This is a genomic window from Paenibacillus sp. J22FR5 (genome assembly GCF_059691975.1).
The window spans coordinates 115344-173014 of the sequence record NZ_JCAUAN010000009.1; the positions used below are offsets into that span (position 1 = coordinate 115344).

A 57671-nucleotide genomic window follows, 5' to 3' on the forward strand; every position below is an offset into this window, starting at 1 on the left:
GGAAGGAGTATGTTATGCGTAAATGGATAACTGTGATCATCGGGCTGTTATTAGTAGGTAGCAGCGCTGTTGGATTCGCTAAGTATATGAAGGGATATCAATTAGACGTAACAATGATGGATACAGTAAAGCCTGTAAAAATGATTCAAGCAGGCGAACTTATCACGGAAAATATGATTCGTACAGTCTCGATACCTACTGTACAACATATGGCAAACAGCATTCTAGATAGAGAGCAAATCATCGGGAAAAGGGCAATTATACCGATAGGGGAAGCCGAAGAATTTCTAACATGGAAGATCGGTGAGGATAACCTTTACCCAAAAGGCGAGGAACAGTATATCGGTTTTAAAATGGATTTTGTCGGAGCAGTTAACAACATGGTTCGCCGCGGTGACAAAGTGGACGTGTGGGTGGAGTACGCGAGCCCGAAATTATTCAATGCATCTGGACAAGAAATAGACCAAACTGAGCAAGCTAGACTGATCGCAGCTGATCCGACAAAGTTGTTGGATCTGAAGAAGGTATTTAGTAAACGACTGATAGAGGGAATAACGGTCGCATATGTAAAGGACCAAGAAGGTAAAGAGATACGGGATACGGGCGCACCAAATAATCCTACTCTAACATTACCTGGAACACCCGCTCAAAATGACGAAACAAATGCGGAGCGCTATCGGCAAAATGCTTCTGGCCAACCTTCGTATATAACATTCATTATGTCGCCAGAAAATTATTCCTTCTTTGCACAAGGTGCCAAAGAAGGAACCATTAAATTAGGTATTCCCTCGTCATCTTTGACATTCGGAATAATAGTACCATCTGCCTCGCTCCCAAAAGAGAAAGCAAATGAATCTAAAAACGATTCCAATACAGGTGCCACACCGTCTCCAAATGTGAATACAACAACCAAGGCGGGAAATGACCAGCAATCTAATACAAATCCAATTTCAACTACTTCAAAAGTAAGCGGAGGAGGTTCGACAAAGTGAAAATCGTATTCGCTCTTACGAAGCCCCAAATAGCCGATGCCGTGAGCTCAATCGACCAAAAAGCAGAAGATACAAACTTTGCTTTTACTGAATATGAGCTGGATAAGGTATTGAATCGCCAAGGAAAAGAGATTGATTATTTTTTTGTTCAAGAGGAAATATTTTCTGAGAAGTACCCTTGGGAATGGATGAGTTATCTCAGATCATCTACTTCCGAAAAATGCAGAATTATCGTCATTTTATCCGATACAACAGATTCTTTGTATCGAGAAATCATCAAGCGAATAAGTATCGATCTAAGTATATCGTTAATCCCAAGTGGTCTAACAGAAATTGAACTATCTGAAGAAATTTTAAATCGCATGATGCAACACAACAAGCCAAAGGAAATAAGGGATGCGGGAAGAGTTGTAACCTTCATGTCAGCTTCTCCAAAAGATGGTGCGACAACCATAGCTATTTCAACTGCTATTTGTATGGCAATGCGTGCTCCTGAGAAAAAGGTTCTCCTGGTCGACTTTAATTTAAAGAGTCCCGAAATTCGCGATCATTTACATGTGACCTCGGATAAAGGATACCCGCTGATCCAAGCGGATTGCGACTCGGGAACTCTCGAACCAAATACCCTAATGAAGGCATGTAGCCACCTTAAGGGAATTGGCAATCTATACATCCTCACCGGCATTCAACGACGAGAATGGGCAGAGAAGATCACAATGGAGGAAGTCGAACATCTGTTGTCAGTAGCAAGAAACACTTTCGACATGACCCTTGTAGACGTTCATACATATCCGGATCAAGCAGCAACACTAAAAAGTGTGAAAATCTCCGACGATCGGATTGTTGTGGTTCAGCCCATCATTACTAGCTATCAATCCTCATGGAATGATTGGTTCAATAGTGTATGGCAGCATTACGGTCTAACGGAGAATGATTTTCATCTTGTCATGAACCGCAACACAAAAGTTGCTTTAGAGGGATATCAAATAGAAAAAAGCATGGGCTCGAAGATTATTACGAAGATTCAAAATGTTGATAAAGGTGCGGGTATTAAGGCTATTAACTATGGCCAACCTTTATACCTAAATACAGGAGAAGAAGTTTTTGAGTTCCAGACAAACATTTTGCAATTGACATCATGGATTGCTGAGAGAGCAAAGATCGAGCTAGTCCCGCTCCATAACGATAAAAGATCGGTATTCAAAGGAAAGACTTGGTCGAGTGGTTTCCTCGGCATGTTCAAGTAAGGAGGAGTCATATGAACGGGTCATTACCAACTCGCAGGCAGCGTAAGAATTTCAGTATTGTTGAACATCTGCAAAGTGAGATGAAATATAACCGTAAGGAACAAACCAACCGAGGATATTTACACCGCACACTCGATGAAGTGGTCAAGATTGTTCAGGATCAATTGAAATCGACTGAAGGCACATCTGAACAGCAGGATGAGCACAAAGAAATGATTCATCAAGCTGGCCTTGGAAATCCAACCGCGCAAGAGAAGGTTAAGGCGCTCATAAAACAGATCATTAATGACAAGATGCTTTATGCGTTAATTGGACAGCTTCAAGAAAGGATGAGTTTGTCAGACGCAGTATTCGCATTGACGGTTGGCGCTGGATACATCGAGGATTTATACAAGGGCAAAGATATAGAGGAAGTACAAGTTAATAACACCGATATTTATATCATGAAAGACGGGGTTTCAGTAAAAGTGCAAAGGCGATTTGATACTGTTGAACAAGTTATCCGCCTTCAGGAACGACTTGCCTTGTATGGACGCGCACGAATAAACGAACAGCACCCTATTTGCCACACTTATATGTACAATAAAGCTCGTCTTACCATGACGCAAGCACCATATTCTGCTTTTCCGACGATCGCCATTCGGAACTTCATCTTAAAAGATCCGAGCTTGAGAACGCTCATAGATCGGCAGACATTAAATAATCCAATGGCGTCGTTGCTTTCGCTACTTGTGAAGTATCACGCTTCAATTATTGTTGCTGGAGGCACAAAAACTGGAAAGACCACAACTCTATATGCTTTGGCTAAAGAAATTCCAATTATGGAACGCATTCTCACTCTAGAGACTGAGTTTGAAATGATGCTGCACGAGCGTTTACCAGGGAGGAACATCGTACCGTTCCAAGCATTACCAGATCAAAACATCTCGATGGAAGATGCTTTCAAACCACTTCTACGAGAGAGTCCTGACCGAATTATTGTAGGAGAGATCAGAGGCTCTGAGGCTTCACAAGCGGTACAGGCCGCATTGCGTGGGCACGACACAATGGTCTCACTTCACTCGAAATATCGTAGCATGATCGTCACTGACATTATGGATATGGTAAAGCAAGACGGTCGATCGCACGATGATACAATGTTGAAAAATCGGATAGGACGAGCATTCAATATCGTCATCTACCAAAGATTCGTGAAAATCAACGAATATAAAAACCGACGAGTAATGACGGAAATCACTGAGATCGTTCCGACCGAGAATGGTGAGATCTTAATGAGACCTCTGTTTATATGGAATTTACAGAATAAATCATGGGATCGTACCGAGCACATAATCAGTAGCGAACTCATGGAACACATGATGAGCTACGGTGCTACTCCAGAGGAATTTGAAGAAATGGGGCTTTACTAAATGCTGCTCATAAAAATTGCTTTTCTAGTGGTCTTTATGATCGGCATGCTCTTTATCGTGAATCCAATTGTCAGCCGTCTTGCAGTTGGTTTGATGGTATTAAGGCGAAATCGATTTTATGAAAAGAGACGGAAACAAGGAAGAGTGGATAACGCCGAAGGAAGTAATTTTCTGCAGCATCCAATTATTACGAAACTAGACGAGTATTTAAACATAGCAGAAATTCGAATACCGGCGGTCCACATAATCAGCATATGCTTATTGATTGCAATTGTAATATTTTTAGCATGTTACAAATTCATGCCAGCACCCCTTTATGATGCGATCATAGGAATCTTGTTCGCCAGCATTCCACTTTTGTGGTGTTGGTCTATGTATCAAAAAAAGAACCTTGCAATGGCATCGGTGATGATACCAACTGTTCAAAATTTTATAGGTTACTTTACCGAAGCGGATAATCTTGAGGGAGCGATTTATAAGTCAGCTCGTACAGTCCCTTTTGAAATCTCGAGCGAGTGGAATCGATTGATTATGGACTTGCAAACTGGAGAAAAACCAGAAAAATCACTAATTCAATTCGCCGAAAGGGTCGGAAATGACTGGGCGCACTATTTTGCAGATATATTGATTACCCACATGGATACAGGAGTAGATATAACATCATCCCTCTTCAAACTTATAAACGAGATGCAAAACGCCATGTATAACGAAGAGAAACGGATCACGCTTTTAACGACATATAAGTGGGGAACAATACTCATGATCGGTCTATCAGCTTTTGTGGTTTACTTTAATATTCGCATGGATCCAATCAACGCGAAATACTACTTCCACGACAAAGCGGGTATTCAAATTGTTACTCTCTCAATTGTTGTACTTTTTATATCCTTTTTCGGTGCAATGCAAATGGGAAGAAAAAAATTGTAGGAAGGGAGGAGGACACCTTTGTTAATGTGGTTAATCCTCGTCATCTTCACATTAGGAATGGCGCTCGCTGTATTACCTATCGTACTCAGCATTAAGTTTAGAAAACGGCTCCGTCTGCCATCAGCTAGAAACAAACGCAGGCAAAATGCAAGAGACTGGTACGAAACGATAAAGAAGAAAGAAAATGAAAAAAAGTCGAACTATAAAATAGCAAGAAGGGTAAAGACGGCAGGCTATCCATATGGAATGCAAGTATTCCACTATCGTCTTGCGCAAGCATGTTTGCCTCTTGCTATTGGATTCATTCTGTTCTTTCTTTATTCAATTAAGAACAGCTTGGTCGGATATTCATTACCATTTCCTATTTTACCGTTTATTGTATTGATATTACTGTCTTATGCAAGCCCAACACTTATGGTTTTTTTCCTCGCACGGAAACGTAGGGAAGTGCTGGCCGAAGAGATTGTAAAGTTCTCACATCGGCTCGTTGTCTGTATTACAGACAAGATTCCGTTGTACTACGCAATCCGAAGGGCAGGGCGAACGTGCAAAGTTTTAAAGCCATATGTTGATGATTTATTGATCGATTGGATGGATAATCCGCGGGCGGCCATAAACCATTTCGGCGATCAAGTGGGCATTAATGAAGTCCTACCAGTTACGAATACACTGCTAGCTAGTTGGAACGCGCCTCAAGATAAGATTATTGAGTTGTTTCATCAGCAAATTCGAAACATAGACACCATGCGCGACTTTCATATAAAGAAAAAAATCGAAGCGTCGCCGCTTCGAGTGACATTTATCATTTTGATACCATTTTTGGTAGCAGGAGCTCTTGTAGTGCTACCGTGGTATAGGAGCTTCATGACGATTCTGCAACAGATATTCTAGGAAGGAGGTACACCACGTGGAAAAATTGATTCTACCCGTAGTAATCACAATAATACTAATTGGTGTCTGTTTTTGGATCTTCAACAATTCGAATGGAATCGGTCCTGGACTTGATACGGGTGGACAAAACGTAAAAAATAAAATCGTTAATGCAACTAACTAATTTAGGAGGTTCTTTCAATGGAAAAACTAATTTTGCCCGTCATCATCACAATCATTTTAGTAGCTGCAGGGTTCTACATGTATAACAACGGTAATGGAATTAATGCAGGCGTAAACACTGGCACTCAAAAAGTGAATACCAAGACTAGCACATTTGATTATAGTGGTTCCGTGGCTCCGGGTGCGGGGCACACGCTTCCTTAGCTCGATACACATTCGAAGGAGAAAAAATATGGTGGTCAGTCAGTTTCTATTCATAGTTATAGCGATCATTGTAGTCGTCGTCGGTTTATCTATTCGGGCCTGAATGTCGGGAATTATATCAAGTCTAATGCGATTGTATTTCAGTTATGTTTATCCGTTATGGAGAAATGGTTGGCTTAATTTAAATTAAAATTTAAAGGAGAGATACACTTGGAAAAACTAATTTTGCCCGTCATCATCACTATCATTCTAGTTGCAGCTGGGTTCTATATGTATAACAGTGGGAATGGAATTAATGCAGGCGTTAACACCGGCACTCAAAAGGTTAATATGAAAACAAGCACATTCGATTATAGCGGTTCCGTTGGCCCAGGCGCGGGACAGGCGCTACCGTAAGCGTTATGGAGAAACCAGCACTTATCATCGTAATGAGTATAATTTTCATCGGTTTATGTTCATGGGTTTTTCTCGGAAATAACGGAGTGAATAAAAGCGTTCAAGACGGATACGATCGTCTAAAGACACAAGCGCGTTCTTATGGCTATAAGCCTGTACCGTAAAAAAAGCAAGGGGGGGCTACCCCCCTATATGAAACTACATTGAAGGAGGAGGAGCAGTGAGCAAGTTACTATTTACGCTAAGAAAACCAATCGGGAACCAAAAAGGCGTTACAGATATGATCGTTTTACTTATTATTCTCCCGATATTCTTATGTATAACAGTAATGGTGGTAACGTTATTTGTATTTATAATGCGTCAAGCAAAGCTCGATGACATCAAGGACCGAGCACTGCAAATGGTCGAGACAACAGGATATTTATCGCCTGCAATCATTACGGATACGAAAACGAAACTCGCTGCCATCGGATATCCTTCGGTTACTAAAGGTGGAGTGTCGTATCCGATATTCACAGGCAGTACAATGACAAAAGTAGGGAAATTCGATGCTGATCCAACTGTCAAATTGATAATTCAATACCCCGCTTCGGACCTTGCGAAATTAATGGTGTTCTTCGGCGTTTCCTCAACTGAGGATCCTGGCTTTTTCTATCTTGAAGCTTACGGAAGAAGTGAAGAAAAGTGATGAAATTGAAGATTTTAAGAAACGAGCGCGGCGGAATTGCAGTTATGGTATTTACTCTAATCGCTCTAGTGTTCAGCATTCTTGTTATGGTCATTTGCCTTGACTATATATTGCTCTATAACATCCAAAACAAGCTTAAAAATGATCTGAATACAGCCGTCCATGCCGGTTCACTTTCTATTGATAAAGTACAACTATCACAAGGTTTCTTCAAATTGGATACAACAACACCTGGCTCCCGAGCTCAGGATATGTTCTATAAATATCTTCGCGCCAATATGGCTCTCGACAATAACAATAAGGCACTCCCCGGAAGTAGAATTTCCCTTAATACAACAGTAAATGTCGATGAATTGCTTTACGTGGATTATGAAGCGGGTACAATTCTAAACCTTAACACAAAGCCAACATCCTGTTCTTATTCCATCGCATCAACTACGGTAACTTGTTCAATCACGTTAAATGCTGCAACTTCAACACAAATCACCCGTACAGTAACAGAAAAAGTCATAGGTCCATCACTAGTGGCAATCGTAGATACAATTCACGAGGGGATTGGAGGAATCTCAAATGAACCCTTGTTAATTCCCGCTGTGCAAGAGGTTTATTTTACAAAGAAATAGTTAAAAAAGTTAGGAGTTTGGTTAATTCTAATATATAATATAATTATCGTATATATACATATATATATACAACTATTATTGCTTGGATAGCTTTAAGGAATCCCAGCAGATGCGGGAGGGTGAATATTATCACAATTGAACTAAAGGTCGAAAGCTTCATTATGGACGATTTAAAGATCATTTGGAGTAAAACAAACGAAAATCTCGAGATCATGAGAGTCATACAAGCGCTGTTTAGTTGTTTAAATATTCGCGACCCGCTGACAGCTGCCCATTCACTTCACATGGCCGAATTCTCTTTCCAGTTAGCAAATCGTTTCGACTATGAAAATACACATCTATACTATGCTGGTTCCTTGTTACACGATATCGGCAAAATTGGGATGACGGACGAAGTGTTAAAAGGTAAAGACATTCTCACTCTGGAAGAGCGCGAATGTTTGAGGGATCATGTAAGAGATGGTTATCGTTTGTTGAGCGAACTAAGAATGCCGCAAGTCATACTTGACATTGTGAAGTACCATCATGAGCGATTTGGTGGGTTTGGATACTTAGAGGGATTAAAAGGAACATCAATCCCTCTACCAGGACGTATTGCAGCTATTTCAGACACGTATTCTGCTTTGACATCAGATAGACCATATTCAAAGGCATTGAGTAGGGATGAAGCGATTCGACTCATGTTAAAAGACAAAGAGCAATTCGATCCTGAAATCTTTGCATATTTCATTGAAATGCACTGAAAGCAACAAATATTTACTAAAAGGAAGGTTGGGATATTAAATGAAAAAGTATTTTATGTTATTCCTTGCTTTAATCATTGCAATGAACGTAGCGTCTACCGTTTCTGCAGCAGATACGAAATCTGCTGTATCGGTGGCTAAAACATTCGACTTGGCACAAGATCAGAAATTAGTAGTGTTTATCATTGAGGGGTATGATGCTGCATTTAGCGTGAGTATGTCGAATCCTGGTTCAGGTGAAATTACTTCAACCACTTCAGAAAAACTAATAACTGCAAACGGACCTACTTGGAGGAATAAAATTACAGTTAAGGATGCAAAAAAGGGCCTTTATGATTTTATTATACAGGCTCCTAAAGATGCATATTACAACTTATATATCGAAACACCACTTTTTTCGGATATTTCAGGTCACTGGGCTGAAAGTGTAATCACAGACGCCGCTCGTCAAGGTGTTATTCAAGGCTTCTCCGACGGTTCTTTCCGCCCAGACGATATCGTCACAGGCGAGCAATTCATGGCTTTGATGTTCAGGACTATTGGGGACGCCAGTGGCTCTGGTAATGACACAATCATTAGTTGGAATCAAAAGTTTCTACAGCATGTCCGTGACATTAATCCAGAAGGGTACAATTTTTTGAAAGATGCTACTATCAAGAACAGTTTTAAGTTTCAACAAGGCGAGGGTTCAGATTGGGCCAAGCCATTTATTGACATGTATTATGATATGGGACTCATTCATTCATTCGATATGGTGTTTAAACAAGGAAGCGATGCTTTCAAAGATCAATTAACTCGTGAACGAGTTGCTTATTTGATCTCGCATTGGTTGCTCCAGTACGATCAGGCACATTCGAAGACCTATGAAGATTATGTTGCTTCACATGCGATTAAAGACTTCACTGATTTCACAGCAGGTAACTGTGTTTCCTGTGAAGTTGGGTACGCCTTTTCCTCAGGTGTAATGCGAGGGTACCCCGACGGTAACTTCTATCCGCATCGTTATGTTACTCGTGCTGAAGCTGCGGCTATTGTCGTTCGCTTGAAAGATGATACTAAACGTGATCCTTACAAACCTGATCTAACTGGGGTTGACTATTCTGTGGGCGATGACGGCGGAATGAATATTTTCCCTGCACACGAGGACTATGTTCATTACAGCAAAATTAAAGAACTCGCTTCCAAGTATTTGACACAAGGAACTATTGATCACGGTATGGCTTCCTTTACTGTTTGGCAGTCAGCTCAAGAAGCCAAGGAAGGTATCTGGTTAGCCAAGCAAGGACTGAGTGAGGAATATGATAGTCACCCACAAACAAGCTTTTACCTTGACTATACCACTTTAGTTGCGGGCGGTAAAAGTATGAATGTGGAATACCGCACCCCACGTAACATCAAGTCTGATGAGATGATCGACGCCATGTATGCCTACTGGGTCGGGGAAGAAAACGTGAAAGAGTTTAAGAGTTTGGTTTCGGTCGGAAGTGATTTCAAGTTTCTGGGCAAGACTTTTAGGGTTTATTTGAAGGGTGACTTCACCCATGTGATGTACTTGTACAGAACTGCCGAGAATAGATTCGACAAATAATGTTGTAGGGCTAGGGAGATAACGGAGAAACCCCGTTGGAGTTGACAAACGTCAACTCTTCCGCTCAACCTACATAGCTTTTGTAGGGACACCAAACATCGAGGACTGATGCCAATTGATTGTAAGGAAGATGAGGTCTGTTTTACCAACAGCATTTGTAGCTATCTTGATCATCTTGGGGTTTTTGTTCCACACTCCAGATGCGCTAGGTGCTACGCCATCAGCATCTCAGATAGATGGAACTGCCTGTGGGTATAATGACAGCGCCAACGCCGATGGTAAAGTTCCTGTGGGAGTCGCTAAGTGCAATGTTAATAATTTCAAGTTCAATAGCGATTACTACTACGGAAGTTGGACCACCGGACATGGGGTTGTCAGCGCAAGAAATCTTGTGGTTTATGGTAATATTTATTCCATACCTAACAATCGTTTCAAAAAGGGATCTCAATCTGACCCAAATAACCCAGCTACTGTAAATCTTTCGGATGGGTATTTTTATTCCTATCAAAGCCAGTATGGTGGCAGTGTTTACGGGGAATATGAGTACATGGGATACTCTGCAGACGGCACACTTTACCATAACGTCTATTTCATTAATGACGCGAATGCTGGTGTTGCCAACTCAGATAAGCATTGGATATTTCAACCTTGGTATGCTTGGAGTATGCCTAACAGGCCAACCGACCCGGGACTGGTCTATAATGACTCGGCTGGTACACCAAATAACCCAATGAACTCAAATTTCCTCAACCTCTCAGGAAACATTACTAACTCACTAGGTTTCCCAATCTCACAAGGTGTCGATTATGAAATCAACCCACGGGCCATATTATCGGACAGCGACCCACGTAATTACATGCGTGTCGATCAACCGCCTACCACCCGTGAGTCCGGGTTTGGTACCATGTGGCATTTCAGTTGGTTTAGCAATAAGGTATGGTATCAAACCTTCCCTTTAGCTAAGCTAACAAACAAAACACCTGACGAGGTCTTATTACCTGCCGCCAAGGTATTGGATGGTGAGCCTATCCCACTGATGGTGGCGAAGACCGTCACTGTAAACTATGAGGTATCTGGGATTTTGGATGATGCCTCAAATGTCGGTTTCCTACAGGGGCAGATTCTTCACTACACTCGCAAGGACATCAAGTCTTGGTGCTTAGGCATCCGTGATGAGTTGCACGGGGGTTACCGCAATCGTTGCTCCGACACATCTTCTGACGGTGTTGTTGTAGACGGAAACTCTGCCAGTGTGGACATTCCTCTAGAGATTGACCAAGCGAAGATTGATAAAACCAGTCAAGGTAACTGGAAATACACTACAAACGCTTCTGTGCAAGTCGTTTACTTCGATGGTACTTCCAAACTCAAGTATGTGAATGTCACCGCCAAGTTCAAAGATGGTTACGGGAAGATATTGTCTAAGTTCAATGTTCGAAAAGAATCTACGGTATCTGATAGGAATGATTTCACTGCTGACAGCATCAAATACAAAGACACCTCTGCTGGTGACATCGGAACATATGAGATAAAGATCACTTCGGATAAAGGTGGTAGTGCAACATTCACCTATCATGAAAGTGTTCAAAGCCTATCTGACTCCGCCGTGTCTGCTGATCTGATCGGGTTTGTGAAAAGTCGATTCAGTGCGACACCACCTACTACGACTCAGGATAAGCAAACATTCACCATAGTTCAGAAGGTTTTTGACAAAGACGATCCAACAGTGACCGACACTTCCCAGCAAACTTTTGTGGCGATAGTGCTGTGTAGTTGCACACCAAAGACCTTACCTAGCGGCGGGTTAAACCCGGACTATCCACCACCACCACATTTCTTGAATATCGAAGGATATATGCCAGATCGTTGGTATGATATTGTGCCTTTCCCAGCTAGGGACGACACAAAGCCATTCTTCGATCCTGAAGGTGGCGGTACCACAGGGGCAATTGTTAGCCGTTCCTGCGCGGTTGATGGTGTGGACATTGACACTGCAAAGTTCTGGGCAGGTCAGTATGTTTTTGGTGATAACGCAGATGGTATACATCAAATTCATTGTAAATGGATTTCTGATGATGGATCTGAGTCTATTTGGACAAAGTGGACTGTAATCTATGACACCAAACCACACGTGGCGAATAAGTTTACGGGGCTCTTCAAACAAAATCGTACGATGATCGCGGACAATATTTCTCCGTCCACCAACGATAGATTCGTAAGTGATGCCTACCCGATAACTTATACCTACACGTTTACTAGCTTGGATGATTCGTCCCTAAGAGTTCGAACGGATACCAACATGCAGAAAGTCTTCATGTACAAAACACCTGGCCGTTATCGAATTAGTCTACATGCCGTTAATACATTAGGCAGGGAATCTGATCCATACGATGTTGACTTTACGATACAACCTGATGAAGCACCCGCAATCATTGCTCATGCTTATAACTCACAGGTGAGTCGTTTAGACAAAGTTGGTTTGTATTATGACGTGCAAAGTACCGATGGGGATCTGATCGCTTCAAAAGCGTTGAAGGTATATTATGATGTTGCTAATAATGGAACTTTTAGCACTTTGGTTGGAACTTACACGGGTGATTTAACATCGATACCCGCGATGTCGAAAATAGGACAATACAAAATTGTAGTCGACGCAACTGAGTCCACCAATCAAGACAGACTTATGGAGTTTATCACAGCTGCTGATGACAAAACAAAAACATTTACCTCTTATTTCTTTGTAGACAACTATTCACCAAGCAGCGACTTGTATCTCGACAAGCCGAATGTTAAACCGAATGTTGACGTATTCTTTATGCTTGATAAGAATTTAACACAAACGTCTACGGATTTTATCAGAGGTAATAAGATTACGATTTCCAATTGGATGACGCAGCGTAACATGATTCCAGCTGTAGATATTTGGGATATGAAAACATATACCTTCACGCAGCCCGGCTCTACATCTTCTTCGACTGGGTCTAGTTACCCACCTGCGTCGACTTATTACTGTAGTGCAGGTGGGTATTGCGGTACTTTACCACGCACAAGCGTAAGCAACTCACCATATCAACAAGATGATGGGAGTTACCAAACGCATACAGAATCCCAGTCATTTTCGGGTAGTTGTACAAACAGCAACCCATCGGCAGGCGATAGTTGCCCTGGTTCCCAGTCAATTAATTCAGGAGGTTACTCTGGGTCAATTGGAAGAAGTGGTACAAGTTGTTCAACGGGCACAAGACCGGTATATGGGATGCTACCTGCCGATCCACCTGACCATCCATTTTCATACTGGGGTCAAACTGGAACGGAAACGTATAACACTTCTTGTACTGCTTCATATTCAGGTACTTTAAGCAAGCAAGTCACTCAGTGGGTACCTAATTGGCAGTGGCATGATAGCTATACTGGTTACTACAACGGAACGTTATACAAGGATATCCGTCAGACCTACGATTCTAGTTTTCAACGTGTCAATTCTGAGAAATATATTGTGTATGTATCCGATGGTACAATCAGCGAGCTTGCTGATTTGCAATATGTTGCGAGTAAGAATGCCGCAAAGATAATTTTGGTCGGCGGATCTGGAATGTCAGCTCAAATAACAAATGATAAGTTTATTGCTAACAATAAACCTATGGATCAGATCGTTCCTGATGTTTTGGATTATATCGCGTTAAGTAATCCAGCCATTCCAAAGGCATTCACGCTCATTGGCGATACGGTAAAAATGTATACGGCAACAGCGGACTTTGAGAACGATACAATTCAAAACAGCACAGATCAACTTATGGTTTATCAAGAACCTACGTACTTTGATAATTCGATGGGTTATGATACCGTAAATGGTAGCCTGTTAACTAACTCAAAAGCTTCCTCTACATGGAAACCATATGTAGGATCTTTTGTTCCAAGTAAACCAGGTAAGTACACTGTATTAAGGCGAATTATGGATTTACCGTCTACCGATCCTAAATTTGCGTCCTATGCGTATTATTCGAATGAATCTACAATAGAAGTTATTGCACATCGCAGACCAATTGCAGATGTCTCACTAGATTGGGATTACGATTTAGCGAGTAATACGTACATTACCAGATGGGTAGATAAGTCATATGATTTAGATCACAATGTCACTAGGGCCGCGACGGATCGAGGGATTGCACTTAGAAAATTGAGATTTACCAATGTTGCGACAGGTGAAGTATTTACAACGATTCCATCTAATTTAGCAGCAGGCACCTACACCCTTAATTATATTGTTCAAGATATAGAAGGGGCATGGTCAGATCCAATCGATAAGACATACACCCTTGTAGCAGCTCCTCCGATACAGTTCACGAGTAATCTAAACACAGTAGACTCGACGTTTAGTCTTGGCAGTGTTCCTGCAAGTGAACAATTAAGAGCTTTTGACTTGTGGACGCGGTACCCGTATTCAATCTACTTGACACTTCAGCTTCCACCAAGTGGGGGATATATCAACCAAACAGTCCCGTACTATAACGGGACGAAAAATGGCAATGATATCACCTGGAATAATGTTAACATGACTATTCCAGCAACTACGCCTGATGGAAACTACGTGTTCCGCATTATGGCAATTGGTGCGGCTAATGGTTCTACGGCTACCAATGATTACAATGTGACAGTCTCAACGCCGATCAACTTAACAGGCCGAATCGATAACACATTTAACACCGACGTATCTACAATTGTCGCTAACTATCCTTTAACGTTGCGTGCGTGGACGACCAAGTATCCAACCAATGTAACAGTGACAATGTTCAAAGGAACGGGCTACCAAACAACTTTGACTTTATCAGGTTCAACAACATCCTCGGTAGGGTACGGAAGCAAAGACTGGTCAAATGGCTATACACCAGGCAACGGAATTCCTGACGGTAGTTACGTATTTGAATGGACGGCTACAACACCAAATGGTAATGTGCAGAGAGTCACAAAGACGATTCAATTTACACACAACACTCCACCATTTGGAGATTTCAAAATTTACACATACAATGCGGCAGATACATCTATGCCAATTTTTGAGGGAGATACTGTACACATTGATCCGGTTGGAGTGGGTGACAATGAGCACGATTCATTATCTGTGAACTACACTGTAATGAATCCATCCAATGTCGTTGTTCTCAATCAAAATTATACGTACACATTCCCTTACCCAACGAGTGGGGGACCATCTTTCATTGCAACGTCGGTAGGTACCTATACGGTCACTCAAACAATAAGTGACGGAAGAGCAGCACCCGTTACTAAGACTCGCACATATACAGTGAATCCTCTAAATGTGACTGGCGCCGTATCGCATACAGCTCAGTGGGAAGCAAACAGACTAAGTTTCAATGTCGCAAACCCAACCGCACCGCGGGCATCTGACACATTCTGGGCAGGTGAGCAATTTATCCTTGCATCAAGTGTAACTGATACGGGAACATCATTAAGCAAAGCGAGCAGCGTGTCAGTAACACTCATTGAAAATGGTGTAACGGTCAATCTGACTAGTTTGTCTGGCGGTCTGAATTGGGGAGGTAACATGTGGCAGAGTAATTTCGACTTACTTCCCGATGGTACCTATAACTTCAGGTTTGGGGTGACATACTCAAACGGAGTGGTGAAAACGACAATTGTCCAAGTGAAGATTAAGGACGACATATGGGACCAAGCAAAATCTCACAGATTACATTAAGACATTTACCTAAGTGAATAAAATGCGGCAGTCGTGGACGAAATAATGTCCTTGAGACTGCCGCGTTTTTTATTACAAACAAATCTTATAATTCTCATCTCTAATTTATCGGTTGTGTCGATTCCACGTTTATGGTGCTTAAATAACGAATGAATAAACAAGCCAGTTTGCAAAATTATCTCCCCATATGTAAGAGATAAGAGAAGCTGCAGCAATAAATGGACCGAACGGTAAGATCGTATTTTTCTTTAATCTTCCTAAAAGTAGTATGATGATGCCTGCGATCGTCCCTGCAAAGCAGAAAATGATGAAAGAGAAAATTGAAAGTTTTATTCCAAGAAATAATCCCGTCAGAACTAATAACTTAATATCGCCGCCTCCAATTGATTCTTTATTTGAGGTTAAATTAAGGAACAATGCAAGCAAATAAAAAATTCCAGCACCGATTAGAGCAGCAGCTACATAGTTCCAATATGGAAGCGTGTGAATCCAAAGGCGGAGGCAAGCGATGATAAAGATACCTGGAATAACGACAATATCTGGAATGATCAATCTTTGCAAATCACAAATTGTAATGGTTATAAGAATTACTGTGTATGGAAAAGCAATAAACCATTCCATATAGTCTCGAATTTGAAAAACTAAGAATCCATAAACCATCAAAGAAGATAACTGAACAAAGAGAGTGGTAAGCGTAGTTCTACTTTTTAAAGGAGCTAAATGACTGGATAGAAGTTTCAACAGCCCCCAGGAGCATAATACTCCCAATATGGATACGACAATGGCAATCATGAAAGAGTACATAAAAAAATTCCTTCCATTATATAAGCGATTTTAGTTACCTTCAGTTCGTCACACTTTAAAGCCGGTCAAATCAACAAAATCACTAACATCAATTTCTTTCGATAGATCACGATGCAAGTAGTTCTCCTCAGTTGTCTTGGATGTGGCATGCCCAAGAGTCTTACCGATGCGATCAATAGATGCACCTGCTTCAAACGCACGTCGAGCAAAAAAGTGCCTGAAGAAGTGAGCTGTCGTTTTGTCACCTAGTCGCGTTCGCAGATTTGCTTGTGCGAGCTTCTTCGAAACGATAGCAGACAAACTGGTAAGGAGATAATGTTTCCCGCTTCGATTCGGGTAAAATGGGGATTCGTCCGCTGGATCGATTTCCGTATTCAATCCGAGTCGTTTTCGGTATTCCACGATCTCAGCAAGCACATAATCCTTGATAAGCGCATCCCTTACACCATCCCGCTTCGTTACAGTCCGCAAATAATGTTTTTTTCTTGCTGAATCATAAGATAGGTCTTTCCACTGAGGCACTATGATTTCGTTTAGTCGTAAACCTGTTGAAGCCAAAATCATCATGAGGCATCGAAACTTAGGATCATCATCAAAAAAGGACATGGCCTTCTGTAGTGAAGCATCATCAATATCCCTTTCTGGGATTTGCTTCTTATCAAGCTTTACCCCGATTAATCCACGAGTAAGATCCACACTTAGATACCTCTCCGCGTAGCACCAAGCTATGAATGCTTTTAGGATCGTGATCTTCTTAGCCTGAGTCTTCTTCTTTGGATAGCGATCAGCAATCCATTCCTGATATGCTTCCATCTGAGCACGTTTCAAGTCTCGAATATCATGTACCCCTTGTTCCGCAGCACGCTGTAAAAATTGCATGAGCTCACGAGCATATTCAGCCTTGGTAATGTTCTTTCGTTCTCCATCTTTCCGATGAATGTATAGATAGACCATTCCAAAGTTTGAAACATTTGAAAAATCGTAATCACCATGTTCATTCTCCTTTTCAGTCACAAAAGAACGAACGCTGAGATATAGTGAATCATTTAATAGTAGATGTAAGAGATTGGAATTGAATGAAGATTGATTTAATACATTATCCTCCAAAAATAATGTAGAGGGTAAGAGGGTATTCAACTGGATCACTCCAAACATAATATTTCATACATATATTATATCAAAAATAATTTTTAAAAACTCTCGTAAATAAAAAAAGTGCTAAGTTTATATCTAAACAAAAATAATAGATTATTAGTTGTGTTTAAGACTAACTATCGTATTTGAACTAATATGTAAATTAAACTTTCTAAGTAATGATAGATTTGCAGTGTGTTATAAAAATGATAGTCAGTTAAAATATGAAAATGATCTTAGGCCATGATATAATATTCATATATATAAAGATAAAAATTTGCACGTGGAAGGGAGCATTTATTATGGATTTTACTTGGAAGGAAGATCGTATATTAATCATAGTCTTAAACATAGTGGCTTGCTGGGTAATTATTGGACTTGGGAATATGGCAATTTCGGAAGTACATCCTTCAATTGCTTGGGGTGTTTGGGGAATTACTTTAACAGTGGTAGCTTACGCAATTTTTATGTTCTTTTGTCTGCTGATATTAACTATTTCAAAAAATAGAAAAAGTGGGAGTATTAAAAAGAAATTGAAGTAAATGAGTACGAATGAAAGGGTTAGAGCACAATGGAGTATTTGAAAGCAAAAGAAGCGGCAAATGAATTAGGGATCACGGTTACTTCCCTTTTCAAGTTAAATAAACATCTAGATCCTCAGAAAAACTTGAAACCAGTCAATCCAACTACATACAAAGGGGATGGCGGTTATGTTTACCTGCGCCAAGACATTGACCGGATAAAACCAAACTATGTACGGAAGGACTTAACATCGGCCGAAGCAGCGAAGCAAATTGGGCGATCAACTACGTTTATTCACAAACTGATACGCGAAGGTCTGCCTTACTACGAGGGTGAACTGCGTGGTAAGAAAACGTATTTCATTAGAGAAGCCGACTTAGAGCATTTTGTAACGAAAAATCCTAACAACGGTAAGCACGACATGATGTACGACAATAAAACTGGCGCCTTTCTTTTTCAACCATATCTCAAAAACGGGGATATTGCTCGGATCATGAGCATTAGAAGAGTTAATGGTAGGAAGAAGGAAATAATGCTTCAGACTGGGACAAACGAATTTCTTACATATGAGCAAGCGATTGTGGAGGGATGGGTACCAACTCTGACCATTGCCGACAAAAAAATCATAACAAGCTATGGATACGCAAGTTTTGATTTTCCCATTCCAAGCACGTTAGACTCCTTAATTTACGAGCTAATCGAGGAATTATTTAAGCAGGTTGGAGCTACGAACATCCGGATTACGGTTAATGAACGAATATTAGTGGAAGTCAAAAAGTCTGTTTTGCTAGGCATACTTCCCTCTACCCACCCTGATTTAATTGATAAGATGAAGATGTTTATCAAGTCTGGGAGTATTGTTCCCAAGTATGACGGAATCTTGATAGATAGCGGCTTAACGCCTTTGACTTTTTACTTATCACAAGGCAAAAAAGAAGAACTGCTGCGTAGAGCAGAAACAGAAGGAAAAACGCTACAAGAATGGCTTGAGGATCACTTTAATGAGATCATTACTTAATTGAAGCTAATGTATAGCTTTTCTAATAAACAAGGGGGGAAATTCGATGATTCAAACCATTTTTACAGGACAAGGTGGCGGGGTTTACTACTCGTCGTTGAACATAATCGTGATGTCACTTATGTTCCTGCTAGCCCTTCGATTACTTCTTCACCGGCAGAAACGTGCGTATTTGACGCTGAGTCTTTGCATGGGTGTCATGCTCTTTGGGCAATTAGTTCTTTTAGTAGCTGGGCTAACTGGACTTGAAGGCGGAAGAATAGGCGGGGCACTTCATTCTGCGCTGAATATGAGTTCGTTCATTCTTGGGAACTTGGGTATTTATCAGCTGTACGGACAAACAACGAAGCGGGTTATGCTTATCGTATATGGTCTTTTGATTGGAGCCGTCATACTATCCGCAATCCCGATCGCCAGCGATGTATTTGCTTTATTGTTAATTTCTTTCGCATTCATGACTATAAGCCCGCTTTTACAGGAGAGCAGAATACATCAAGTTAGTTTAATCTTTTACGGAGTCGCGTCTGCGGCACACACTGCTAATGAATTTATTACAAGCTCAACTATCTTGCAAATTTTTGATAATCTATTCCGGATCATCTTTTTTGGATGTTTATTCGTAATTCTCTTTGACAAGGTATTATCCCTAATGGAGTCCAGTTATAACAAGTCCACGAGAGATAATTTGACTGGGTTATATAATCGGTTTTACTTCTATACAACTGTTTCATACTTAATTAGCGAGAAGAAAAAAATTTCCATTTTATTCCTGGACATCGATAACTTTAAAAAATTGAACGATACGCGTGGACATTCAGAAGGAGACAAAGCCCTGATTTCAGTCGCATCAATACTGCGAGAGGAAGCAGAGGAATTCGGTATTTCTGGGAGATATGGCGGAGAAGAACTAGTAATGATGATCGAGGATGCAGACATAAACCTGGCCGAGTTCGCTGAGAAAATACGTGAGCGTATCGAGCTTGAAACGATTGTGACGGCAAGTATCGGGGTAGCTACATGGTCGGAAGGCGATAGCACTGATGAGATAATAAAGAAAGCAGACAAAGCGATGTATGTTGCTAAAAAACACTCCAAGAATTTTGTTGTTTTTTTTGGTGATATAACGGAGGAACAAAGGCAGCTGTATCTAAAGGAAATATAATTATAATAAAATGACAATACATGGCTAAATCAGGATTTGGAGAGTGTATTGAGGCAATAGTGTATCGGGTTAATTAACAATAAATAACGGAAAAAGAGAAGGAGAGTCCGCAGATATTCCAACCTTCTCTTTTTTTTGCTTTTAGGACTTATTTCGTAACGCTTTAATTTGACTTTCATATTCATTCTTCTGGACATCCATTTGAAGACGTAAAGCTTCATTTCGTTTTTCGTAATCAGTCCTCATATTTTCAAGATCCTTCTCGCGTTCCTTACGCAGATCCTCAATTTTTTGATACAAACTACGAATCTCCGCAGTTGATTCTTGGCTCGCCTTTGCAAATTGGTTTTGTAGATCAGTTTGTAATTTCAATAAGGCCCTTTCTTTTTCGGTGTCTTTAGTGACAACCAGGAGCGCTCTTTCATCGTGATAATGCTTCTCTTGCTGGAGTATCCGTTCATCACTAATTTTCGACAACGCTTCAAGGTTATCGCGTTCTTCTGATAATTCTCGTTCGAGATCGCGATAATTCCGTTTAAGTTCAGTTAATTCCTCATGTAATGTACTTCGTTCTTCGAAGCCGCTTTTATATTGCGTTACTAAGCCGGCGAGCGTGTCATTCTTTTCCTTGTAGGATTCAGCGAGGGCTTTATTGCTCTCACTTGATTGTTCCACTTGCTTTGCATATTTCTCAGCATCGTCCCGCAGTCTGCGCTCACTAGCTACTTCCTCTTGAGCTGACTTGAGATCCTTTTCAAGCTGGGTTTGATAGAGGTTGATTCTCTCGATTTCATGTCGCTTTTCCTCAAGCGATTCTTCACCGATACGAGAAATTTCTCTTTTTTCAAAGGCTGTCCTTTGCGCGGCATTCATAAGTAAGGATAAGAGTCTGCTCGTCAAACCCTCTGCTTCCTCGATATCCATTCTAAACTCTGGGACATCACTTTTTAAAACATGAAGCTTCCAAACATCCTGAGCTTTTTCAAGCCACTCTCTATCTGATGCTAGTCCGGATTCTGCGATGGTTTGATTTAGTACGTCTTTAAATTCCTCAGAGATACCGTTAAAACTCTTTTGTGCCACGGGATCATTCCACCTCTCTCGCATTTATGTGATAATCCAAATACTATCAAAATAGACTTATAAAAACAACATATAGTATTGGTATTATTATTTGGTATCATTCTGCCGGGACAAGGATATTAATAACAAAAAACCGCCTCTCTTGTAAGAAGAAGGCGGTCTATAAAGATCTATATGTTATTATTGTAGTCCCAATAAAATAGGATTGTTAACAATGTTATTACTTGTTAACAACATATATGCCGTTACATAACTAAAATGATGTGCGGTGGTTTCATGATTGGTGGGGCCATAAATAATTTATGAGGATGATAATAACATAATCCAGAGGAACAAATCAAATATCTATTTTCGTTTAACAAATATGGGAACGCAATCGGAGCTGATACGGTGCAAGATTACATATTAAATGTATCGATCGATGTTTTTGTAAGGTAAGATAGTTTGCTTACTGCTAATCACTATGATAATATCTTTATAGTATCAAACTAATCGAATAGAGCTGGTGTTCATATTTATTTGAACGCTGCCAACATAAAGAAGGAAGCACCTTCTCCCAGGCCGTTAGGCTTGAGAGGGGTGCTTCCTTTTTTATTACCATTATTTTACTAAGTGAGGGATTTTACGATGAAAACAATTTTTGAAAGCAAGGGATCACAGGGCGACATGAGGAAATTAGCAATACAACAAACCACTTCTATAAAGGGTCTAGTTTTGGGTAAAGTTGGTGAGGAAGCAAGCGTTTATTTTCCTAAATATGGGGGTGTAGGAGCGCGATTTGGCTTGAACTCTTTTTTCATCGGAACGACTTCTCAATTTATACTATCCGTCGCAAATGCTGATTTAGATGTAGAATTTCTTATCGTGTATGATGGGAATTGGGATAGCAACATCGTTATGAGGGATGCTATTCGCTATGTAAATGATCTTTTTCCGACCTTACTATTTCGACAAAGACGTGGAATACTCAAACAAATCGGTAACCTGATGTACTCGGTGCTATCCGAATATGATTCTAAGCAACTTGAGAAAATTAAAACGCAGGAAGTTTCAGTTCAGATGGCGATTGACAGGTACGAAGTACTTACAGATCTAGAATGGATTGAAGAAATGATGGAAGATAGTTCGGAACATTTAGAGTACCGCGTACTTATCGAATAGAACAGCTTTGAATCTGATTATAGCGTATATATACCGGCGATCCGAAAGGGAGCATTGTCACCTAACCTAGAAGAAGCAATTATAGAAGCTAAAATATACCTACTTGAGAGTGTTCATGAGGCTCGCAGAAGCGGGCAACAACTCCCGATGGATAATTCAACCATTGATACAATTTGCGTGGCTGTAGACTGCGGATAACCGCGCTGACGCGCTGGATCATCGATGCGAGGACAAGGTTAAGTGAAGTCTGCAAGTATTGGTCGGCAAGGAACTATTTAAGAATTTTATTATAGTACAATACTCCTATTGTCGAATTATGTGATATTATAGGTAAATAAGAAATGTTATTTGCAATTTAAGTGACTGTTTTTATTTCGATGTTTTAATTTGGCAAACTTACTGAAAGGTAAGGACGCAAAGCTAAGGGTCTAAAATTCCTGAAAGGAGTCATGACAGCCTGGTTGCCGGAGTATTTACTTTACCTTTGGTAATAGGCTTCTTCCCCCATTATTATTGTGGGTGAATAGCTTATTACCTTTTTTGTTTTGTTTTAAAATGCCAAAAAACCGCAAGCCATTACAGGCAGGCGGCGAATACAAAAAATTGCATTAAACTGCTTCTTGAACCACTTTTAAAGCAGAATCGGTCACAACCTGAGTGGAAAAAATTGTTGACACAAACTTCTTGTGATTTACCGATTTCTCAAGGTGCAGTTGTATTAGATCACGGATACAATCTAGAGTTTCTTCCTCTGTATCACCGACGACATTTAAACGGAAATCTGGCACGTATGCTGAAATATTATTTTGAGCGTGATCCTCTTCGAGTAAAATCGTATAAAATGAATCACTCTCATCTCGCAAAGTAACAACCTTTGACGCAAATACTTTGTGATTTGGACAATCCTTAAGGTGCAGTTGAATTTGATCACGAATAGAATCTAGAGTTTCTTTCTCTGTATCACCAACTGCATTTAATCGAAGTTCTGGTACATATGCTGAAAAATTTCTTTGAGCGAATTTCTCCTCAAGTAAAATCGTATAGTTTCGTATCATGTATTTTATCCTCCTGGTTAAGAGATTATCTAGTTGTTTTGTACTAACTGTTCTCAATTATACCCTGCTCATAGTACTATAGTTTTAAATATCCTAAATGGCAGATAATTCACCCTATGTGGTAAAAAACTCGTTGTTTTTTGTCGAAATAGATCGAAATACACAAATTTCATCTTAGTTTCATTAAATTTCGACAAATATAACGGAGGAGATTATATCATAATCGTGACTCCCCCAACTAAAATCCGAGTCTAAATGCTTATAAAAAAATCAATGAGGGACCTTAGGTGGATAGAACCATAACCAGCAGTAGTAAGAACCCGAGTGGCAACAGCTAAAAATTTCAATTTTATTTCCCCGATAAAGGAGAGTCTCGTCTATGAATCAACTTTCAGTAATAATAGCAGAAGATCAAGAGATAGATCGTGAAAAACTCGAGTTGTACGCACGTAGATTAGATATGAAGGTGCTTAGTTCATCAGGATCTGGGGATTGGTTTGTTGATGACTGCCAAAAGTACGTCCCTGATCTCGTCTTCCTTGATATAGGGCTTCAAGGGACAGATGGAATTACTGCTTACAAAAAACTACTTTCTAAGGGAGTTAATCCATACCTCATAATGGTCTCGGGCACACAAGACTCAAGCCTAATACTAGCGGGCCTTGCAATGAACTGTATTGATTTTGTAACCAAACCTGTTACTTTCGATCGACTGCAACTTGCCGTGGAGAAAGCTAGAACAATAATTGAAAAAGATAACTCTTTTACTAAATCGGCTCCTGGCAAAATCATCGAATTGAAAAGTAATTATAGAACCGTTTTGGTAAATGAAAATAAGCTAATATATGCCCAAAAAGTAAAGGGGTTACATAAGGTTAAGGTATTCGTAGAAGATAAATTGTCCGAAATTGAAACTTCAACCCCCTTAACAGACATTCTTGCTCAATGCTCAGAGAGTGTCTTTTCTCCTAATCAGTCTAATTTAATAAACTTTAAATACATAAAAATGGTTTATCCATGCACATCTTTCTTAGGGAAAACAAAAGTGAAGATGGATTTAATTAATGTAGAAGTGGATCTATCGAGAAGAAATAAGAAGGAATTTGAATCATGGTATGCCCGCCTTTCTGAATCACTATAAATAAAAAAATCGAATACGTTATTTCGGGAGGATTTCCATTGAAAAAAATAATGACCGTTTATATTATAATTGCCGTATTAATAATGACCGGTATTAATTTCACGTACTATTTCACGAGTAAAAACACACTTGTTACTGAACAAGAAGAAAAGATATCAACTCTTGTAAACAGTATGACAATAGCCATCAAAAATTCAAATGAAGGAGAGCAATTATTTGAAGATATGGTGGGACTAAATTTAAGGACAGCTTCCGTAGCTGCACAGTATGCCCTGCCTCCAGATATTGAAAAAGTGCAAAATGAAGAGCTCGTTAATATAAAAGATAAATTAATGATTGATGGCATTACTCTAATGAAAAAGAAAGATGATGATATTATTGGATATCGTTCATCTGACCCCAAAGAAATTGGAATGAGCACAAAAGGCTGGACGAATGGGTGGTTCCAAGCATTTACACAGTTAATAGAAAATCATGATGCCAAAATGGGAGGTCCCCTTAATTTTGGCCAGATTCTTCCTAACTATTGGAGTGGACCATTTGACACTTCAACTACGAATACAAAAAATATTGATAAATGGGGTTATTATAACGATGGCCTAACAAATTACATCATTGACCCATATGTTCATGATACTCACCTGTTAGACTTTAGAAACGCTACTGGCGTAGATGCTACAATTACTCAAATGGTAAAAAGTAATAAGTGGCTCATTGAAATTGGCGTTCTCAATCCTGATATTGTTAGTGGAACCCTAAAGGAAAAGCCATCAAAATGGTACCAAAAACGGAAAGTTCTATATGGAGCATATTCATACCCTGATGTGAATGATTCGGATATTTCTTTAAAGAGTATCCAGAGTGGAAATCTCACTAATACTTTTTCCTCAATTGATGGAAAAGATATTATGAGAACCTACATACCACTAAAAAACGTTGCATTAGGGGCATACCATTCAGATTTACTTTTGTGTATTGTTACGGATTACAAAACGATCAAGTATACTCTCTTTAAACAGCAACAGAAGCTACTCTTCATTATTGCAGTAGTCACACTGATCAGTATAATTGCTTTAATTATTACGATCCGATTAGTTAATCGTTCCAAAGAAGAAGCCGTTTTAAATGTACAAGGCGTGTATACAGGAAATATTGATTCATTATTCAACTCGATTAAAGAACAGAGGCACGATTTTACTAATCACGTAAATACAATTCATTCTCTTCTGGAGCTCGGAAAGTATGACGACTTGAAGTCCTATACGCAAGAGATTATTGGAGAAACTCTGGAGATTAACGACATAATAAAAATCGATAATCCCGCGCTTTGCGCATTGGTTCAAGCGAAGGCAGCTCAAGCAGTCGATAAGAAAATTGTATTTGAACACGAACTCGCGAACATGGACGGACTTAGTAGTAGTGCTGTTAAGGCAACTGATGTTGTGAAAATAATCAGTAATCTTCTCGATAATGCATTTGAGGCAACGACGATGGAAAACGAATTGAACGAAAGGAAAGTTAAAATTCAAGGTGCTATAAATGCTGGACGACTAAATATCAGCGTATATAACACTGGCAAGCCAATTCCGGAAGAGTTAAAAGAAAAAATATTTGAATCTGGCTTTTCAACAAAAGGAGTAGAAAAGAACTCTGGTTTAGGATTAGGAATCGTGAAGAAACTATTGAGCAAATACCAGGGCTCTATTCAAGTTTCTCATACAGATGGCGGTAATCAATTCGATATGCACCTAGTTCTATAATGTGAATAAAGATATTCATTAACTTGTTTCTAATGAGAGGAGAACGAACGAGAAACTATGAGAAGACGAAATATATATCTGGACTATTCTTCTATATCTTTACGTTTAGATGCCCTAGCTGATCAAATAAAAGCAGAAAATTTTGATGCCATTGCAATCTTATTAAGAGGGGGGTCATTCCCAGGAATGCATATGGCATTTCTTACAGGACTTCCTTATTTCTTCGTTGAATACGATCGCCCTAATAACTGCATAGTACCATTAGGTAAAATGCCAGCGTCTAATTCTCGAATCTTACTATGTGAAGATTTTGCTGGAAGCGGGAAAACCTTAATTAATAGTATGAAGCTACTGAAAGAATCTGGTTATACATGCTCATCTCTCGTGGTATGCAAGGATCTATTGTCTGCCTCAATACCAGATTATTACTGCTTCCATTCTGATGAGGAAGGTGCAAGATTTATTCTACCCTGGGAACGATTCATGATTAATGATAAGGAGTTCATCCAGAATCCCGAATTTTCGGATCACCACTATGAGCACACAGCATGGGATATGGATGGAGTTTTCTTGCAAGATGTTGACTCAATTCATTATCAGGAGGGCCTAGAAAAAGCTCTGGCATTAAGAGATACCTATAGGCCCGCTTCTTTCTCCCCAACAGTATCAAACGGAGACATGATAATTACAGGTCGACCCCTTATCGATCAAGAGAGAACGCTAAAATGGCTACACAATAACAACTACCATATACCTGTTTCTTTTAGGGATGACGGTGTAGAATTTCCTGATGCAGAAAGTACTGCACGCTGGAAAGGAAGCCGCGCACTTGAACTAGGGTTCACACATTATGTGGAAAGTGATGCTGAGCAAGCTGCTCATATCGCCGCGCTTTATCCAGAATTACGTGTAACTTTGTGGAACAAAGGAAAGCCTCTGCTAATGCAAGCAACCTCTATACCCGCCGTGCAAACACGCCTGATAGAATTGACAATGGCGGTACGTCAGGGGTATACACTTATAGGGTTGTAAGACAGATATTAAGCTAGTTTCAGACAACTTATAGCTTCAATCGAGATATAATAAAAACAGTAAAACTATTGAAGAAAATAATAGAGACCTATAAGGTAGGTGAAACAGTCAACCTCTTATAGATTCTGAGTTCTCGTGTAAATTTAGGAACCTCGCGGCTGGAGCGGGTTTCTTTCTCGTTCAACCAATGACGTGCTTTCAGTCACAAAATGGGCCAAGGTTCTATTATGGATGAATGAGAATAATATAGTAGATTCCTGTGTTCCAGTGAACATACCAGAATAACGAATAATTTTATTTAAAATGAAGGCTGGAGAGGTGATTCGAAGATGATTGATCAACGTGAGCAAATGCTCTCAGAAGTTGTATTTCCCACTGGATTGCTAAATTCATCTAAGGTATTAGATTGGCATCCTTTGTATAAAGGTAGAAATGGCAAGGTGATTGTCCGGTTTTGGATCAATCTTCAAGGGCAACGAGAGGCTTTTATTTATAAGCCGTTAACCAATGGAACCACATGCGGTCGTGAAAAATGGATATACGATCACTTATTGGGTTCTGTGGATGTACGCTTTCCGAAACTATATACTGCTGCAGCACATGAAGATCCTGAACGGTATTGGGCGATATATGAAGATATGGGAGAGTTATCTCATCAGTTGAAAGATAGCGATTTTTTGGTTGCAGCTGCAAGTATTCCTAAGTGGCATAAGCTCTCATTGGAAAAGGTACCCTCGCATTTCAATGGGGATAAACCCGATCTACCCGGGATTCTACAGGTACTTGTGAATGACCTCCCAAATATAGAAAGTCGTGTAATTAAACTAGGACTAATTAAGGATCAAATAGAAGTGATCCATGAAGTCATTCGTCAAGGGAACAGTATTAATACGGATATAGTGGTTTCACACGGAGACTATCATCAAGGAAATGTGAGCCGAAGAGGCTCTGATTTTATCATTATGGATTGGGAGTATGTCCACCATAACTCTGTTTTTTGGGACTTATATAGTTTATTGGATATGAGTCATCCTGATTTCCCAAAAATGATCAGCTCTGACACACGTATAGCCGCATTACAAGCGTATATGGAGCAGAGAATGTCGCAGGGGGAGATGATGAATTCGGATTCTTTTGTAACTGACTATCATCGTTATACGATACTTCACTCACTTTGGATGCTAGAACTAATCGAAAAGGATTTAAGAAATGGGCAATGGGATGTGTCCAAGTTACTTCGAGCACAAGAAGAAACGGTTCATTCACTTTCGGATTGTTTGAGGTACATTTCTAATAATTGAAAAATTGAAAAATAAGAATGTGTTGAATGATATCGTTGAAATTATTGATGCGCTGAACTAACGTCAAAATATTTCCATGGAAGACAACAAAAATACCCTGGGATAATGACATTAAAATAGTCCCTAGTGTAAAGAAGTTTCGACACTAAAATGGTGCTATTCTCAGTTAATGACAATACAATACTGAAGAGAAATAAATGATACTAGAATGTTCTTTTTTAAGCTTCTTAGGGGCCTGCTGTCTAGCGAGACGCGACGCTTACGATGAAAAACTATTTTCAATATTCAAACCCACTTCGATACAACGAAGTGGGTTATTTATGTTTACCTCACATTCCTACTTGGTTTTACTCATTCTCTGTGCCGGTGATAGCGGCTTTTACGATCTTCCGCTTTCTGGTGCTCCCGCTCGGAACTGCTCGGGGACAGCAAAGGGATCCCACTTAAAATGTGCTAAACAATTCGCCAATCGAATTTTGTCGATTTTTATCGTAAGATGATTGAGTAATCCTATCGGTTGGTATATCATCAAAAGTAACGGGGCAAAGGGATGCATCGCTCCTTCAATGACAAGACAAGCGATGAGCACTCCGTAGAGAATTCCCCGAAGTATTACTAGCAATAAAAACTAGCGAGGTCAACTCAAAGTCGACCTGAGCTTCCTTATGAATCGGAGGTTTGAAATGGTTGAACATGGAAAAGGCAAATGGATATTGAATGCAACAATTGTGTTTCCCCATGAGGTTAAAAAAGGAAACATTTTTATAAGTGAAGGGAAAATTCAGGAGATATATGAGGGATACGTTTCTCAGGATTTAATAGATAATAACCAAGAAATAATCGATGCTACAGATATGTATTTACTACCAGGTTTAATCGATATACATTGCGACGCGATTGAAAAAGAAGTTCAGCCAAGACCCAATACATTATTTCCAATGGATTTAGCCATTTTTGAACTAGATAAGAAACTTGCAGGGAACGGTATTACTACTATGTATCAATCCGTCTCCTTGGGAGTTGGGTTGAGTTTACGCGGTGATAATTTATTAGTGAATTTACTCGAAAACTTAATAACTTATCGAAATCAGAGGTCAATGATTAGGCATCGCGTACATCTTCGTTATGAACTTATACATCTTTTAGGCATGGAACTAGCCACCGAGTTAATTCAAAGTGGAATAGTTGACTATTTGTCCTTTATGAATCACGCCCCGGGCCAGGGTCAATACAAGAAACCTGGTTCATTCGAATCATATATCATGAAGAATCAGGGTGTGGACAAAGATGAGGTCAAGAAAATAACTGAGAATGCAATCAAAAAGCAAGAAAGTATTGACTGGGAAAAGGTTAGAGCATTAGCCAATTTAGCAATCAATCAAGGGATCCCTATTGCTTCTCATGATGATGATTCTATTGCAAAAATTGATGATGCAATTACATTTGGAGTAACCGTTAGTGAATTCCCTCTAAATATTGAAACTGCTGATTATGCCAAGAAGAAAAATCTGTTAGTCTGCGTTGGTGCGCCGAACGTAGTTCGAGGTGTATCCCATGATAATAATTTAAGAGCAACCGATGCCATTAAATTAGGACTTGTAGATATCATATGTTCTGATTACCAACCATCATCCATGTTAAATGCCATCTTTAAATTGGTAAAGGAAAGTAGCATTAGCTTGTCAAAAGCAGTCAATATGGCTAGTTTAAATCCTGCAAAGGCGATGGGAATCGATAAAACACTGGGGTCCATCGAATACGGAAAAGAAGCTGATTTGCTTCTTGTGAAAGTAATTGATGGATATCCTTTTATCGTAAAAACGATAGTAAATGGGAAATGTGTATACTCGGCAGATTTTTTTCACTTTAATAGGGATGATGCATACCTAAGGGAGACGATTGTTTAAAGATTGAGAATTACTGAAAATAAAGTTCATTTGTGGGTATTTACATTTGTAAATATCCACTCTTTTTATCATGAGAATACATATCTATTCCTTTTTGGAAATGGCTAGTCAACGACTACCAGGAGTCTTTATAATATAAATACCAAGAACGAATCAATATTCATAATCAATTTGGTAACAATTACACGGACATCCTTGACATACTGGAGGAAATCATGTCAATTAAAGTGAAGCTAACGTTCTGGATCTCTATATTAGTCGCTTTCATTCTTCTACTCAATATGTCTATTTATTACATCAGCTCTCAAGAGGGTTTGAAAAAAGCAGCCGAACAGCAAATGATTACAATGGCCGAACAGATTAGCACAACAGTTGAGGTTTCACAGCAGGCACGTCAGCATATAGAGGATACGATTGGCGAGAGGCTCCGTTCTGTTGCTATAGCTGCTGAACATGAACTAGATACCGACATTGATAAAGTAACAAATGAGCAACTCGTTAAACTAAGCGCCAAACTTGGTGTCGATCATATTACACTTTGGAAACGATTAAATAATGATATTGTGGCATTGCGTTCAAGCGATCCGAAGGAAATTAATCTTAGTTCGAAAACATGGGACTACTGGTACACAGCATTTAACCAGCTTTTTGATAACCATCAAGTCACCATACCACAAGGACAAAAACTAAATAATTACTGGTCAGGCCCTATTAATTTTGCGACATCCGATCCTAATATCGTTAATAAGTGGGGCAATTACTACGATGGTACAACAAACTACATGATTAATCCTTATGTAAATGCACAAAGCATATTGGATTTCCAGCAAACTACAGGGACAGACGCCGTCATTAAGAAGATGCTTCTGAAAAACAGCAACATTCTTGAAGTTACCGGGGTTGATCCTCAATTTTTTGGAAAGAAGCCTATTATTAAAATTAAACAAGGGCAGCCTGTATTTAATTTAGATGTAAGGGATATTATCTTTGGAACCTATAAGTATGCAGAAGAAACTAATGAAGTCACACTTTTCCAAGATGCGCTTGCTAATAGAAAGACGGTAACAAGCGAAATTCGAATTAATAATCAAAACGTTATACAAAGTCTTATACCCGTCACGAACACGGCTAAGCCATATGTTATTAGGATTATTTTTAAAGCAAAAGCGCTCGAAGACGAACTTCGATATCAACTTATCAAACTAGTTATCATTTCACTGAGTCTCTTAATATTAACAATGGCTACTAGTTTTGTATTATCTGGATTACTAATTCGACCAATTCGTCAAATTCTATCTGTTGTCAACCAAGTCGCTCAAGGAAGGTTTGAAGGAGTAATAAAGTACAACGGAAAAGATGAGCTTGGTCACCTCGCATTCCAAGTCAATTTGATGACTAGTAACTTATCCAACTATACAAAGCAGCTTCATGATATTGCAGATGAGCTTCGCCATACCAAAAGCTATCTTGAGTCTTTTGTCAATCACACTTCTGATGCGATTCATGTAACAGACCTAGAAGGTAATGTTATGCAGCTAAATCACGCATTCGAGCGTATCTTTGGTTGGTCGCCTGAGGACCTGCATGGTAAAAAACTATTGAACATTCCTGCAGAGTGCGTAGATGAATACCAAGAATTAATTGCTAGCATACTTCGTAATGAGCCGGTAGCGGATTATGAAACAATTCGCTATACGAAAGATGGCCGAATTATCGACGTCAGTATCACTATTTCTACAATCTGGGACGAAAATGGGGAGATTGTTGCAATTGCTTCAATCACACGGAACATTACAGCACGCAAAGAAGCTGAAGATGTACTGAGGAGATCGGAGAAGCTATCTGTCATCGGACAACTGGCTGCAGGTGTTGCTCATGAAATACGAAACCCACTTACTACCATCAAAGGCTTTGTTCAAATGCAAAAATCATCCAAAGGTGCAATTAAGGAAAGCCAGCTAGACCTAATTCTCTCTGAATTAGACCGGATTAATTTTATTGTCAGCGAATTTTTAGTTTTAGCCAAGCCACAAGCAGTCCAATTTCAACGGGCAGACATTCGTGAAATTTTAATTCATGTAGGAAAACTGCTTGAGTCACAAGCAAGTTTGGATAATGTAGAATTTGAAATGCACATTGATTCCGTCCATGAGTCATACATCCGCTGTGATCTTAATCAGTTGAAACAGGTGCTTATCAATGTGATGAAAAATGCGATGGAAGCCATGCCGGGTGGCGGTAAAATTAAAATAACGCTAGACAGCTCGAGTCCGAGTTTTGTCCAAATTAATATCCATGATGAAGGATGCGGTTTATCTGAAGAGGAGTTGTCCCAAGTGGGAGAGCCTTTCTATACAAACAAAGAAAACGGAAATGGCTTAGGCTTGATGGTCTCACGCAGAATCATCAATAATCATAAAGGAACCTTCTCGATTAAAAGCAAACTCGGAGAAGGAACTTGTATAGAGATAAAGCTGCCCAAATGATCGATAAAAAGAGTAACCCGCTTCGTATGTAGCTAAGGAGCGGGGCGGGGGGATCACTTGTTAGATACAGTAGCTTTGAGAGGTCCGAAACTCCATGCTGCCGACCCTGAGCGCTATTCATGATCCGTGAGTGGACAAAAAGAAACACGAGCAAAATGATCGTGTTTCTTTTCTTTTTTTATAAATACCACAAATGTTTCGTGTTATAATAATGCTAATAAAATTACGCGAAACAGCTATTTCACGTCAATTACGTTTTAAGAGATTTTATTTGTGATTGTGGTACAAGTTATTGCTATTTTTCCAGTGAAATTCATATGAATTTAGGAGATAAAACTAATAATGACGTTAAATTATTCCGAAGATGACTTAATTGATTTTTTTGATATATGGATGAAAGATCAGGGATTTACTTTTCAAACACAAAAGGCCTATATAGGCAACGTACGACAATTTTTAGTGTTCTCGGATCCTAAATCGATAACAGAAATTGAGTCCATTGATATCATGCGGTTTTTATCAAACAAACGACAACGTGGAGCGGTGGATACGACTAGAAATAGATACCTCTCGGCCATACGAACATTTTTTAATGCTTTAATCGAATACAAGTATGTTTCCATTAATCCAGCTCTGGCAATAAAAAAATCCAAAGTTGAAACAAAGCCAATCCCTTCATACCTTGAAGAAAGTATGTTAACCACATTTATCGATTCAATTAGTGGAAAGTACCAGGTTCGAAATGTAGCAATGTTTCTATTGATGAGTTACGCGGGCTTGCGTGTAAGCGAGCTAAGTAAATTAAACATATCCGACTTCAATCATTCAACTAATGTATTAAATGTGAACGGAAAAGGAAGAAAATGGCGGACGATCCCGCTACCAGATCAACTTGCGGAGATTCTGAAATTAGCTTTATTAGAACGAATTAAACCTTACAAAGAAACAGAACAAGCATTTTTTGTTTCACAGTTTGGCCGGAGGATTACTATACGTACAATTCAAAAGATCGCAGAGGCTAATTTTGCGGATTTTAAGCAGGTTTATCGCGATCTCAAAGATAAACCCCTTAGCAGTCATAAGTTGCGTCACACGTTTGCAACTCTCCAAATAATTGCAGGAACGGACATAAGAACATTACAAGAGCTGTTAGGCCACTCTAGCATACAAACAACTCAAATCTATACTCACGTTGGTGACAAGCAAAAACTTGATGCCATGAGTAAAATCATCCCGCATATTCCTGCACTAAAATTTTAGTTCATCGTAGCCGGGTATGATCTTCTGTGGGTTTCTCTAAAGAAAGAGATTTAATTATCAATTGTCCACGGACAAATGTTCCTCACGTCATTGCCGATGGCCTCGGTGTGACCAATGCGCCGATGACGGCAGCTCAGTTGCAGCTCACAAGCGCACACTCCCTCGCGAACATATGAATCACTTGGTCAACATAGGTGTGACTACCCATACCCCCCCCGCTTATATCAGTGAAGGGAGCTAGTTTTCTAGTGGATTAATCATCACGAAATAGTTTTGCATAATTTTTAATTATCCTTTGTCCTGAAGATGACTTCAAAAATTTCAATTCATGCTCGTTGTACAACTCAGTAATGCTGATCTTTTTCTTATTATTCATATGACCTTGGACAGCAATGCACAAAAATAATTCCGTCAAATGATTTCTATCAAAAGTATCCCTGTATTCATATAGAATTTGATTAAAATAAAAAACCCAATCGTATCCAAGTACGCTTTTGGAGAAATTGCAGGTGCCAGGAGTGAATACTGATGGTTCCCTATATTCATATCCACTGAGTAAAGATTCATCTTCTATTTCTTCCTGCACTTAGATCATCTCCCTAAAATATTTTCTTAATTAGAATTCTAAATAATATATTTCGAAAATGGTGTCATTTTAGGGGATGTCAAACAAAAAAATCCACATTTCTTAGGGAGTGGTTAAAAGGAATTGTACATTGCATATCGTTTCCCTCATAGTAAAAATGGATTATTTGTAGGTCTGATAGAGTTTATAGACGTGGAAATTGGTCAAAAATGGATAATGTATAATGAATGCGAAAAGAAAAAGTTCGTGTTTCATGTAACAACTCATTCGCAGCAGCGCTGGGATGAACGTGGGAATGGAACTGAACTTTTGCGGCCACTCTTTTAATTGAAGACGAACTGGATAAGCGCCGCGGTTTTGTTGAAGGACAATATATATTTACCCGTGCTCCATCAATGACAAGGTAAAAAATATTGTTAAGACTGTTACAGAAATATAATCGCGGAATCGTTATGTACAAATTTACTCATTAAATCCAGGCAACGAGCCTCGTGAATATTCAGATATTTCGACTTTGGTTTCCTTATGTTCCTTTACTGCTCAAGGAATTTTATATGATCAATGGAAATGATGACCAAGGAGGGGGTGCTTTTTGTCTACAATTAGATTTGCGGGAATAGTGCGGACGAAATTACGAAAAAAAATAGAGGGAATTCTGGGTGAAGACATTGATATAAACGCTATGCACAATCGAAGCCATATCATAGGTTTAACCCTGCCTTATGAAAGAGATGATTTTTTCACGGTATACCCCAAAAATTATGGTCACCACTGTAGCGTCTTTATTAACACATCTGTATTAGCCGAGGAACGTGCGCTTGAAATTATTTCGTACTTCCAAGAACAACTCAAATTTAGTAACTACGATTTAGTCTTAGAAGTTCTTTTAGCGCCGGATGAATGTAAAACCACACGGAAATTATTGTTTTTCGGGACTGGCAGGGAAAGCTTGAATTTAGGCAAAATACTCAGCTGTTTGCCAATTCACTATAATTTCCGAGACGATTATTATGTCCCACTTCGCAGTTACCATAGGGTGAGGTTCAGGTCTTATTTTCAGCAAGGCTATGTTGGTGTCGAAATTGGGGGAACTCTGGACCGCATGCTTCGAGACGAAGATGCAGCCAAGGCGTTTGCGGAAAAACTTTTCAAGGACGACGATCTAATCAGAACGAAACTGGAGCAAAGAATATCCAAATCCGAAATAACTGTTGATGTGACTAAAATAAATTTTTCCACTACATATCGAGCAAATATCAACGATAAAATTATTAAAACTTCTAAGGGGATAGAAAACTTGTTTCTTCTGGTGGACAAACACTTGGAAGGATTACAAGACGTTCCGCCGAGCATAAAATAGGAGGATCATAATAAGTTACTTTAACTAGGTATAGGATTTAAATGAATAGAGTCACCATATCGATTAGGGGGGGGATTAATATTATGTCTGAAATAGGTTTTGCTCGATTAGTAAAGTCACTTCTAAAAAAAAGAATAGAAGGACATTTAAATCAGGAGATAGAAGTCTATTCTAAGAATTTAAGAAGCCATCAAATTTCATTTTCTTTCCCCTACATAAGAGAAAATATCTTGAATATTTCTCCTATGTACAATGGTTATACTATTGAAGTTTATGTTAACAAAAAGTATATTCCAGAAGAAGTCACCGACAAAATTGTTCATGACTTCGTTTCTCTGCTAAACAGACATGGTTTCGATTCACTATTAATGATTGAATCCTATCAATCTGAAACCAAATTCATCGGCACCGCTCCAGATTACATGGCTATGGCGGACATCTTAAATGCACTGTGTCCATTTTACACACGTGATCGGCTATTTGCGTTAAAAGATACAAACCACAAAGCGTTCATTTCATCTGATTTCGATTTTAAACAAAGAAGAGTTGAGGTTCTTTTAGGCAGTGCAACCAAATATCTGTACAATGTAGTTCAAGCAAGAGAATGGATCAGTAATATTAGAGAAATGGATAACTATATTAATCAAAGAATTTCCGAAATCAAACAAGAGTATTCGAGCAAAAAGTTTTCTTTAAGTGTTGAAGTCACTTCGGTTGGATGGTCGACTACGGCGTTTAAGGCAAAACTTAATGATAAGAGACTTTCTAGCGTAAAAAGTGTAGACCGCCTTTTTGATTCGATACGCAACAAAATAGTTGATCTATAAATTTTATTATTTGAAAGAAGTGATTCTATGGCCACCCCAAAAAAGAATAATATTTTTTCGAAGTTAACTCCTTTTGAGAAAGAAGCTTTGTTATTTGCCTTGTTGCAACACAAAGATCCAACTGACGCAATAAAACAAATGCTCAGCAGCTCATCAGGCCCATTAATAAGATGGGATGGCTATAAAAAAGAAGTAAATCCTGCACTCCGTAACATCTTGGCAAAAATGGGGACAAACAACAATGTGTCTGCATCTTGGATTACCCCTCAAACGTCTTTGGAAAATATTGATGATATCTTTGTTGAATTAGATCTCTTATGTAAAAACGATTGTATATCCGCCAGAGCAAAAGCTGTTGGAGCTCTTATCTTGATTGAAATGTATATCGATAAAAGTCTGCGCTTGGATGCTGATGCTCAGAAAAACCTGATTCATAACTACTCACTTCTAAAGACGGATTCAATTTATGACGTTTACAGTGAATTAAAATCAACTTCTACAAAAGCATTAAAAGAACTAGGTAATCACCCCAATCGGTATATGCGGCATGAGGCGTTTCCTGAGTTAATAGACAGGTTTAATCCTTTTCAAGATTGGGATGCACAGCGAGCAGAAGGTATCCTAACGATGTTACAAACACCACAATTATCGTGGTTGGCTAAGGGTGTTTTGCTCTTCCATTTGCTATATGATATTTCGCCCTCTATAGTTTCTTGTTTTTGCCCAAGTAGCAATACAGATCTGGGATACGATGAACTGTTTAACAAAAAGTATATTTTTGCAAAAGAAAAAGCGGTTTGAAGCCATTGAATCAAAGGAAATTGCATTTAAGGAGATGGAGATAGTGAAACGATCTCTCGAAACATTAAAATACGATTTATATGATAAACTATTCCGGCTGAAAGAGGAGATTGAATATTTAGAGAAAACCGATTTTCCTGCAGGATTCATTTATGAACCTAAAACGGTGGAACTATTAGAAATGTTCAATAAAGCCCGAGGCGAAGGAGTAATAAATAAAAAGAATTTCATAGAATATTTAAAAAAGGAATACAATCTACATGATGAAATTCATACAACTGTAAAACGCTATATGTCAGATAACACCTACTTAGCTCCACATGCTGCAACTGAAAAGCCGGCACCTAGTAAAATCGAGAGTATCGATAGAATTGGCTCTCCAGCACAGTATATTGGACATATCATAAAAAATCCGAATCACGCAATAAATGCGATGGTTATGGAATATATTCCTGATAAACAGTTGGTATTCTTTAATCGTACACATAGAGGTAAGATCATCGATGAAGACGTTGGTTTCTTGACAACCATAGATAACTTTACATCGATGGTTCTTGGTCACATTTTAAGAGTAATTGAACCACATTTTAAGAAACAACAGATAAAAATTAATAATTTATTCATTCTTGATGTCGACGAGAACGAAGTTGAGTATACAATAAAAATTATATCAGAAGGTGAAAATTATATCGTAGGTATTACTAAAGACAGAGTGATTTTCCAATTGGATGAACGGGAATTCAGCCAAACATCATAGCAAGGAGAGTCGAAGGAATGGTAAGCAAAATTAGCAAACGGCATTGCCGTTCTATTGTCTTGGCAATGAGAAGCGGGTTTGTAGATCAGCAACAAAAAAAAGCCCGCGGTTTGGCGGGCTGTGAATATACGTACTAAATACATATTTCATTCGTTTGAATTAAGTGGCCCGCCGGCACCGTCGGCGGGATCGATCATAAATGAGTTAATTCTTCAGACAATGTAATATTATACTTACCGAGTGTATCATAGGAAATGTCTGCAAGTAACTCGACCGAAATTGTTTGTTTCTTTTTGGAAATAACAATGTTAGCTGGTATAAAATTGAATGTCATTACATCGCCGTTTTTATAAATACGGATTTGAACAATGACGTTATCGGAATTTCTTGCAGGGAGCAATGTAAATTGCTCACACTCAAGACCATCTCTTATAGCAGTTCTGAACACACCGACATACTTAGTTTCATCAATCATATTTTTAACTTCTACTATCCAAGGAGAAAAATCCCCCCTATGGTAGATCATATTCTCTTCTTCCACATTATAATTCATAGTAATAATAGCCTCCCTCTTCTGTTCTATTTTTCTAATAAAAACCTAGAAATAATAACTTAGTAGGATCTTCTCTCTTTTATGTACGACAGTTATTCTAATTTTAGCCAATAAATGATAATATTAATACATGGAACATACGTTCTAAAATCATTTTTTGAACGTAAATATTAATGACATTAAATAAATGATAGGCAGGTGACATACTATATGAACGTAATTAAAGAAAAGGATATGGAAGAGCTTCTTTTGCGCATACCTCTTTTCCCTTGGTTCGTAGACAAATATTTTAACCATAAGATAGCTCAATCTCTATCCCCCTCCTCGCTTCTAGGTTACAGTTACGACTTTGAAACATTCTTCTCATGGCTTATTGCTGAAGGGATCACTAAAGTTACAAAAATGACGGATATTACCCTCTTCGATCTTGAGAGGCTTAGAATGGATGACATAGATGGATATAGAACACATTTATTGTCAAAAGGGAAAAAGGCTGAAAAGGATAAAAAAGATAAAAAAGATAAAAACAACAAAAAGTCCACTATTGATAGAAAATTATCTGCGCTTAAGTCGCTATTTCATTATCTAAGCCAAATTGCTGAGGATAAAGACCTCTACCCCCTACTTAAGCGTAACGTTATGGCGAAGGTCCCCATATCTAGAAATAAACCAACATTACTTCCAAAAAGTAAAATGTTAGTGGATGATGAAATTGAAAGATTTATTGAGTTTGTGCAACGCGGTTATGCAGCAACGATTTCAGATAACACGCTTGGGCTGCATTATTACGAGTTGAACCGGATAAGAGATGCCGCTATAATCGCACTCATACTAAATTCTGGGCTTCGTGTATCCGAACTTGTAAATATGAATATGGATGATCTTTATATGAGTGACAAAGAAGATGCAATTTATGTATACGGTAAAGGTGAGAATAATGATGATAAAACTACTGTTCATTTTCGACGTGAAGCCAAACCATATCTGAACGAATATCTATTGATCCGAGAAATCCGGTACACTCCCTCCAAAAATGAAAGTGCTCTGTTCCTCTCGCTTAAGATGGGTGAAACAACCGGAAAAAGGATGCAAAAGCGTGCACTACAGGATATGGTCACGAAATATGCGCGGGCTTTTGGCAAGAATATGACGATCCACAAACTTAGGCACTCATTCGCTACAGAGTACAATAAGAGGCATGACATTTATAAAACCAAGAAGCAGCTAAGGCACAGCTCTGTCGATACTACAGAAAGATATGCTGTAGTTACACGCGAGGAAATGGCGAACGCAATTAATAAATAATCAAGCGGTTGAAGTAATGAAACTTTTAAAGTAGGTGGTTAAGTGTATGAAAGACGAAATTGAAATAATGTATAACCGGTTACGCGATTCAGGGATCACATTAAACGACCTTGACACTTTAATTAATATATACAAAAAGAATGATATTTTCCTTAATGTATGTAGAGAATTTCGAAAGGATTTAAATTCTCAAGTAAAGTCGAAAGTCTATTCAGATTTAACAGCCAAAACCTACGCGATTTATGCGGATAAATTGATCGATTTTATTGAGTCTACAAATCCGGATATAAAGGTGTACGAGGTGAATATAGAATTTGTGGAAGCTTTTACAAAGGGGCAGTCACATTCAACTCAAGACGTTTGTCATTCACTCATTAATACAATACTGTCTTTTGCTTTTGAACGTGGTTATGCAACACTTCATCTTAAGGTAACATGGAACAAGCCGGATGAAACGGAACTTACAGTCAAGTACATGCTACAAGAGGTCTTTGATAAACTTATCATTCAGGCTAAACGCGATCAATCCCGGCCGATGGATATAATTGCCCTTCAACTCCTTATGTATACTGGATGCACAACGAATGAGTTAATCGGCGTTAGGGTTGGTGACGTTAATTTGGAGAATATGACCATAACCATCCAAGGAAAGGGCAGGAAACAGGATCGTATTCTCGGTATATCCGAACATCTCTACGAATCATTGAATAGATACATTACTATAATGGAAATGGGTATGGAGAAAGACCGTATTCTGTTATCTACATACGATGGGAAGGCAGTGTCGGATAGAAAAATACACGATACTGCAAAGCGTCTATTCGAAAAAGCGGGTTTAGAACGACATGACATGGGGAGTTTTCGTGACACCTATGCGATTAACAGTATCCGAACAGGAGCTACAGTTGAAGAGCTATCGTACCGTCTAGGGCTCACGACTACAAGAATTATTACAAAATATGTGGTTTATTGGCAAAACAATTTTCCAGATGAAGTTAGACAACACTCTGAAATTAGCGCACTATCATGATTCAGTCATCAAGCGAGGAAAATGATGAAGAACCCGCTACTTACTAAAGATATGGAGCGGGTTCACCTGATTAGGTTACACGGTTTCTACTGTTCTCCAAGATGGCGATGAATAAGCATGTCTTTCTGGATACCAATTCATCGTTACTTCTTTGACCTCATCTTTCATTAAAGAATTCTGGTATTGAGAGAACAGGTGTCTTTCAATCCAACGAATCCGATTCTCTGGAACGATAGGAGTCTCCCAATGCTTTTCTATGAAGATACTATCGAAGAAGGCTATACGGATCTTAGTGGCAATATGCTCGATGAAATTCTGAACCCCAGGTGTCCCCGGCTTCGCAGTAATGACGACTGTTACGAGTTTCCCTTCTTCCATATCCATTTGTTGGCCAACACGAAGCTCGACGTCACAGTAATAAACGGTTACTTCATTATCGTCGTTGACTCCAAGGTGACCACTAAGATAAGGCCACTGGAAGCGATAAATCCCCGGATGATAGTAAATACTTTTCTCTCCCATAAAGAAGCACTCCCTCATATTTAGCATTAGAACTAATACATATTTTAACATGGAACGTCTGTTCTGTCTAAATTTGGTGCATCAGACCTCAACAAAAACAAACACTTCGATATGAAAATTCCTCTAATACGATCACATCATTTAAATAGTAAAATATGGTATAGTATATTTTAATAACTCCCCTATTAATATGATTTTTAGAGGATAGCCGTAATTTATTAATTGCCAAAAGGAATTAAAATAGGAGAATGGAAGTGGGTTTCTGGGGACCTTTCGAAGAAGAAATTAGGCAAGATGAACGAAAACCCCTCATGGAGGAAATAGCATCTGCGCAGTAGCCAAAAAAATTTTGGAAAGGGCTTCGTCTAACACTTGTTACTATTATAGCAATCTTAGTTATACTCGGAATTATTATAGGATTGGTTATATCTAAATTTTTCTAGTGGAAGACTGCGCGATGGGTGTAAGATTTAGTAAGGTTGGGAAATCCTCTCGAATATCATAAAATTTAGATGGCTTTTTGCCGCGCACTGAATTATAACGTAAAAAGTTGTCATCTCTCCTAAAATCTCAAAAATAATATTTTAGAAAGCGGGCTGTTCCTTGCTTAAAAGATTTTTGTGCTGGATAAATGAACTGATTTTTAATCTTGTTGTCATATTTCTAACTCAAGGAATTTTTTTAATAATACATCGCGATATTCTTTTCTTCTTTCAGAGCTATTTTCTATTAGGTATTCCAATATCTGCGATAATTACGGTCGTAAGCATAATGTTAAAGGATTATTATCGGAACGAGTTGGTGATTATCACGCATAGGGGTTCTAAGCAGAATATCGAGACCAAGTTATTACAAGGTTATTTGCCCATCAATCCCCCGAACCCAAACAATCGTTTCAGGAGGGCTACCGATCACTCTAATCCATGCGTATGGGTTTCTATTGGCAAACCTAATTGGTATAACTTTTTAATGTCTGGAATGCTTGAATATAGACTCCGATTTGGTAAACAAGCTAGCGTAACCTTTAAAGTACCTAAGTACCTAATTAAGAGTCCGGATGGAATTATGAAGTATCCCTTCTCAGGTTTTCTTTTTCTGCGTGCTCAGAAAGTAATTGAACAAAATCTGTTGATCCCTGCTGACGCTGAGGTAAGAGGACTTTAATGGAAATGCTTTATCCACCTGATATGCTATAGAGCACATGCATCTCCTAAGAATTTCAAATTTATGAGCATACGAACACAATGAAAGGTGTGGAATAGTGGAAGCTAAAGCAGCGACAATGAAACTTACGATAGGCAGTTTGATAGATGCTCTCATCGGCCCATTTCTCCAAGCAATAGACAATGCTGGATCCATTTACGAGCAGTTGTTTGTTGCTATTCAATGGGTACCTGACCCTGAGATAGGCTGTAAGGTTATCGAGCGGACACTTCACTATTATTCTTTAGGTAATATATCGAGAGCCGAGCGTCTATATAGAAGATACTGTATGTCGTATTTTTCGGATTCCAAAATACAAAAATTAAAAGACGAATGGAACGATAACACGACGCTTCGGAGTCGTATGCACATCTTAAACAATGTTTTAGATGCTCATAGAGGCGGCTATTACAATCTCACTGTTCCTGTCCTATGTGCACAAATTGAGGGCTATTTGATCGACTGTAACAGTAAATATGAAGGGAAAATTAAACAAAAACATCTTGAGTCAATGCTTGCTGATTCAGATAAATTCGCTTTTTATGCGAAAGCTTTATCGGGATTTGCCAGAAGCTTTTTATTTGTTGGCTATGATCGAGGCAAAAGTCCAGAATCGAATATAAGCCGGAATGCAATTGCACACGGCTACGATTTAAATTACGGTACAAAGGAAAATTCTCTTAAGCTCATTATGCTTATGAACACGCTTCAAACAGTTTATAGTTTTGCTTATCAAAACGTAGAGTAGGTTGTGCGCCGGTGGCGGCAGCGGTCGACAGCCACGCTGCAGGTTCTCACATTATTAAGGATTGTGGTCCGACTGAAGCTCACCTCTTTGTGTTCTCACCGGTGCAACCACCAGCAATCTCAATGCTCGGCGGCCAAAACGGATTTTCCTCACAGATCACATATTTAATATCGGCTACATTTATTGTGAAACTCATTGTCTCTTCTTATTACTTTAAAAATAAGCAGCCTAATCCGTTCTGTATAAATTTTAGAAGAATGTATTTGCTACCTCGACTAACCAAAAAAGCCCTCTTTAGCCCGGGCTAGGGCATTGAGGGCTTATTATTTATTTGCGGTTGCTGCTTCATACTTCCACTCAATCGTTTCTAGGATTGATGTATCTTTTGGGATAGGCTTTCCTTTTTGGATGGCAAGTTCGATTTCAGCTTCTAGTAGGTCCTTTGCATTCTCAAGAACTTCCTCAATCGTACCCCCTCTCGCTCCTGTGCGAATGGCTGGAATATAAGCAACGAAATCCCCTTCTGATTCACTTTCTTCGATCATGATCTTAAAAGTATTGTTTTCCATTGTGTATTCTCCTTTTCGTTGTTGATTTGTTTGATTAGTAAGGCAGCATCGGGGCGCCCAATTGAGGAATAGAAGCATTAGCTTCCAAACCTCTCAAAGCGTCCTGAGACCTAGCAGACAGCTGATTGCAGACGATCGACAAGATCACCTTCGTCGAAACCGTACACCCTTCTCATACGGCCTGTGAATGCGTCACATACGTACAGGCGATCAGATATCCCTTCCTTTTTTCCCTGATTCAATTCTGACTTTGTATCTATCCAATCACGTTTAAATTCTTTAAGAGCGTTAATGTCGGTTATAGGAATGAGGCACGTACCAAATTCATAAACGTACCATGCGAACAAACCTGTCTGGATCCGCTTCATGGCACTTACGTCATTAACTAAAAAGTCTCTTTTGAATCTAGGGTTCTTGATCATGCTATCTACAATATTCTTCATATCTTGAATCAAGGTAGGACTCACATTCCTGGATTGTTCTTCCTTAAACACCTTTGTATTCATATGTATTACCTCCCAATAGAATTGGATCTACGCAAACAATGGTATCTGGTCCTCGTTCGTAAATGCCGAAAGCGATAATGGTTTTCCGTTTTTTGACTTCATCGTATGCCCAAGCTCAATTTCCATGGCCTTGAGGTAATTCCAATCCTCAGGATATAGTCCTGCGACACGCTCAAGTTCACTTTTTGTCGAAAAAATACAGAATTTGCAACTACAACGAGAGACATATTGGTAACATGGGTGCAAATCAATGTTGAAAGCCGCAGCCAATTGCTTTACTTCGGTTTTTAACATCGATCTGATCGGGCGAAACCAATGTACGAGCCTATCCTTACGTTTGTTGGCATTTGCTGAATGTATTTCGAAGTCAACCCCATTAGCACGGTCCGTGGACTCCTCGGATCGCTCACCACTCAGACAAAGGATTTTACAATTATCGAATTGGCGTACCCATTGTCCGTATACATCTCTCTTGTTAAACGAGGTGCAAAATCGAACCTTTTTGTCTGGAAACATACCGCGATCACGGATTCTTTCCTCCAGGGACATTTTCCCCCAAATAACTTCTAGCTCAATACCTAAAGCCTTGCTAGCATATTTCAGGTACTCATCAGTTTCAGGCCAATCGAATAATTGCCGATTGTTGGAATCAGGGTCACCGTCGATTCGAAAATGCACCAATTTCATTTTTTCAACCGGTATCTTATAGCCATACTTCATGACCAGAGCTACAGCTAAACTATCCATTCCGCCGCTAAAACAAATTGTATACAAATCGTACCCCTGAATATCGAGCATATCAGGATGAAGTTTAGGTAAAACATATTGCTCGGCATTACGGATAGCTTCATCTATCATCGTACGTTCCATCATAGCGACACCTTATATTCATGAAGGTACACAGTAATCATGCCGATAAGAGGAAAGGTCTGGCTCGTCGCGTTTTTAAGCAATAGCGGAAGCACTACGTCACGAATGAAATCATGACCTACCATATAATCGATATCGGTCGGCAACTCTTGCCATATACTACGAGTCTCTTCATCTAGATGAATCCAGGCATCGGCAATAATTTTGTCTAAAGATATATTCATTTCGTATTACCTCCTACGCCGCAAGTCGTTATTGTTTTTGTTGAGTATCCATATACCCAGTCAACTCTTGATCCCTCATAAATAAATCGCCATGTATAAGTGCGATCTGTCCATTCATCAGGCAACCAAGCAATAGCAGCTTGTTCAGACTTCGAGAATTGCTTATCGAATTTCTTTTTCAGCGTTTTTCTTGCGAGTTCTTCTCGCTTCGTATTAGTAAACATGCGCGCCCTCCTCGTTACCGAAAAGGTCAAGATACTTCGGCTTATCCATATCCTGCAGCAATGTAAACGCGCCTTCAGGAGTGAATAACAACCCGCCTAAACCCTGTTCGATATTGAATGTCATGTTTACCTTGTCATAAACGAAACGGTCTCCCTTACGCTGCTCTGCAAGCTCTATAAGAGCCTGATATTCAGGTAGGTGAGCATCTTCAGCGCAAAAGTATGTAACCTGGTGTGAACGAGCTGTAACCCATCCTCTGGGATTGCTCTTACGCTGCGGTTTGATCTCAGTGCCCCAACTTCCATCGATAATCACGTAATGTCCCTGATAACAACAAGATTTGACGTGAATGCTCCAGCAATCATTTTGAAGGTAATAATGCACAATTGTTTTATACCCGTTAATAGATGCCAACGTATTTCCTCCCTGTTTTTGGGTACAAAAAAAGCCCACGGAAACACAAAAAAGACACCAATAAGTGTCTATGTCTCCGTGGACAGTTTCGTCCCTATATGTATGTGCCGAGAAAATGAATAAACGGCATTGCCCCATCTCTGTCGAATCAAGTGAGCGACAAAGAAATAATGAAATAATAAAATCGTAATACTCTATATGTAACATAATCGACAAGAAACGTCAATATTGGAGATATACCATGCCATATAGAAAAAGGAGAGAGAAGACACTCTCCCTCCTTCTATTCTTCATCAAATTATTTGTGCTGTCAGAGCCCGGTAAACTCCGCCTCAAAACAACGATAGCAAAAATATTGATCATCTCTCTTCTCTGCGAAACGACTATCTAGGTCCTCTCGCAAGCAAGAAGTGCAAGAGACATATACTGCAGGCGATGATTCCATAAGACCACAATTCTCATTCCATTTTTCCTCAATAGCGGATTTGCGAAGAAGAATACGTCTTGCCTCTTCGAAGTCATAGCAATCAAGCGCCTTGTGTATCTCTCTATAGAGATCATGAAGCAGCTCAACGAGTTCTACCGGCTGAGCGAAGTATGTCCAAGTCTTTTGCATCCGTATTTCCTCCTGGGATAATGAAGAAGGAACGAATGTTAATTTCGTTCCTTCATTCTCCATTATGTTCGTATTACCATACCCTATGATTCCACATTGTGTTTTTCGATTTCCGATCGCCAATCTTTAACTGCATAGACAACTTCATTCAGGGACTTATGAAACGGATACGCTTCACAAAGCTGAATGGAATCATCGTGATTGTCGTCCCAGACACTTTCCAACTCAATCATCGCTTTCTCTAGCTGCCTAACAGCTTGAACAAAGTCCAAATTCATCCACTCGTTACCTCCCTTGGTTGTTCAGAAGAAGAAAAAATTACATCTTCCACATAGGTAGGTCTGCAATTCGCAGTTTTCGCGTTGAAATTAGAACAGTGGACCAGTATAGAGTCAGTAGAAAAAAGCTCATTCATGACTGTTGTAATCTGCAATGCAGCCATTTCGTTTGCAATCATTCGTTGTGGTTGGTAAGGCTCTAGACCGCAATTATGCGAAGGAGGAATAGCATCCTTAGCGTCAATAGGGTACACCTTATCGAGCGGAGGCAAAATTTCCTTACCTTGCTTTTTCAAACCAATTACGATCTGGCCAGAATACCCACTATCCTGATTCTCCTGTTTTTCCTCGTCTGTCCAATCCACGATCGGTTTGTCATCTGCAGGAAGGAAAACTCCTTCAATACCTGCATCAATGTAAATCAAATCGTCAGTTTTCAGAAAAAAATCGTTCATGATTTTCCTCGAAAAGTCATTGTCGACAGCTCCTATTAAAACCTTCTGAATGTGTTGTCCCTCCACGTGTCTGTAATCCAAATTAGAAAACAGTAGCTCTAACTGCTCAACGGATTCGACGTAGGAAGTTGTATAGGTCCCTATACGAAGTCCATACGTCCCTCCGTATCGCTTAGCAAGAACATCCGCCTTTTTGAAACCCACATCGCTATCGATGAATGGTTGGCGCAAAATGTTCTTCGATTCTACCGTATCTGGATCAGCAATCAATAGAAAGGATGGGACGTTTGAGAAGGCATTCATCATCTTGGTGATACGCTGTGTCGCATACCCGCCATTGCCACCCGCACCAATCAAAACGATATAATATAGGATTTTTCCTATGCTTTTACGTCCGTATGGCTGCTTGTGATCCTTATGAAAATCCAGTAAATTAATCATTTGTATGACCTCCGAATGAATATTGTGCGCATTGAACTCGCTTATGCCAAACGGCAGGATACATTACGGGATTAATGGCTCTGACCTCTTCACCATGAACATCTCCCTCAATAATGAGAGTTGGTTGTAAAGGAATAAAACGGCCAACCATACCTGCTCGGGTACGCAGATTATAAGTAATCTGTTCAACCCCTTTTTGCAGGTTACCAATAACCCCATAAAGCATAGTTCCTAGCTCGTCCGCATTATCTACGGAACTAAAATAGGTATTCATCGTATTATGGGAGTGGATCTCAGCAACTTTGATATAATGTGCCGGGAATTCCGTATAACACGCATCAACTGATACTTTAGTTACCTCCTGATAAGGCACATCGAGAACATAACGCTTTTCTTCCGTATCAAAATAGAACACGCCCATTACTTCAACCTCATGCATCGCATAATCGGCGAAGAACGAAACAAGTTGTAAAAACAAGTGCTCCGGTATTTTAGGCAGGTTCATCTTAAAACCTTCACGGCATGACTCCAGTTCCTGGACCTCTTGTACTTTAGTTACGAATACTCCGATAGGGTTCTCCCTTACCTCGTAATAACCGTCTCTAGCTGCCAAGATGTTGATAGGCTGAATATTCTCCGCCAGGTCTTTCGATTGAAAAAAGAAGCCCCTGATGCCTTGAATCAGGCCAGCTCCCTTTTTTCCTCCCGTTACCATAGGGCAGATGATATTTTTTTTATCATCATACTCCATTTTGGTGCGTTGTTTAGACAACTCCGGGTAGTCCTTTTCCAAACGTTTACGAACGTCTTCCATTTGGAGAGTTGCGAGCGAATCATCTGCGAAAAACTTCGTAATCGCAATGTTCATCCCTGCATAACAAATGAATGTAGCATTGTTAAATACAGGCTTCTTCTCCTCTGTTTTAGCAGCTGGCTTCGTTGAGTTACCTTCTAACTTGACCTGTTTGCCTGCGAGTTCCGCTTTATTTGCAGCAGATTCGCTGACCTCATGATCCTCAGCAAGTGCTTCACGTTCGTCCTCGTCCAATTCATCTTCTTCATGGTCACCACTTTCACAATCGTCACTGCAATCAGCCGCCTTATCTTGCGACTGTTGACGGAGTTCCCGCGCTTTCTGTCCAAAAGAGATAACTTTCTCCACTTCTGGTTTTGAACAGTTATCATTAGACTCGACAGCAGGAGCGGGTGTTTCGGCGGCAGGCTTGACCGGATTTGATTCTTTCGGCTCTACAGGAGTTGAGAAAGATTCAGCACCACCAAAATAAGATAAAAAGTCCAATTGTTCGTTTGACATTCGTATTTCCTCCAGTTGTTTATATAATTTTCGTATTACCCCTAAATTTCTTCAAGACGATGATACACGTCTAATTCGTATTACATCCTAGTTCCTTGAACAATCATTAATGACACGATCGATCCAGCTCATCAAAGTGTAGCCAGTAGGTTTCAGGTAATCATCCGGAAATGGCTTCCCTTTTATCGATTCGACTAGTTCCCGATATTTCATTTTACTCAGGTTCGCTGAAGCGTAATGACAATCTGAGTTTGGTGAATTGAAAAAGATCTCGGGAGTAGTTGAAATCTGAGAAATCCGTTCGTAGGATGGCAGCGTGTGACCTCCCCAACATACCGTAAAATTATCTTGGACGTTGGTGTAAGGATACTTGTAAACTTTGGCGTCCTCGTTGAGAGGAACCTGATCTTCGAGTGCACCGACCATGACCTGCCGAACCTGTATCCGGTTATTACTTGCAGCTAATTGGAAACCAAAGATGAGTCTTGGGAAAGGAACGTCCTCAATTACCGCTTCATGGTAAAAAGCCTTCCGAACTTGTGGAGCGACTTCGATAAAGCAGTAGTTGTTTAACCCTTCAGCATAGAAGATAGTGCCACGTGGTAGAATGGGCGTTCGAACAGCAGTTGATTCAAGTGAACCAAGAATTGCCCTAGAAACAGCCTCATGGGTGTAGCTACCTTCTCCTAGCTTTACTCCTTTTGAATACTCTTCAACGATAGGTAATTGATGATCACGCAAACGGATCACCATTTCGTTTCCGTCGTATCTTTCTTTTTCTGCGCAAGGCAGCGTAGTGGCCATTGTCATGCCGCTTCATCCTCTCTATTTTTACGTATTACCGCCTGGCTAATGATGGAGATCATCGCTTCATAAGAAAGCTCATCTCCGGCATCTAAAGAAATACCGAAATCACACTGATCCACAAGTTTAGAGAACACAAGACTTGGGTGTTCATCTATTTCAGCTTCTGGCATGATACCAAGTACTTCCTGAACCATTTTCATCATCACAAGATTCCGCAATTTATCTCGCAAATACCTTTTGCGATTACGGATCTCTTGTCTGATTGTTGTCCGTACTTCCACCAACGCTTTCAACAAAGGGCTATAGAGTCCCCATGCCTCCGTCAACGTAATGTGTATGAATCCATCTTCGATTACGCCCGTCATTTCAAGTTCAGAAAAATAGTCATCCGTAACAGATAACATATCTGTGAAAACTTGTACCATCCGGTCGTGCTCTGTAGGACGAAGCAGTACAAAAAGGTCCTTTAACTCTGGACAGGGGACACGAATTTTAGTCTCCGTTTGCCAGTGTTGATTCGTTCCTTCGTATGTCTGTTCAGCCTCTCCAAAGATGAGCTTCAAACATTCCCAAAATACCGTGGACTGGTCACCAAATCCATTAGAATAAAAATCAATTACTGGATTTGCAGCAAGATCGACTCCTGCGTCATGTGCTATTTTCAACATAACAAATCCATCGTAAGTTGATTGCATTTGGTATACCTGGTCCGAACAAAAATAGGTTGGTTCCATATTACCTCCGCACCCTTCTCAAAAGAATTGAACATCCGTTGTTTGACGCTCTGGCTTCGCTTTTTTAAGCGTGTAGATGGCTTCGACGTTGTGAAGAAATTGGTGAATTGCATTCCCTTCATTAGGGTTTCGATCCACTTCGTCAATTTCTTCACCAGCAAGATAGCTGTCTTCACTATCAATACGATCACTGTCGATGTACTCCATCGCATGCACCAAAGCATTTTCGGCATCAGCAAGAGTGAATAAATCCCAATTAATGGCTGTACTTTTTGTCTCATAATGAGCCGCCTCAATAGCGCGAAAAAGTCCTTGATTATAATAGGTTTCATCTCGCTGGTCGCCTGCCAAATTCTCTTTCAACTTGTCCAAATTGATGCTTAACATTTGTAATACCTCCTGTGTGTTGAACGCAAAAAAACCGCAAAAAGTAAAATAAAGCATGCTAAAAAGCATACCTATTACTCTCTGCGGTAAATTACGCACAAATGTGTATGAACGACTAATGCCGTGTTGCCCCTTCTTCGTCGTAATCAATGAACGTCGAAGAAATGTGATTGTTGTTTCGGAATGGCTTTATTATAGCACATTTAAGAATGAGGTTAAAGTAGTTGCCAAGTAATAATACGGGTAAGATCCTTCTTTGTCATAAGACAAGAATGGTGCTTCCAACATTGCTGCAAAATATAATTGAAATCATCGAACATTGATTACTAGAAGAGATGGCAAATTAATTGTTAAAAACCTTCTCTTTTTCTTTTATTATAAGTCATCAAAAAAAGGAGAAGTGAAAAAAATGAAAATTTGTAGAATTAAAGATTGCCACCAAACTAGAACGTGCATGATTAAGGTCGTGGAGGAATTAACCGGAGAAGATTTCGCTGAACGGATCCCAGAATACGAAAGTGATTATGCATGCTGGAATAACTTAGACCTTCAAGAAGATAGCAACGATTAGAACTTCAGAGCCGCCCGAAAATGACTTACACTTAACGAATAACAAAAGGCTCGTGGATAAGTCCACGGGCCTTTTGTTTATTATACTGCTGAATTCCATTTGACTTCTAATTATAAACAATTATTCAGCTCATATTAAAATAGCGATTGAATCATTACTCGCCTATATGTATCGTTGAAATCATGTTCCCCATAGCATTTGCAGTTTCCAGGGCACAACGGCCTCTTAGTAACGTACTTTTCTGTTAAATCTTGTGATGCAATATATAGCTTTTTATATGCTTCATCATACAAGTACCGACCGTCAATTCTCCATCTTGGATCATCAAGCAAAATTGACTCTAGATAAGGTTCAAATGGTAAAATGCCCGTTGCATATCTGAACGTAATCATTTGTCCAAATTCACCTTTATTGTAATTTGATCGCAGCTCTTCAATGGAAGTAAAATATCTCTGCTCAAATGTTTCTCCCTCTACCCATTCGGTAGGGTTCTTCTTCGTAATTGCAACATCTGTCGTCCAAGGACTAGTCAGAAACTCCGTGTTGTATTGAAACAGAACGGGGCCATAGAAGTTCTGATATCGGCTCCTTTTGTGAATATCAACATCATCGAGAAAAATGTCATTCCAAACATCATACTTTTTATCTATTTCATCACTCTTTTGACTCGTTTGCTTTAAACCTTTGGATTCAACTGCTCCGCGAGAGAGCAAGCCACCCTCCTTTAAAAAAGTAGCAGCAGTAGTTGCAGAGTTTGCATGATGCAGGTGAGTCAAACCAATTTCAGTTAAGAATGCGTATACATCGAAATTATTATACATGAGCAATCATCTCCTTTTAACACGTGTTATTAATAATGCTTGCCGCCAAAACAGGGCTAATAATCGGAACAACTTGTCATCCACCGATCGCCTTATCAACATTAATTATACTAAATACTGTATATAAAAAATAAGAGCCCATTAAAAGGGCTCTATGAATATTACGTTAAATAGTCTTCGTGCTAATTAAAGTTGACTGTTTATCGCCATTAGGTCGATCATACATCAATTGCTTCACAGATTGATTCTTTTGCTGATCCGTTTTGGTAGATGACGACATAATCTTGACTAATTTATACAAAAGCATGTTCTTTTAATACCTCCGGTTTGTTATCGACAAAACTAAACAAATTGACTAGAAGCGGGACTAATGAATCTCGAAAAATGAGCGCTTGTAGTTCCCGCGTTGAATTCGTATTCGTCTTTGATATGATACTGGCCATATGATTTTTCAATGTTTTCTCGGAAATACAAAGGTGTTCACCGAGTTCACGATTATTGCCACCATAAATCACAAGTAGTTTTAAAACTTCCCTTTCTCTACGTGTAAGGCAAAATCGATTACTGAACGTTTCGAAATATGCACTAAGTGTGGGTGATTCTTTTAGTATTTCGATCATCTATCTAGACCTCTCTTTCACTATTACATTGCAAATACGTGTTTAATGTCTGAGTTAAATACAAAGTAGATTAAAGCTATCGTTAGTAAAATACATACATGTTCGACAACCGTACCACTAAATGCCCCTGTGCTCATAAGACGAAATCTAAGTCTCCATTTCAAAGGAGGAATCGGGCGTATTCCACGATCGGTCACTGAGTCTGCAAGCAAGTGCAGTAGATAAGACAATCCGCCAGCTATCCATATTTGATGTCCATACTGATGCGTTGCAGCAAATAGTAGCATGCTCCATCCAACGACCCCATAGAGGGTATGAGTAATTCCTCTATGTGGAACCAATGCACAGACGATTAGCAAACTGCCGATGATAAAATTCCAGGGAGTTAATATGTGACCGTATGCGATCAAACCAAGACCGATGAGAACCATAACGACATTACGCATGGTGCGACTCGGCAAGAATGATACAACGCCGACAAGTGCGGCAATTACTGTATTCCAAGGGGCAAATTCCTTGCCGTAAAAGAATATATAAGCAGCGATCGCAAGTAATGCGAATTGAAACACTTTCAGCAAGCTCTTAGGGATCATACGACGAACAAGGAGTGAGTTTGGCTCGTCAATGTCAGGCAATAGAGCACTCACAAGCGCAACGCCTACAACCGGCAGCGTAATCGGCTGTTGTGTCATCCCTAGAACAGAAAGTGTTACCCCCGTACTTATCACAAGATGAGAACGTCCCATCATATACAATCATCTCCCTTTCTCTAACAAGGCAATATGTGGACGAGATCATCCACGGACTTTCCATACTTACACTTCGGTAATCCTTTGATCACCATCTTGCCATAACGCTTCGTATACATTCGGGGGTCAAGGATTATTACTGCTCCTTGGCATGCCATAGAACGGTTAAGTCGACCAAAGCCCTGTTTCAGTTTAATCATCATTTTGGGAAATGTGTAATCAAAGAAGCTACTTCGATTCGCTTTTTCTATCAACTCGATTTGAGCCTTTGTAAGCGGTTCGTCCGGATGCGGGAATGGTAGCTTGGGGATCACGACTGCGGTGAGAGCGTCCCCCGCCACATCCACGCCTGTCCAAAAGCTTGAGCAACCAAACACAATCGTTCGTGGTTCGCTTTTCAGTTGCTTGATAATTTCTTCTCGGTTACACCCTGGGAACTGGCAAAGTAGATGATAACCATACTCTGTGCAATAGTTTTGAATTCTTTCGGCAACCTTAGTCATCGTATCGAAACTGGTAAAGAGTACAAGCATTCTTCCACCGGTATACATCAAGATTTCTTCCAACTTATCAGCTGTGTACTGGATATATTGGGGGCTATCTGGGTTAGGTGCATCATCGGTGCAGAGCACCATCGTTTTGTTTTCATAATCAAACGGACTTCCTACCATCGTGCTATCATAATCTCTCACGCCTATCCGACCGGAGAAGAAATTAAAGGTGCCATGCGTAGACATCGTTGCACTGGTGAGTATGACAGGCACTTTATCAAATAAGCCTTTAGCCAAGACGACCTTCGGAAAAAGTGGAGCTGCATGGAGCGTTATTTGATCTTTTCTCTGCACTTTAGCCCAATATGCCCATGATTTCTTGGAGTTGTCCCCGATGAAGTCTAAGTCTTCATTTAGCTCGAACAAGCGATCAAGGATATCTGACACCCTTTTTACATTTAACTCTTTAACCTGGGTGATAAATCCTCCGAGCATATTGCAAACTTCGGCTACATTGATCTTCTCAGATAGCAGGCGAAATGGCTTGTCATCCATAGTCTTTCCTACTTCCGTGTAGATACCGTCAAGAGTCCGCTGAAATTGCTGACGTATTTGAGTAAGAGAAAGCTGAGTAGCTTGATCTAGCTCATTAAATGATTCTCGCTGAAACAAGTGATCGAACAAATCATCAAATCGGTTTAGATTAACTTCTTTTTCGAATATCTGACAACACACGTCTTCGATCTCATGTGCTTCATCAAAAATAACGGCATCATACGGAGGAAGCGATCCATTCCCGGTCTTTTTACGCATGACCAGATCCGTGAAGAAGAAAGCATGATTGGTTACGATAACATGGGACTTGTACATCTTTTCTTTTAAATCTTCCAGTGAACACGTATCCGGCTTGTTAATAGCTGTGCATGAAGATGCTGTTATTTTCATCCATAGGCTATCTTCTATATCGAACCCTAGCCCTGTTCGGTCCGTAACCCCTTCCTTCTTTACCTTGTTGAATATCCGCTGGACAATTTTTGCTTCATGACTACTGCTGCGAAGCATTTCTTGCCATAGCTTCTCCAATTTGTCATAGCAGATATAGTGTGACTTCCCTTTAACCAGTTGATAACGGAGGTTTAAGCGCTCCATCTTCAATATCTCCTGTACCCTCGGAAGTTCCATATTAACAATTTGCGTCATAAGCGGGATCGTGTGTGTGCAGACGATCACGGTTTTATTTTGGCTCGCTGCCCAGTAAGCAGCGGGGATTAAATATCCAAGAGACTTACCAGTACCTGTCCCCGCTTCTGCCAATAGATGGCCCCCTTTTTCCAGTGCTGAACCCACCATTTGAGATATATGAAGTTGCGGGGCACGGGGTGCGTAACCATTGACGAACTTAGACAAATGTCCATTATATCCAAGAGCACGCTCTATAAAATCCTCCAACGAGTACGCCTCCTAATTTAATTCATGTATATATATCACTATACTAATATGTATACTAATATAGTACCATTTTACTAGAGATAATCAAAATTTTTTTGCTGTTTTTTTCAAAACTGCTGCACGCACAAATAGCCGATGGAATTTAATCCATCGGCTTTATGTCGTATATGTACTGGCTTATATTGCCATTATTGGTTAAGGGAAACGAACACAGGCGCGAATCGCCAAAGAGATGGTAACGCGAATCGTTGAATCCATCCGAGCTGCTCGGTTCAGAATCTCGTCGTCCATGCTACTTTCCTATCGTGCCCACCGCGAATCGGCCCGAACGTATTTTTCACATTTCATCGGAAACTCATACTCTAGTATAACCAGTATTTAGACACAATATACTAGAGTGCTTGTCTTCATCTAATGAGTAAGATTTACTTATCAAGAATTTTCAGTAAATGGGGAATCGTTTTTTTAATGCTGGCTACATTCACATTAATACCTGCATCTTTTAGGATTTGTGTCGCACTATTACTTAAATTCGCAAGATCCGACCAAATCGGATTACCACCTTTAATCTCTTTGTGCCCTATCCATTCACTCGTAACGATCAATACACTATCAGCTAGATCTTCTGGAGTGGCATTTAAATCTATTGATTGGATATCAGCTTTTAACTTTGCCTTATAATCATCATCGCTATTTGCCTGAGTTGAAGTTGCAGTACTGGTCGGTTTTGGCTCCACTTTTATTACAGGCGCTTGTGTCGGAATTTGCGTTGGTTTAGATATTGGAGTTGCCGTCTGTGCCTGCGTCGCTGTTGTAGGGGCTGGCGCAGGAGATTCCGAAACTGTAGGTTGCTCCATACGCGCTGCGTTATATATTTTTTCCTTTTGTTCTGGTGTAAGATTATTGCCAAAACTGTTATTTGTCGTGGAAGACGGTTTTTGGGATACTACAGACTCTTTTTGAGGTGCCGATACTGGTTCTCCTGCAGTACTCCGAATTATCATAGCGTATGCTTCAGATGCGAT

58 protein-coding genes and 1 riboswitch (1 of these 59 only partly in view) are annotated in these 57671 nt (G+C 39.6%); of the genes, 32 read left to right on the top strand and 26 right to left on the bottom strand.

Annotation, left to right across the window (positions count from 1 at the left end; genetic code table 11):
* Positions 1 to 14: 14 nt before the first annotated feature.
* The 13 genes from AC58P7_RS14700 to AC58P7_RS14760 all read left to right on the top strand — a co-directional run bounded on the left by AC58P7_RS14700 (position 15) and on the right by AC58P7_RS14760 (position 15586).
* The gene (locus AC58P7_RS14700; RefSeq protein ID WP_497343990.1) at positions 15 to 992 is read left to right on the top strand and encodes a CpaB family protein; all 978 of its coding nucleotides are present in this window, start codon (positions 15 to 17) and stop codon (positions 990 to 992) included.
* Entirely contained in the window at positions 989 to 2239 is a 1251-nt protein-coding gene (locus tag AC58P7_RS14705) for a CpaE/TadZ family protein (protein WP_497343992.1), read from the top strand. Before AC58P7_RS14700 ends, AC58P7_RS14705 begins: the two co-directional genes overlap by 4 nt.
* Before the next feature lie 11 nt (positions 2240 to 2250).
* Positions 2251 to 3648, top strand: coding sequence for an ATPase, T2SS/T4P/T4SS family (locus tag AC58P7_RS14710; RefSeq protein ID WP_497343994.1), 1398 nt, complete (start codon positions 2251 to 2253; stop codon positions 3646 to 3648).
* Positions 3649 to 4575 (top strand): type II secretion system F family protein, encoded by a 927-nt coding sequence (locus AC58P7_RS14715; RefSeq protein ID WP_497343996.1) that lies wholly within the window; start codon positions 3649 to 3651, stop codon positions 4573 to 4575.
* Between the two features lie 18 nt (positions 4576 to 4593).
* A complete protein-coding gene (locus AC58P7_RS14720; RefSeq protein ID WP_497343998.1) occupies positions 4594 to 5466 on the top strand; it encodes a hypothetical protein in 873 nt (290 codons plus the stop codon).
* Positions 5467 to 5482: 16 nt separating this feature from the next.
* Positions 5483 to 5629: a hypothetical protein gene (locus tag AC58P7_RS14725; RefSeq protein ID WP_497344000.1), complete on the top strand. Its 147-nt coding sequence runs from the start codon at positions 5483 to 5485 to the stop codon at positions 5627 to 5629.
* Positions 5630 to 5646: 17 nt separating this feature from the next.
* Positions 5647 to 5832 (top strand): hypothetical protein, encoded by a 186-nt coding sequence (locus AC58P7_RS14730; RefSeq protein ID WP_497344002.1) that lies wholly within the window; start codon positions 5647 to 5649, stop codon positions 5830 to 5832.
* A gap of 210 nt (positions 5833 to 6042) precedes the next feature.
* Positions 6043 to 6228: a hypothetical protein gene (locus tag AC58P7_RS14735; RefSeq protein WP_497344004.1), complete on the top strand. Its 186-nt coding sequence runs from the start codon at positions 6043 to 6045 to the stop codon at positions 6226 to 6228.
* Between the two features lie 220 nt (positions 6229 to 6448).
* On the top strand, positions 6449 to 6916 hold the full coding sequence (locus AC58P7_RS14740; protein ID WP_497344006.1) for a hypothetical protein: 468 nt from the start codon (positions 6449 to 6451) through the stop codon (positions 6914 to 6916).
* Complete coding sequence (locus AC58P7_RS14745) at positions 6916 to 7539, top strand: TadE/TadG family type IV pilus assembly protein (RefSeq protein WP_497344008.1); 624 nt, start codon at positions 6916 to 6918, stop codon at positions 7537 to 7539. The genes AC58P7_RS14740 and AC58P7_RS14745 overlap by 1 nt, the downstream gene beginning before the upstream one ends.
* 119 nt (positions 7540 to 7658) lie before the next feature.
* On the top strand, positions 7659 to 8282 hold the full coding sequence (locus tag AC58P7_RS14750; RefSeq protein WP_497344010.1) for an HD-GYP domain-containing protein: 624 nt from the start codon (positions 7659 to 7661) through the stop codon (positions 8280 to 8282).
* A gap of 40 nt (positions 8283 to 8322) precedes the next feature.
* The gene (locus AC58P7_RS14755) at positions 8323 to 9870 is read left to right on the top strand and encodes an S-layer homology domain-containing protein (protein ID WP_497344011.1); all 1548 of its coding nucleotides are present in this window, start codon (positions 8323 to 8325) and stop codon (positions 9868 to 9870) included.
* Positions 9871 to 10000: 130 nt separating this feature from the next.
* Positions 10001 to 15586: an Athe_2463 domain-containing protein gene (locus tag AC58P7_RS14760; protein ID WP_497344013.1), complete on the top strand. Its 5586-nt coding sequence runs from the start codon at positions 10001 to 10003 to the stop codon at positions 15584 to 15586.
* 138 nt (positions 15587 to 15724) lie between these two features.
* On the opposite strand, the gene AC58P7_RS14765 is transcribed toward AC58P7_RS14760, so the two are convergent.
* Both AC58P7_RS14765 and AC58P7_RS14770 read right to left on the bottom strand, forming a co-directional pair.
* Positions 15725 to 16378 (bottom strand): prepilin peptidase, encoded by a 654-nt coding sequence (locus AC58P7_RS14765; RefSeq protein WP_497344015.1) that lies wholly within the window; start codon positions 16376 to 16378, stop codon positions 15725 to 15727.
* 60 nt (positions 16379 to 16438) lie between these two features.
* The gene (locus AC58P7_RS14770; protein WP_497344017.1) at positions 16439 to 17545 is read right to left on the bottom strand and encodes a tyrosine-type recombinase/integrase; all 1107 of its coding nucleotides are present in this window, start codon (positions 17543 to 17545) and stop codon (positions 16439 to 16441) included.
* A 281-nt stretch (positions 17546 to 17826) separates the two neighbouring features.
* On the opposite strand from AC58P7_RS14770, the gene AC58P7_RS14775 reads away from it, so the two are divergent.
* The 3 genes from AC58P7_RS14775 to AC58P7_RS14785 are packed head-to-tail and all read left to right on the top strand — an operon-like array spanning position 17827 to position 20226.
* Positions 17827 to 18066, top strand: coding sequence for a hypothetical protein (locus tag AC58P7_RS14775; RefSeq protein ID WP_497344019.1), 240 nt, complete (start codon positions 17827 to 17829; stop codon positions 18064 to 18066).
* A 29-nt stretch (positions 18067 to 18095) separates the two neighbouring features.
* Positions 18096 to 19064: a helix-turn-helix domain-containing protein gene (locus AC58P7_RS14780; protein WP_497344021.1), complete on the top strand. Its 969-nt coding sequence runs from the start codon at positions 18096 to 18098 to the stop codon at positions 19062 to 19064.
* A 46-nt stretch (positions 19065 to 19110) separates the two neighbouring features.
* Positions 19111 to 20226, top strand: coding sequence for a GGDEF domain-containing protein (locus tag AC58P7_RS14785; RefSeq protein WP_497344023.1), 1116 nt, complete (start codon positions 19111 to 19113; stop codon positions 20224 to 20226).
* A 141-nt stretch (positions 20227 to 20367) separates the two neighbouring features.
* Here AC58P7_RS14785 and AC58P7_RS14790 read toward each other — a convergent pair whose 3' ends face one another.
* Positions 20368 to 21309, bottom strand: coding sequence for a hypothetical protein (locus AC58P7_RS14790; protein ID WP_497344025.1), 942 nt, complete (start codon positions 21307 to 21309; stop codon positions 20368 to 20370).
* A gap of 627 nt (positions 21310 to 21936) precedes the next feature.
* On the opposite strand from AC58P7_RS14790, the gene AC58P7_RS14795 reads away from it, so the two are divergent.
* Positions 21937 to 22470 (top strand): hypothetical protein, encoded by a 534-nt coding sequence (locus tag AC58P7_RS14795; protein WP_497344027.1) that lies wholly within the window; start codon positions 21937 to 21939, stop codon positions 22468 to 22470.
* A 379-nt stretch (positions 22471 to 22849) separates the two neighbouring features.
* Positions 22850 to 22939, top strand: a riboswitch (cyclic di-GMP riboswitch).
* 139 nt (positions 22940 to 23078) lie between these two features.
* On the opposite strand, the gene AC58P7_RS14800 is transcribed toward AC58P7_RS14795, so the two are convergent.
* The gene (locus AC58P7_RS14800) at positions 23079 to 23525 is read right to left on the bottom strand and encodes a type II toxin-antitoxin system HicB family antitoxin (protein ID WP_497344029.1); all 447 of its coding nucleotides are present in this window, start codon (positions 23523 to 23525) and stop codon (positions 23079 to 23081) included.
* Between the two features lie 379 nt (positions 23526 to 23904).
* Between AC58P7_RS14800 and AC58P7_RS14805 the strand changes: the two genes are divergently transcribed.
* The 7 genes from AC58P7_RS14805 to AC58P7_RS14835 all read left to right on the top strand — a co-directional run bounded on the left by AC58P7_RS14805 (position 23905) and on the right by AC58P7_RS14835 (position 34412).
* A complete protein-coding gene (locus tag AC58P7_RS14805) occupies positions 23905 to 24666 on the top strand; it encodes a LytR/AlgR family response regulator transcription factor (RefSeq protein ID WP_497344031.1) in 762 nt (253 codons plus the stop codon).
* A 38-nt stretch (positions 24667 to 24704) separates the two neighbouring features.
* Positions 24705 to 26426: a sensor histidine kinase gene (locus AC58P7_RS14810; protein ID WP_497344033.1), complete on the top strand. Its 1722-nt coding sequence runs from the start codon at positions 24705 to 24707 to the stop codon at positions 26424 to 26426.
* Between the two features lie 57 nt (positions 26427 to 26483).
* Entirely contained in the window at positions 26484 to 27458 is a 975-nt protein-coding gene (locus tag AC58P7_RS14815) for a hypothetical protein (protein ID WP_497344035.1), read from the top strand.
* Between the two features lie 329 nt (positions 27459 to 27787).
* Entirely contained in the window at positions 27788 to 28759 is a 972-nt protein-coding gene (locus AC58P7_RS14820) for a hypothetical protein (RefSeq protein ID WP_497344037.1), read from the top strand.
* A gap of 683 nt (positions 28760 to 29442) precedes the next feature.
* A complete protein-coding gene (locus AC58P7_RS14825; RefSeq protein WP_497344039.1) occupies positions 29443 to 30666 on the top strand; it encodes an alpha-D-ribose 1-methylphosphonate 5-triphosphate diphosphatase in 1224 nt (407 codons plus the stop codon).
* 215 nt (positions 30667 to 30881) lie between these two features.
* Positions 30882 to 33152: a PAS domain S-box protein gene (locus AC58P7_RS14830; RefSeq protein ID WP_497344041.1), complete on the top strand. Its 2271-nt coding sequence runs from the start codon at positions 30882 to 30884 to the stop codon at positions 33150 to 33152.
* Positions 33153 to 33494: 342 nt separating this feature from the next.
* Positions 33495 to 34412: a tyrosine-type recombinase/integrase gene (locus tag AC58P7_RS14835; protein ID WP_497344043.1), complete on the top strand. Its 918-nt coding sequence runs from the start codon at positions 33495 to 33497 to the stop codon at positions 34410 to 34412.
* 253 nt (positions 34413 to 34665) lie between these two features.
* Here the strand turns inward: AC58P7_RS14835 and AC58P7_RS14840 are convergent, their stop codons facing one another.
* On the bottom strand, positions 34666 to 34998 hold the full coding sequence (locus AC58P7_RS14840; RefSeq protein WP_497344045.1) for a hypothetical protein: 333 nt from the start codon (positions 34996 to 34998) through the stop codon (positions 34666 to 34668).
* 592 nt (positions 34999 to 35590) lie between these two features.
* Here AC58P7_RS14840 and AC58P7_RS14845 point away from each other — a divergent pair.
* The 4 genes from AC58P7_RS14845 (at position 35591) to AC58P7_RS14860 (ending at position 38743) form a co-directional block, all read left to right on the top strand.
* The gene (locus AC58P7_RS14845) at positions 35591 to 36358 is read left to right on the top strand and encodes a hypothetical protein (protein ID WP_497344047.1); all 768 of its coding nucleotides are present in this window, start codon (positions 35591 to 35593) and stop codon (positions 36356 to 36358) included.
* 83 nt (positions 36359 to 36441) lie between these two features.
* Positions 36442 to 37185, top strand: coding sequence for a hypothetical protein (locus AC58P7_RS14850; RefSeq protein ID WP_497344049.1), 744 nt, complete (start codon positions 36442 to 36444; stop codon positions 37183 to 37185).
* A 27-nt stretch (positions 37186 to 37212) separates the two neighbouring features.
* Positions 37213 to 37986: a hypothetical protein gene (locus tag AC58P7_RS14855; protein WP_497344051.1), complete on the top strand. Its 774-nt coding sequence runs from the start codon at positions 37213 to 37215 to the stop codon at positions 37984 to 37986.
* Positions 37964 to 38743 carry a hypothetical protein gene (locus AC58P7_RS14860; RefSeq protein ID WP_497344053.1) on the top strand — a complete coding sequence of 260 codons (780 nt, stop codon included), beginning with the start codon at positions 37964 to 37966 and terminating at the stop codon, positions 38741 to 38743. The genes AC58P7_RS14855 and AC58P7_RS14860 overlap by 23 nt, the downstream gene beginning before the upstream one ends.
* A gap of 193 nt (positions 38744 to 38936) precedes the next feature.
* Here the strand turns inward: AC58P7_RS14860 and AC58P7_RS14865 are convergent, their stop codons facing one another.
* Positions 38937 to 39296, bottom strand: a complete 360-nt coding sequence (locus tag AC58P7_RS14865) for a hypothetical protein (RefSeq protein ID WP_497344055.1) — start codon at positions 39294 to 39296, stop codon at positions 38937 to 38939.
* A gap of 210 nt (positions 39297 to 39506) precedes the next feature.
* Between AC58P7_RS14865 and xerS the strand changes: the two genes are divergently transcribed.
* Together xerS and AC58P7_RS14875 are read left to right on the top strand one after the other, a co-directional pair.
* The gene (xerS, locus tag AC58P7_RS14870; RefSeq protein ID WP_497344057.1) at positions 39507 to 40601 is read left to right on the top strand and encodes a tyrosine recombinase XerS; all 1095 of its coding nucleotides are present in this window, start codon (positions 39507 to 39509) and stop codon (positions 40599 to 40601) included.
* A 46-nt stretch (positions 40602 to 40647) separates the two neighbouring features.
* Entirely contained in the window at positions 40648 to 41631 is a 984-nt protein-coding gene (locus AC58P7_RS14875) for a tyrosine-type recombinase/integrase (RefSeq protein WP_497344059.1), read from the top strand.
* Positions 41632 to 41706: 75 nt separating this feature from the next.
* Here the strand turns inward: AC58P7_RS14875 and AC58P7_RS14880 are convergent, their stop codons facing one another.
* Positions 41707 to 42153, bottom strand: coding sequence for a hypothetical protein (locus AC58P7_RS14880; RefSeq protein ID WP_497344061.1), 447 nt, complete (start codon positions 42151 to 42153; stop codon positions 41707 to 41709).
* Between the two features lie 1261 nt (positions 42154 to 43414).
* Here AC58P7_RS14880 and AC58P7_RS14885 point away from each other — a divergent pair.
* Complete coding sequence (locus AC58P7_RS14885) at positions 43415 to 44104, top strand: hypothetical protein (protein WP_497344062.1); 690 nt, start codon at positions 43415 to 43417, stop codon at positions 44102 to 44104.
* A 323-nt stretch (positions 44105 to 44427) separates the two neighbouring features.
* Here AC58P7_RS14885 and AC58P7_RS14890 read toward each other — a convergent pair whose 3' ends face one another.
* From AC58P7_RS14890 to AC58P7_RS14950, 13 genes are all read right to left on the bottom strand, one after another.
* Positions 44428 to 44673 carry a type II toxin-antitoxin system HicB family antitoxin gene (locus AC58P7_RS14890; protein WP_497344064.1) on the bottom strand — a complete coding sequence of 82 codons (246 nt, stop codon included), beginning with the start codon at positions 44671 to 44673 and terminating at the stop codon, positions 44428 to 44430.
* Between the two features lie 110 nt (positions 44674 to 44783).
* Positions 44784 to 45179 (bottom strand): hypothetical protein, encoded by a 396-nt coding sequence (locus tag AC58P7_RS14895; protein ID WP_497344066.1) that lies wholly within the window; start codon positions 45177 to 45179, stop codon positions 44784 to 44786.
* Between the two features lie 27 nt (positions 45180 to 45206).
* Entirely contained in the window at positions 45207 to 46037 is an 831-nt protein-coding gene (locus AC58P7_RS14900) for a phosphoadenosine phosphosulfate reductase domain-containing protein (protein ID WP_497344068.1), read from the bottom strand.
* Between the two features lie 11 nt (positions 46038 to 46048).
* Positions 46049 to 46273: a hypothetical protein gene (locus tag AC58P7_RS14905; protein WP_497344070.1), complete on the bottom strand. Its 225-nt coding sequence runs from the start codon at positions 46271 to 46273 to the stop codon at positions 46049 to 46051.
* Positions 46270 to 46497: a hypothetical protein gene (locus tag AC58P7_RS14910; protein ID WP_497344072.1), complete on the bottom strand. Its 228-nt coding sequence runs from the start codon at positions 46495 to 46497 to the stop codon at positions 46270 to 46272. Before AC58P7_RS14910 ends, AC58P7_RS14905 begins: the two co-directional genes overlap by 4 nt.
* Complete coding sequence (locus tag AC58P7_RS14915; protein WP_497344074.1) at positions 46487 to 46912, bottom strand: hypothetical protein; 426 nt, start codon at positions 46910 to 46912, stop codon at positions 46487 to 46489. The genes AC58P7_RS14910 and AC58P7_RS14915 overlap by 11 nt, the downstream gene beginning before the upstream one ends.
* A gap of 310 nt (positions 46913 to 47222) precedes the next feature.
* Entirely contained in the window at positions 47223 to 47528 is a 306-nt protein-coding gene (locus AC58P7_RS14920) for a hypothetical protein (RefSeq protein ID WP_497344076.1), read from the bottom strand.
* An 83-nt stretch (positions 47529 to 47611) separates the two neighbouring features.
* Positions 47612 to 47806: a hypothetical protein gene (locus AC58P7_RS14925; RefSeq protein ID WP_497344078.1), complete on the bottom strand. Its 195-nt coding sequence runs from the start codon at positions 47804 to 47806 to the stop codon at positions 47612 to 47614.
* The gene (locus tag AC58P7_RS14930) at positions 47803 to 48702 is read right to left on the bottom strand and encodes a ubiquitin-activating E1 family protein (RefSeq protein ID WP_497344080.1); all 900 of its coding nucleotides are present in this window, start codon (positions 48700 to 48702) and stop codon (positions 47803 to 47805) included. The genes AC58P7_RS14925 and AC58P7_RS14930 overlap by 4 nt, the downstream gene beginning before the upstream one ends.
* On the bottom strand, positions 48695 to 50017 hold the full coding sequence (locus AC58P7_RS14935) for a hypothetical protein (RefSeq protein WP_497344082.1): 1323 nt from the start codon (positions 50015 to 50017) through the stop codon (positions 48695 to 48697). The genes AC58P7_RS14930 and AC58P7_RS14935 overlap by 8 nt, the downstream gene beginning before the upstream one ends.
* Before the next feature lie 87 nt (positions 50018 to 50104).
* Complete coding sequence (locus AC58P7_RS14940) at positions 50105 to 50827, bottom strand: hypothetical protein (RefSeq protein ID WP_497344084.1); 723 nt, start codon at positions 50825 to 50827, stop codon at positions 50105 to 50107.
* A complete protein-coding gene (locus tag AC58P7_RS14945) occupies positions 50824 to 51492 on the bottom strand; it encodes a hypothetical protein (RefSeq protein ID WP_497344086.1) in 669 nt (222 codons plus the stop codon). The genes AC58P7_RS14940 and AC58P7_RS14945 overlap by 4 nt, the downstream gene beginning before the upstream one ends.
* Before the next feature lie 84 nt (positions 51493 to 51576).
* On the bottom strand, positions 51577 to 51945 hold the full coding sequence (locus tag AC58P7_RS14950; RefSeq protein ID WP_497344088.1) for a hypothetical protein: 369 nt from the start codon (positions 51943 to 51945) through the stop codon (positions 51577 to 51579).
* A gap of 409 nt (positions 51946 to 52354) precedes the next feature.
* Here AC58P7_RS14950 and AC58P7_RS14955 point away from each other — a divergent pair, with 409 nt between their 5' ends.
* Positions 52355 to 52516, top strand: coding sequence for a hypothetical protein (locus AC58P7_RS14955; protein WP_497344090.1), 162 nt, complete (start codon positions 52355 to 52357; stop codon positions 52514 to 52516).
* Positions 52517 to 52650: 134 nt separating this feature from the next.
* Here the strand turns inward: AC58P7_RS14955 and AC58P7_RS14960 are convergent, their stop codons facing one another.
* From AC58P7_RS14960 to AC58P7_RS14985, 6 genes are all read right to left on the bottom strand, one after another.
* Positions 52651 to 53337, bottom strand: coding sequence for a hypothetical protein (locus AC58P7_RS14960; RefSeq protein ID WP_497344092.1), 687 nt, complete (start codon positions 53335 to 53337; stop codon positions 52651 to 52653).
* A 166-nt stretch (positions 53338 to 53503) separates the two neighbouring features.
* Complete coding sequence (locus AC58P7_RS14965; RefSeq protein ID WP_497344094.1) at positions 53504 to 53644, bottom strand: hypothetical protein; 141 nt, start codon at positions 53642 to 53644, stop codon at positions 53504 to 53506.
* Positions 53631 to 53957: a response regulator transcription factor gene (locus tag AC58P7_RS14970; protein WP_497344096.1), complete on the bottom strand. Its 327-nt coding sequence runs from the start codon at positions 53955 to 53957 to the stop codon at positions 53631 to 53633. Before AC58P7_RS14970 ends, AC58P7_RS14965 begins: the two co-directional genes overlap by 14 nt.
* A gap of 23 nt (positions 53958 to 53980) precedes the next feature.
* Positions 53981 to 54706, bottom strand: coding sequence for a metal-dependent hydrolase (locus AC58P7_RS14975; RefSeq protein WP_497344098.1), 726 nt, complete (start codon positions 54704 to 54706; stop codon positions 53981 to 53983).
* A gap of 20 nt (positions 54707 to 54726) precedes the next feature.
* Complete coding sequence (locus AC58P7_RS14980) at positions 54727 to 56646, bottom strand: ATP-dependent DNA helicase (RefSeq protein ID WP_497344100.1); 1920 nt, start codon at positions 56644 to 56646, stop codon at positions 54727 to 54729.
* A gap of 425 nt (positions 56647 to 57071) precedes the next feature.
* Positions 57072 to 57671, bottom strand: partial view of a hypothetical protein gene (locus tag AC58P7_RS14985; protein WP_497344102.1) — the 3' portion only. The gene runs 51 nt beyond the window's last position; only the last 600 of its 651 coding nucleotides appear in the window; its start codon lies off the right edge, out of view; its stop codon occupies positions 57072 to 57074.

Coding starts and splice junctions, on each gene's coding strand:
- AC58P7_RS14715 (WP_497343996.1), top strand. CDS start 3,649: ATGCTGCTCATAAAAATTGCTTTTCTAGTGGTCTTTATGATCGGCATG.
- AC58P7_RS14955 (WP_497344090.1), top strand. CDS start 52,355: ATGAAAATTTGTAGAATTAAAGATTGCCACCAAACTAGAACGTGCATG.
- AC58P7_RS14890 (WP_497344064.1), bottom strand. CDS start 44,673: ATGGAAAACAATACTTTTAAGATCATGATCGAAGAAAGTGAATCAGAA.
- AC58P7_RS14805 (WP_497344031.1), top strand. CDS start 23,905: ATGAATCAACTTTCAGTAATAATAGCAGAAGATCAAGAGATAGATCGT.
- AC58P7_RS14755 (WP_497344011.1), top strand. CDS start 8,323: ATGAAAAAGTATTTTATGTTATTCCTTGCTTTAATCATTGCAATGAAC.
- AC58P7_RS14760 (WP_497344013.1), top strand. CDS start 10,001: ATGAGGTCTGTTTTACCAACAGCATTTGTAGCTATCTTGATCATCTTG.
- AC58P7_RS14950 (WP_497344088.1), bottom strand. CDS start 51,945: ATGTTAAGCATCAATTTGGACAAGTTGAAAGAGAATTTGGCAGGCGAC.
- AC58P7_RS14800 (WP_497344029.1), bottom strand. CDS start 23,525: ATGATACGAAACTATACGATTTTACTTGAGGAGAAATTCGCTCAAAGA.
- AC58P7_RS14925 (WP_497344078.1), bottom strand. CDS start 47,806: ATGAATTTGGACTTTGTTCAAGCTGTTAGGCAGCTAGAGAAAGCGATG.
- AC58P7_RS14935 (WP_497344082.1), bottom strand. CDS start 50,017: ATGTCAAACGAACAATTGGACTTTTTATCTTATTTTGGTGGTGCTGAA.
- AC58P7_RS14970 (WP_497344096.1), bottom strand. CDS start 53,957: ATGATCGAAATACTAAAAGAATCACCCACACTTAGTGCATATTTCGAA.
- AC58P7_RS14945 (WP_497344086.1), bottom strand. CDS start 51,492: ATGTTGAAAATAGCACATGACGCAGGAGTCGATCTTGCTGCAAATCCA.
- AC58P7_RS14960 (WP_497344092.1), bottom strand. CDS start 53,337: ATGTATAATAATTTCGATGTATACGCATTCTTAACTGAAATTGGTTTG.
- AC58P7_RS14965 (WP_497344094.1), bottom strand. CDS start 53,644: ATGCTTTTGTATAAATTAGTCAAGATTATGTCGTCATCTACCAAAACG.
- AC58P7_RS14910 (WP_497344072.1), bottom strand. CDS start 46,497: ATGTTTACTAATACGAAGCGAGAAGAACTCGCAAGAAAAACGCTGAAA.
- AC58P7_RS14795 (WP_497344027.1), top strand. CDS start 21,937: ATGAAAACAATTTTTGAAAGCAAGGGATCACAGGGCGACATGAGGAAA.
- AC58P7_RS14920 (WP_497344076.1), bottom strand. CDS start 47,528: ATGCAAAAGACTTGGACATACTTCGCTCAGCCGGTAGAACTCGTTGAG.
- AC58P7_RS14820 (WP_497344037.1), top strand. CDS start 27,788: ATGATTGATCAACGTGAGCAAATGCTCTCAGAAGTTGTATTTCCCACT.
- AC58P7_RS14780 (WP_497344021.1), top strand. CDS start 18,096: ATGGAGTATTTGAAAGCAAAAGAAGCGGCAAATGAATTAGGGATCACG.
- AC58P7_RS14880 (WP_497344061.1), bottom strand. CDS start 42,153: ATGGGAGAGAAAAGTATTTACTATCATCCGGGGATTTATCGCTTCCAG.
- AC58P7_RS14770 (WP_497344017.1), bottom strand. CDS start 17,545: ATGTTTGGAGTGATCCAGTTGAATACCCTCTTACCCTCTACATTATTT.
- AC58P7_RS14975 (WP_497344098.1), bottom strand. CDS start 54,706: ATGATGGGACGTTCTCATCTTGTGATAAGTACGGGGGTAACACTTTCT.
- AC58P7_RS14930 (WP_497344080.1), bottom strand. CDS start 48,702: ATGATTAATTTACTGGATTTTCATAAGGATCACAAGCAGCCATACGGA.
- AC58P7_RS14710 (WP_497343994.1), top strand. CDS start 2,251: ATGAACGGGTCATTACCAACTCGCAGGCAGCGTAAGAATTTCAGTATT.
- AC58P7_RS14895 (WP_497344066.1), bottom strand. CDS start 45,179: ATGAATACAAAGGTGTTTAAGGAAGAACAATCCAGGAATGTGAGTCCT.
- AC58P7_RS14850 (WP_497344049.1), top strand. CDS start 36,442: ATGTCTGAAATAGGTTTTGCTCGATTAGTAAAGTCACTTCTAAAAAAA.
- AC58P7_RS14830 (WP_497344041.1), top strand. CDS start 30,882: ATGTCAATTAAAGTGAAGCTAACGTTCTGGATCTCTATATTAGTCGCT.
- AC58P7_RS14900 (WP_497344068.1), bottom strand. CDS start 46,037: ATGATAGATGAAGCTATCCGTAATGCCGAGCAATATGTTTTACCTAAA.
- AC58P7_RS14825 (WP_497344039.1), top strand. CDS start 29,443: ATGGTTGAACATGGAAAAGGCAAATGGATATTGAATGCAACAATTGTG.
- AC58P7_RS14730 (WP_497344002.1), top strand. CDS start 5,647: ATGGAAAAACTAATTTTGCCCGTCATCATCACAATCATTTTAGTAGCT.
- AC58P7_RS14815 (WP_497344035.1), top strand. CDS start 26,484: ATGAGAAGACGAAATATATATCTGGACTATTCTTCTATATCTTTACGT.
- AC58P7_RS14940 (WP_497344084.1), bottom strand. CDS start 50,827: ATGACAATGGCCACTACGCTGCCTTGCGCAGAAAAAGAAAGATACGAC.
- AC58P7_RS14785 (WP_497344023.1), top strand. CDS start 19,111: ATGATTCAAACCATTTTTACAGGACAAGGTGGCGGGGTTTACTACTCG.
- AC58P7_RS14855 (WP_497344051.1), top strand. CDS start 37,213: ATGGCCACCCCAAAAAAGAATAATATTTTTTCGAAGTTAACTCCTTTT.
- AC58P7_RS14745 (WP_497344008.1), top strand. CDS start 6,916: ATGAAATTGAAGATTTTAAGAAACGAGCGCGGCGGAATTGCAGTTATG.
- AC58P7_RS14700 (WP_497343990.1), top strand. CDS start 15: ATGCGTAAATGGATAACTGTGATCATCGGGCTGTTATTAGTAGGTAGC.
- xerS (WP_497344057.1), top strand. CDS start 39,507: ATGAACGTAATTAAAGAAAAGGATATGGAAGAGCTTCTTTTGCGCATA.
- AC58P7_RS14905 (WP_497344070.1), bottom strand. CDS start 46,273: ATGAATATATCTTTAGACAAAATTATTGCCGATGCCTGGATTCATCTA.
- AC58P7_RS14865 (WP_497344055.1), bottom strand. CDS start 39,296: ATGAATTATAATGTGGAAGAAGAGAATATGATCTACCATAGGGGGGAT.
- AC58P7_RS14835 (WP_497344043.1), top strand. CDS start 33,495: ATGACGTTAAATTATTCCGAAGATGACTTAATTGATTTTTTTGATATA.
- AC58P7_RS14875 (WP_497344059.1), top strand. CDS start 40,648: ATGAAAGACGAAATTGAAATAATGTATAACCGGTTACGCGATTCAGGG.
- AC58P7_RS14765 (WP_497344015.1), bottom strand. CDS start 16,378: ATGATTGCCATTGTCGTATCCATATTGGGAGTATTATGCTCCTGGGGG.
- AC58P7_RS14775 (WP_497344019.1), top strand. CDS start 17,827: ATGGATTTTACTTGGAAGGAAGATCGTATATTAATCATAGTCTTAAAC.